General features: G+C 61.0%; 41 protein-coding genes and 1 pseudogene (1 of these 42 running past the window's edge). 18 read left to right on the top strand and 24 right to left on the bottom strand.

The features are described 5' to 3' along the window. Both ACUXH0_RS22330 and ACUXH0_RS22325 read left to right on the top strand, forming a co-directional pair. A protein-coding gene (locus tag ACUXH0_RS22330; protein ID WP_009239357.1) for an efflux RND transporter permease subunit crosses the window boundary here: on the top strand, positions 1–1,153 show its end. It extends 2,000 nt beyond the left edge of the window; 1,153 of the gene's 3,153 nt are visible here — the last part of the coding sequence; its start codon lies off the left edge, out of view; its stop codon occupies positions 1,151–1,153. A 2-nt stretch (positions 1,154–1,155) separates the two neighbouring features. Beyond that, positions 1,156–2,700, top strand: a complete 1,545-nt coding sequence (locus tag ACUXH0_RS22325) for an efflux transporter outer membrane subunit (RefSeq protein ID WP_009239356.1) — start codon at positions 1,156–1,158, stop codon at positions 2,698–2,700. Between the two features lie 33 nt (positions 2,701–2,733). Here the strand turns inward: ACUXH0_RS22325 and ACUXH0_RS22320 are convergent, their stop codons facing one another. Next, the gene (locus tag ACUXH0_RS22320) at positions 2,734–3,825 is read right to left on the bottom strand and encodes a DNA topoisomerase IB (protein WP_009239355.1); all 1,092 of its coding nucleotides are present in this window, start codon (positions 3,823–3,825) and stop codon (positions 2,734–2,736) included. 246 nt (positions 3,826–4,071) lie between these two features. On the opposite strand from ACUXH0_RS22320, the gene rpsU reads away from it, so the two are divergent. Together rpsU and ACUXH0_RS22310 are read left to right on the top strand one after the other, a co-directional pair. After that, a complete protein-coding gene (rpsU, locus tag ACUXH0_RS22315) occupies positions 4,072–4,284 on the top strand; it encodes a 30S ribosomal protein S21 (protein ID WP_003262970.1) in 213 nt (70 codons plus the stop codon). 346 nt (positions 4,285–4,630) lie between these two features. Then, the gene (locus ACUXH0_RS22310) at positions 4,631–4,882 is read left to right on the top strand and encodes a hypothetical protein (protein WP_004628190.1); all 252 of its coding nucleotides are present in this window, start codon (positions 4,631–4,633) and stop codon (positions 4,880–4,882) included. Positions 4,883–5,204: 322 nt separating this feature from the next. Here the strand turns inward: ACUXH0_RS22310 and ACUXH0_RS22305 are convergent, their stop codons facing one another. The 5 genes from ACUXH0_RS22305 to mnmE all read right to left on the bottom strand — a co-directional run bounded on the left by ACUXH0_RS22305 (position 5,205) and on the right by mnmE (position 9,125). Beyond that, positions 5,205–5,864 (bottom strand): hypothetical protein, encoded by a 660-nt coding sequence (locus ACUXH0_RS22305; protein WP_009239354.1) that lies wholly within the window; start codon positions 5,862–5,864, stop codon positions 5,205–5,207. Positions 5,865–6,416: 552 nt separating this feature from the next. Next, positions 6,417–6,662: a metallophosphoesterase family protein gene (locus tag ACUXH0_RS22300; RefSeq protein WP_232295843.1), complete on the bottom strand. Its 246-nt coding sequence runs from the start codon at positions 6,660–6,662 to the stop codon at positions 6,417–6,419. Positions 6,663–6,688: 26 nt separating this feature from the next. After that, the gene (locus ACUXH0_RS22295) at positions 6,689–7,303 is read right to left on the bottom strand and encodes a metallophosphoesterase (RefSeq protein ID WP_232295842.1); all 615 of its coding nucleotides are present in this window, start codon (positions 7,301–7,303) and stop codon (positions 6,689–6,691) included. After that, a complete protein-coding gene (locus tag ACUXH0_RS22290; RefSeq protein ID WP_009239351.1) occupies positions 7,276–7,674 on the bottom strand; it encodes an NUDIX hydrolase in 399 nt (132 codons plus the stop codon). The genes ACUXH0_RS22295 and ACUXH0_RS22290 overlap by 28 nt, the downstream gene beginning before the upstream one ends. 5 nt (positions 7,675–7,679) lie before the next feature. Further along, complete coding sequence (mnmE, locus tag ACUXH0_RS22285) at positions 7,680–9,125, bottom strand: tRNA uridine-5-carboxymethylaminomethyl(34) synthesis GTPase MnmE (protein ID WP_182594650.1); 1,446 nt, start codon at positions 9,123–9,125, stop codon at positions 7,680–7,682. 59 nt (positions 9,126–9,184) lie between these two features. Between mnmE and ACUXH0_RS22280 the strand changes: the two genes are divergently transcribed. Beyond that, entirely contained in the window at positions 9,185–9,583 is a 399-nt protein-coding gene (locus ACUXH0_RS22280) for a VOC family protein (protein ID WP_182594651.1), read from the top strand. Between the two features lie 74 nt (positions 9,584–9,657). On the opposite strand, the gene yidC is transcribed toward ACUXH0_RS22280, so the two are convergent. The 4 genes and pseudogenes from yidC to rpmH all read right to left on the bottom strand — a co-directional run bounded on the left by yidC (position 9,658) and on the right by rpmH (position 12,381). Next, entirely contained in the window at positions 9,658–11,322 is a 1,665-nt protein-coding gene (gene yidC, locus ACUXH0_RS22275; protein ID WP_004628166.1) for a membrane protein insertase YidC, read from the bottom strand. Between the two features lie 147 nt (positions 11,323–11,469). Next, positions 11,470–11,766 (bottom strand): annotated as a pseudogene (yidD, locus tag ACUXH0_RS22270) (membrane protein insertion efficiency factor YidD); the annotation flags it as partial. After that, entirely contained in the window at positions 11,763–12,185 is a 423-nt protein-coding gene (gene rnpA, locus ACUXH0_RS22265; RefSeq protein ID WP_182594652.1) for a ribonuclease P protein component, read from the bottom strand. The gene rnpA and the pseudogene yidD, both read right to left, overlap by 4 nt. A 61-nt stretch (positions 12,186–12,246) precedes the next feature. Then, entirely contained in the window at positions 12,247–12,381 is a 135-nt protein-coding gene (gene rpmH / locus ACUXH0_RS22260) for a 50S ribosomal protein L34 (RefSeq protein ID WP_003262958.1), read from the bottom strand. A gap of 629 nt (positions 12,382–13,010) precedes the next feature. On the opposite strand from rpmH, the gene dnaA reads away from it, so the two are divergent. The 3 genes from dnaA to gyrB all read left to right on the top strand — a co-directional run bounded on the left by dnaA (position 13,011) and on the right by gyrB (position 18,649). Continuing rightward, complete coding sequence (gene dnaA, locus ACUXH0_RS22255; protein ID WP_182594653.1) at positions 13,011–14,600, top strand: chromosomal replication initiator protein DnaA; 1,590 nt, start codon at positions 13,011–13,013, stop codon at positions 14,598–14,600. Positions 14,601–14,876: 276 nt separating this feature from the next. Next, positions 14,877–15,992: a DNA polymerase III subunit beta gene (dnaN, locus tag ACUXH0_RS22250; protein ID WP_004628148.1), complete on the top strand. Its 1,116-nt coding sequence runs from the start codon at positions 14,877–14,879 to the stop codon at positions 15,990–15,992. 128 nt (positions 15,993–16,120) lie between these two features. Next, positions 16,121–18,649, top strand: a complete 2,529-nt coding sequence (gene gyrB, locus ACUXH0_RS22245; protein WP_182594654.1) for a DNA topoisomerase (ATP-hydrolyzing) subunit B — start codon at positions 16,121–16,123, stop codon at positions 18,647–18,649. A gap of 308 nt (positions 18,650–18,957) precedes the next feature. Here the strand turns inward: gyrB and drmC are convergent, their stop codons facing one another. The 7 genes from drmC to ACUXH0_RS22210 are packed head-to-tail and all read right to left on the bottom strand — an operon-like array spanning position 18,958 to position 35,075. Then, positions 18,958–19,755 carry a DISARM system phospholipase D-like protein DrmC gene (gene drmC, locus ACUXH0_RS22240; RefSeq protein ID WP_182594655.1) on the bottom strand — a complete coding sequence of 266 codons (798 nt, stop codon included), beginning with the start codon at positions 19,753–19,755 and terminating at the stop codon, positions 18,958–18,960. After that, positions 19,752–21,581, bottom strand: a complete 1,830-nt coding sequence (gene drmB / locus ACUXH0_RS22235; RefSeq protein WP_182594656.1) for a DUF1998 domain-containing protein — start codon at positions 21,579–21,581, stop codon at positions 19,752–19,754. The genes drmC and drmB overlap by 4 nt, the downstream gene beginning before the upstream one ends. Beyond that, entirely contained in the window at positions 21,581–25,189 is a 3,609-nt protein-coding gene (drmA, locus tag ACUXH0_RS22230; protein WP_182594657.1) for a DISARM system helicase DrmA, read from the bottom strand. The genes drmB and drmA overlap by 1 nt, the downstream gene beginning before the upstream one ends. 17 nt (positions 25,190–25,206) lie before the next feature. Continuing rightward, on the bottom strand, positions 25,207–27,381 hold the full coding sequence (locus ACUXH0_RS22225) for a KAP family P-loop NTPase fold protein (protein WP_182594658.1): 2,175 nt from the start codon (positions 27,379–27,381) through the stop codon (positions 25,207–25,209). 10 nt (positions 27,382–27,391) lie between these two features. Next, positions 27,392–31,699: an Eco57I restriction-modification methylase domain-containing protein gene (locus ACUXH0_RS22220; protein WP_182594659.1), complete on the bottom strand. Its 4,308-nt coding sequence runs from the start codon at positions 31,697–31,699 to the stop codon at positions 27,392–27,394. A 4-nt stretch (positions 31,700–31,703) separates the two neighbouring features. Then, positions 31,704–34,883: a DISARM system SNF2-like helicase DrmD gene (drmD, locus tag ACUXH0_RS22215; RefSeq protein ID WP_182594660.1), complete on the bottom strand. Its 3,180-nt coding sequence runs from the start codon at positions 34,881–34,883 to the stop codon at positions 31,704–31,706. A gap of 15 nt (positions 34,884–34,898) precedes the next feature. Then, positions 34,899–35,075, bottom strand: a complete 177-nt coding sequence (locus ACUXH0_RS22210) for a hypothetical protein (RefSeq protein WP_182594661.1) — start codon at positions 35,073–35,075, stop codon at positions 34,899–34,901. A gap of 74 nt (positions 35,076–35,149) precedes the next feature. Here ACUXH0_RS22210 and ACUXH0_RS22205 point away from each other — a divergent pair, with 74 nt between their 5' ends. Continuing rightward, positions 35,150–35,422 carry a ubiquitination-like system serine protease family protein gene (locus ACUXH0_RS22205; protein WP_220485498.1) on the top strand — a complete coding sequence of 91 codons (273 nt, stop codon included), beginning with the start codon at positions 35,150–35,152 and terminating at the stop codon, positions 35,420–35,422. A 19-nt stretch (positions 35,423–35,441) separates the two neighbouring features. Here ACUXH0_RS22205 and ACUXH0_RS22200 read toward each other — a convergent pair whose 3' ends face one another. Further along, positions 35,442–36,893 (bottom strand): argonaute/piwi family protein, encoded by a 1,452-nt coding sequence (locus ACUXH0_RS22200; protein ID WP_182594662.1) that lies wholly within the window; start codon positions 36,891–36,893, stop codon positions 35,442–35,444. Beyond that, the gene (locus ACUXH0_RS22195; RefSeq protein WP_182594663.1) at positions 36,890–38,209 is read right to left on the bottom strand and encodes a DUF4365 domain-containing protein; all 1,320 of its coding nucleotides are present in this window, start codon (positions 38,207–38,209) and stop codon (positions 36,890–36,892) included. Before ACUXH0_RS22195 ends, ACUXH0_RS22200 begins: the two co-directional genes overlap by 4 nt. A 1,003-nt stretch (positions 38,210–39,212) precedes the next feature. On the opposite strand from ACUXH0_RS22195, the gene ACUXH0_RS22190 reads away from it, so the two are divergent. Then, on the top strand, positions 39,213–39,983 hold the full coding sequence (locus ACUXH0_RS22190) for a hypothetical protein (RefSeq protein WP_182594664.1): 771 nt from the start codon (positions 39,213–39,215) through the stop codon (positions 39,981–39,983). An 86-nt stretch (positions 39,984–40,069) separates the two neighbouring features. Further along, positions 40,070–40,318, top strand: coding sequence for a hypothetical protein (locus ACUXH0_RS22185; RefSeq protein ID WP_182594665.1), 249 nt, complete (start codon positions 40,070–40,072; stop codon positions 40,316–40,318). Between the two features lie 73 nt (positions 40,319–40,391). Here ACUXH0_RS22185 and ACUXH0_RS22180 read toward each other — a convergent pair whose 3' ends face one another. Continuing rightward, complete coding sequence (locus ACUXH0_RS22180) at positions 40,392–40,682, bottom strand: DUF6471 domain-containing protein (protein WP_182594666.1); 291 nt, start codon at positions 40,680–40,682, stop codon at positions 40,392–40,394. 248 nt (positions 40,683–40,930) lie between these two features. On the opposite strand from ACUXH0_RS22180, the gene ACUXH0_RS22175 reads away from it, so the two are divergent. The 6 genes from ACUXH0_RS22175 (at position 40,931) to ACUXH0_RS22150 (ending at position 47,931) form a co-directional block, all read left to right on the top strand. Further along, positions 40,931–41,701 carry a hypothetical protein gene (locus tag ACUXH0_RS22175; RefSeq protein ID WP_182594667.1) on the top strand — a complete coding sequence of 257 codons (771 nt, stop codon included), beginning with the start codon at positions 40,931–40,933 and terminating at the stop codon, positions 41,699–41,701. After that, complete coding sequence (locus ACUXH0_RS22170) at positions 41,698–43,731, top strand: integrase catalytic domain-containing protein (protein WP_182594668.1); 2,034 nt, start codon at positions 41,698–41,700, stop codon at positions 43,729–43,731. The genes ACUXH0_RS22175 and ACUXH0_RS22170 overlap by 4 nt, the downstream gene beginning before the upstream one ends. Then, the gene (locus ACUXH0_RS22165) at positions 43,728–44,714 is read left to right on the top strand and encodes a TniB family NTP-binding protein (RefSeq protein WP_231973131.1); all 987 of its coding nucleotides are present in this window, start codon (positions 43,728–43,730) and stop codon (positions 44,712–44,714) included. The genes ACUXH0_RS22170 and ACUXH0_RS22165 overlap by 4 nt, the downstream gene beginning before the upstream one ends. Continuing rightward, on the top strand, positions 44,711–46,555 hold the full coding sequence (locus ACUXH0_RS22160; protein WP_182594669.1) for a TniQ family protein: 1,845 nt from the start codon (positions 44,711–44,713) through the stop codon (positions 46,553–46,555). The genes ACUXH0_RS22165 and ACUXH0_RS22160 overlap by 4 nt, the downstream gene beginning before the upstream one ends. A 20-nt stretch (positions 46,556–46,575) precedes the next feature. Beyond that, a complete protein-coding gene (locus tag ACUXH0_RS22155) occupies positions 46,576–47,076 on the top strand; it encodes a hypothetical protein (protein ID WP_182594670.1) in 501 nt (166 codons plus the stop codon). 645 nt (positions 47,077–47,721) lie between these two features. Beyond that, a complete protein-coding gene (locus tag ACUXH0_RS22150; RefSeq protein WP_259393746.1) occupies positions 47,722–47,931 on the top strand; it encodes a hypothetical protein in 210 nt (69 codons plus the stop codon). A gap of 198 nt (positions 47,932–48,129) precedes the next feature. Here ACUXH0_RS22150 and ACUXH0_RS22145 read toward each other — a convergent pair whose 3' ends face one another. From ACUXH0_RS22145 to ACUXH0_RS22130, 4 genes are read right to left on the bottom strand one after another with little or no spacing between them, the layout of a single operon-like run. Further along, the gene (locus tag ACUXH0_RS22145) at positions 48,130–49,221 is read right to left on the bottom strand and encodes a DUF2220 domain-containing protein (protein ID WP_259393747.1); all 1,092 of its coding nucleotides are present in this window, start codon (positions 49,219–49,221) and stop codon (positions 48,130–48,132) included. A gap of 41 nt (positions 49,222–49,262) precedes the next feature. Beyond that, positions 49,263–52,886 carry an SbcC/MukB-like Walker B domain-containing protein gene (locus ACUXH0_RS22140; protein ID WP_182594671.1) on the bottom strand — a complete coding sequence of 1,208 codons (3,624 nt, stop codon included), beginning with the start codon at positions 52,884–52,886 and terminating at the stop codon, positions 49,263–49,265. Continuing rightward, positions 52,883–53,560, bottom strand: coding sequence for a DUF4194 domain-containing protein (locus ACUXH0_RS22135; RefSeq protein ID WP_182594672.1), 678 nt, complete (start codon positions 53,558–53,560; stop codon positions 52,883–52,885). The genes ACUXH0_RS22140 and ACUXH0_RS22135 overlap by 4 nt, the downstream gene beginning before the upstream one ends. Further along, a complete protein-coding gene (locus tag ACUXH0_RS22130) occupies positions 53,535–54,977 on the bottom strand; it encodes a Wadjet anti-phage system protein JetA family protein (RefSeq protein ID WP_182594673.1) in 1,443 nt (480 codons plus the stop codon). The genes ACUXH0_RS22135 and ACUXH0_RS22130 overlap by 26 nt, the downstream gene beginning before the upstream one ends. A 143-nt stretch (positions 54,978–55,120) precedes the next feature. Between ACUXH0_RS22130 and ACUXH0_RS22125 the strand changes: the two genes are divergently transcribed. After that, positions 55,121–57,244, top strand: coding sequence for a DUF4357 domain-containing protein (locus ACUXH0_RS22125; protein WP_182594674.1), 2,124 nt, complete (start codon positions 55,121–55,123; stop codon positions 57,242–57,244). Positions 57,245–57,671: the final 427 nt, after the last annotated feature.

Genomic DNA, 57,671 nt, shown 5'->3' with positions numbered 1-57,671 from the left:
GCCGCCGATTCCGGAACTGGGTAACGCAACGGGCTTTACGTTCCGTCTGCAGGACCGCGCGGGCCTCGGCCACGACGCGCTGATGGCAGCTCGCAATCAGCTGCTGGGGATGGCGGCGCAAAGCAAGGTCATCACCGGCATGCGCCCAGAAGGCCTGGAAGATTCGCCGCAGTACCAGGTGGATATCGACCGCGAGAAGGCCAATGCGCTGGGTGTCTCGTTCACCGACATCAACGCCGTGCTGTCGACGGCGCTGGGCTCGGCATACGCCAACGACTTCCCGAACTATGGTCGTCAGCAGCGTGTGATCGTGCAGGCGGACAAGATCAACCGCATGCAGCCCGAAGACATCATGAACCTGTACGTGCGCAACGCGCAGGGCAACATGGTCCCGATGTCGACGTTCGCCAAGGGCCATTGGATCGTCGGCCCGGTGCAGCTCGTGCGCTACAACGGCTATCCGGCTGTCCGCCTTTCGGGTGCAGCCGCGCCGGGTGCCAGCTCGGGTGACGCCATGGCCGAGATGGAACGCCTGGCCGCCAAGCTGCCGGCCGGTATCGGCTACGAGTGGACGGGCCAGTCGCTGCAGGAAAAGGCTTCGGGTTCGCAGGCGCCGGCGCTGTATGCGCTGTCGCTGCTGGCGGTGTTCCTGGTGCTGGCGGCGCTGTACGAAAGCTGGTCGATCCCGGCTGCGGTGATTCTGGTGGTGCCGCTGGGTGTGCTTGGCGCACTTCTGGGCGTGACACTGCGCGCGATGCCGGATGACGTGTACTTCAAGGTCGGCCTGATTGCGGTGGTGGGCTTGTCCGCCAAGAACGCGATTCTGATCATCGAGTTTGCGAAGGACTTGCAGGCGCAAGGCAAGAGCCTGATCGACGCGACGCTGGAGGCCGTGCACCTGCGGTTCCGCCCGATCATCATGACGTCGTTCGCCTTCATCCTGGGTGTGCTGCCGCTGGCGATTGCCACCGGCGCCAGCTCCGCCAGCCAACGCGCCATCGGTACCGGCGTGATGGGCGGGATGATCACCGCGACGGTGCTGGCCGTGGTGCTGGTGCCCGTGTTCTTCGTGGTGGTCCGCCGCATCTTCAAGGGCAGCGAGCGTCAACGCCGCCTGGATGCCGCGCACCGTCCGCTGGACGAGGAAATCTGAACATGCAGAAAACGATGACCTTTCGAACCCCCGCGCTGCTGCCGGCGCTCCTGCTGGCTGCCGGCGTGTTGTCCGGCTGCTCGCTGGCGCCCACCTATGAGCGCCCGGACGCTCCGATAACGGGCACGTACCCGCAGGCACCGGCCGGCTATGCCGTGCCGGCGGACTCCGCCAAGCCCGGCGAGAACGCGCCCCGCGCGACCGAACTGGGCTGGCGCGAGTTCTTCCCCGATGCGCGCCTGCAGAAGCTGATCGGCCTGGCGCTCGAGAACAACCGAGACCTGCGCGTGGCCATGCTCAACGTCGAGGCCGCGCGTGCGCAGTACCGCCTGCAGATCGCCGACCTGCTGCCGCCGGTCAACGCGTCTGCCACGTACACGCGCAGCCATACACCGCCGTCAATCTCGACCACCGGCGGCGACATCCACACCAAGCAGTACCAGCTTGGCGTGGGCATCAGCAATTACCAGGTGAACCTGTTCAGCGTGGGCGACGTCACGTCGTCTGCGCGTGCAAGTTATCTGGCGACGGACGAAGGCCGGCGTGCCGCGCAGATCAGCCTGATCTCGCAGGTGGCCAAGGCCTACCTGAACGAGCGCGCCTACGCCGAACAGCTCGATCTGGCCCAGCAGACCCTGAAGGGCCGCGAGGACTACTACAAGCTTGCCAAGCAGCGCTTTGACGTCGGCGCCTCGTCGGCGCTGGATCTGCGTCAGACCGAGACGCTGGTGGAATCGGTGCGTGTGTCGGTGGCACAGCTGACGCGCCAGTACGCCCAGGCGACCAACGCCCTGGTGCTGCTGGTGGGCGCGCCGCTGCCGGCCGATCTGCCCGCGCCGACCATGGTGTCGTCGGAGAAGATCGTGGCCGACATTCCGCCGGGTCTGCCGTCGGAGCTCCTGGAGCAACGTCCGGACATCCGCCAGGCTGAGCAGAAGCTGATTGCCGCCAACGCCAACATTGGCGTGGCGCGGGCAGCGTTCTTCCCGAGCATCGGGCTGACGTCAAACGTAGGCACGGCCAGCGGCGCGCTTCATGACCTGTTCAAGAGTGGGACCCAGTTCTGGTCGTTCGTGCCGAACCTGACGCTGCCGATCTTCAACTGGGGCACCAACATCTTCAACCTGGACTTGACCAAGACCAACCAGAAGATTGCGGTTGCGAACTACGAGAAGACGATCCAGACCGCGTTCCGCGAGGTGTCCGACGCCCTCGTTGCGCGCGGCACGCTGGAAGAGCAGGTGGCCGCGCAGAAGCGCTTCCGCGATGCCACGGCCGATCGCCTGACGCTGTCTGACCAGCGCTATCGCAACGGCGTGTCGAGCTTCCTCGATGTGCTTGACGCGCAGCGCGATCTGTTCAGCGCCGACCAGACCCTGGTGCAGACGCGTCTGGCCCGCCTGACCAACGCCATCGATCTGTACACGGCGCTGGGCGGCGGGTTGCAGGAGCACAGCACCACCGTGGCCGCACAGCAGGCACGGCCGACGGCCGCGCCGGGCGTTGCGCCCGCCACGCCGGACATGACGCCGCAGCAATCGAAGTAAGTTTGCGTCTGTTCGCTCGAAGGCCCGCCTTGTTCAGGCGGGCTTTTTTTCGCCTGTGCCCTTTGCGCCGGCGGCGTGCTCGAGAAATCGAAGCAGCGCCACCTCTTCGCGTCGTAGGCCCTTGCGCGCGCGGGTCGGGGGCAATGCTTCCAGTTCGCCCTCCAGGAACGCGTCCACCACGGCCGGGTGCACATAGCACTTGCGGCAGACGGCCGGTGTGTTCCCGAGGCGCTGGGCCACGGCAGCAACAACCTCCACCACCTGCCGGCGCGCCTCGGTAACGTTCGTCGGCGTGCGCCCGCGCAGCAGATCCAGCGCCAGCACGCTGCCGGCCCAGGTGCGGTAGTCCTTCGCCGTGAAATCCGCGCCGGAAATCTCCTGTAAGTAGGCATTCACATCTGTGGAATCGACCGCACGGCGCTCGCCAGCTTCGTCGATGTACTGGAACAATTCCTGCCCCGGCAGATCGACGCAGCGCCGGATGATGCGCGCCAGGCGCGGGTCCGATACCGACACGTCGTGCTCCACACCGCTCTTGCCGCGAAACTGAAAGCGCACCGTGTTGCCGTGGACCTCGACGTGCCGATTGCGCAACGTCGTGAGCCCGTAGGACCGGTTGTCGCGCGCATACGCCGCGTTGCCCACGCGCACCAGCGTCACGTCCAGCAGGTAGACCACCGTCGCCAGCATCTTTTCGCGCGACAGGCCCGGCGCCTCCAAATGGGCGGTGATCGCCCCGCGCACCCACGGCAGCACTGCCCCGAAGGCCAGCAGCCGCCCGTACTTGTCGGCATCGCGAAAGGCGCGCCAGTCGGCGTGATAGCGATATTGCTTGCGCCCACGCGCGTCGCGCCCCGTCGCCTGCAGATGACCGCCCGCGTGTGGGCAGATCCAGACGTCGGTATAGGCCGGCGGGATCGCCAGCTTGTTGATGCGCGCAATCACCGCCGGGTCGCGGATGCGCCCGCCGCGCGTGTCGAAATAGACGAAGCGGCCGCGCAGCCGACGCCGGGTGTAGCCCGGGCGTGTGTCGTCCACATAGCGCAGCCGTTCGGGCAGCGCTTCGGCGAGGGTGGTGGTGCTTGCGGCAACCGGCGCGGGCGCAGACTTGGGAACGCGTTCCACAGTAGGGACCTGGAGAGATGCTCGCGTTGAGCAAGCGGCGTTCCTTCCTCGCTCCTTCCGCTGGCTGGCCGCTCACGGCGTAGTATCAAGGCCACGCCTCTGCGCAAAATTGCGGCAAGAAATGGCATTCTCACCACAATCGGAAGTGCCTTGCATCGGTAAACAGATTCAACTACACTGCACGCCCTCTGGGCGGTATATAATCCGCTGTTTCGCCGTCCACCCGAATACTGAGCAAGGGACCCGATGACCACCATCCGTCTGAAAGAAAACGAGCCGGTCGAAGTTGCACTGCGCCGCTTCCGCCGTGAAATCGAGCGCACTGGCCTGATCAAGGAACTGCGCGCCCGCACCGCTTACGAAAAGCCGACGACCGAGCGCAAGCGCAAGAAGGCTGCCGCTGTGTCGCGTACGCGTAAACGCCTGCGTTCGCAAATGCTGCCGAAGAAGCTCTACTAAGATCGCGCGATTGTTTCGGTAGCACCAATCGGGTGCTGCCGCTGGCGGTGTGAAGTCAATCGACCTCCGTTCCGCCGAGCTTGGTTTGTAGCGCCTAGCGCCTAGCGCGTACCGGAAGCCTTTCCGGATTCAACCAACGCTCCACTCCCCGATGCAGAAGCTAGCAAGATGCGGTTGATGGCCTGTGCGCCATTGTCCGCTGCTTCGGTGCGCCCAGCGCGCGCCCTTCTCTGTTGCAACGACATCCGCCAGCGGTAATTGACCGGCTGGCTGTTGGCGTTTGTTGCGCCGATCCTGCGCGGGAGTACATTAGCGAGCATCCCCTGCTCGTGTTTCCCCGACAACAATGCCTACTAACTCCAACGAGTACTGGTTTCCCGCCAAGCGCTACGGCTGGGGATGGGGCTTGCCTTCGCGTTGGCAGGGCTGGGTGGTGCTCGCCATCTATGCCGTATTGCTGCTGGCGGGCATCGTCGGGCTGCACCCGGGCACCACGCAATGGAGCTTCGTGGTTTACGTGATGGGTGTGACGGCGCTGCTGGTGTTGGTTTGCTGGTGGAAGGGCGAGCCGCCGCGCTGGCGTTGGGGGCGGGATTGAGCGAGGGGTCAACAGTTAGCAACTTAGATGGGCGCCAGTCCGGCTCGTATTCTGCGGCTGGACGATAAGCCAGCCTCCGTTCTATGCCCGCTTGTAGCCCAAGCGGCGCTGGAATTCAAACCGGCCCTTGTGACGCATGGCCTCGTTCATACCGGATTTGGTGCGAACGCGTTCTTGTCCGACTTCTCGGCGCTGCCTGCCGCAGGCCCGGACATCCCGCCCACCTGCGCGCCCTCGAACGCCATCGCGTGTTTTCTGCTGTTGCAAGCCTCAAGTCGTTTCAGCGCGCCGTTTTGGCGCGCCGGTGTAACAGGGGCCTCACTCAGAACCGATATGACACCCCGATTTGTATTACCGGATACCAGCGATAACGCGACATCTCGCGTTGCAACTCCTGCAGGCCATTCGTTGCAATAAGGTGGCTATTCACGGGGCCGACCTTTGCGGCCAACTGCGGCGACAAGGTGTAGGAAGACTTTGGTATGCCGTAAGCGACACCGATGTCCGCAATGAAGCCGAACCCCTTTGAGGCCGGCCGATGGCCGTAGCCGATGCCGAAATATGGCATCACGGTTGGATATCGGGCTTTTGCAACGGCATACATGCCCGGCAATGCCAGAAGCTTTCTACCCGCGAACGTGTATGTGCCATTGGTCGGCACCGAGGTGCCGCTGAGCTCGTCGTCGGAGAATCGTACGCCAGCGGTTGTTCGAAAGCCGCTGCCGCACAAGGGGAAGATATCGGCGTAAATCCCCCCCTGGCGAAGTCGAATGTCGTCCTGATAGCGATTGCCGCCGAAGCTGAAGTTGTGCGACAGGTTGATCGCGTTGAAATCGATATGCGCACCAAGCATCGAGTTGAAGCTTATCGCCGCTCCAATGCCTGCACCCTGTGTACCACCTTGCAAAAATATCTCCTGCGCCTGAGTGCTGCCAACGAAGATCTCGCCCATTGCTACCCACAAATAGATTGTCTTTTTCACGGGCCTCTCCCCAGACGTGTGCCAGGCCGAGGGCGTATCGACTTAAGCGGTTGGGTCCGTCCCCGCAACGCACTCGACGTTTCACTCGCGCAACGTTCCCCTGTTGTTTTCGCTATTTATCGGATCGCAAATAACCCTACGGGGTGCGGCATAGCCACTGCAGTCTGTCGCGCCCTTACTCGATCCAATCCCTGATTGCGCCGTGTTCCACCGCCTTCGTGCGATGGCCGACATTGCTTCGTAGATGCTCGTACCGGTCGCGTTGGGATAACTGCAAGGAGCGCACCATCGGGCGCAAATCCAGTGGTGGCGGGCGGTTTCCATCGCGGTCGCGGATCGTGAGCGCGCCAGACGGGCTGGATGTATCAGATTTGATGCGTGGAATCCCGCGGTCAGTTCTCGCACGGGGCTAAGCGGTCCATAAATCGGATGAACACGTGTGGATCGCCACGTATGCGGGAATACTCTTGTATCGAGCCGGTGCAAGTTGCGGTGCTGTGGGCGGGGCGCCGCGTTTGCGGTAGAGGGGATTGGATCTCGGAGAGGTCGCGCCTAGCTGGCTGCCTGAATGGTATAGAGATGGACCTCCGACGGTGAAAACAAACGAATCGGCAAATCGCTCATGCCGATGCCTCGACTGGTCACCAACCGTCCACCCTCCGCCAATTCAAAATAGCCGCTGGCAAAGCGCCGTTCGCCCGAGCCCGAAGGCAGCACGATGGCACGACCATTTGGCCGAGCAATCTGTCCGCCATGCGTGTGCCCGCGGAACGCCAAATCAAATGGATACGCCTGCACGTGCCGCAAGCCTAGCGGTGAGTGCATCAGCAGCAGTCTGCGCGGACCGGTGCCATTGAAGGTGCGTCCAGCGTCGGTTGCCTTACACCGGGCTCATCTAGCCCGCAAACATGCAGTTCATCATACGGCGGTGCAAGACGTACGGACTCATTGACAAGCATTTGCACGCCCGCTGCTTCCAGCCGCGCCCGGATGAACGTGTCATCTACCCAGAGGTCGTGATTGCCGAACACGCCGAATTTGCCCACGGGCGCCGGCAGTTCCTGCAAGCGTGCAGCTAAGCCACTGATGTGGCGGTGATGCAGTGAAACAAAATCGCCTCCTAGCAGGAGCACGTGTGGTGCGAAGTCTGCAATCGCCCGCTGCATGGCATCCAGCAAGCGCGGATCGGTCAACGGCCCCGCATGGAAGTCTGAAGCGAAGGCCACTTTGAGCGGCTCCGCGAGCGGCGCACTCAAGGGTAAAGTCACATCACGGCGATCAACGTGCAGCTGTCCTTGAAGACGGAGTGCGTGCGCGACGTGCGCTGCCCAGCCATTGGCGTGGAAGAGCCCTTCGGCCGTTTCGCCGGCGCGCCGCCACCAGCTGTAATAGCGCCCTCTGCCCATGCGTGCTAATCCGGCGGTATCGCCGTATTGCACGCCGCCGCTATCGACGCCCGATAGCCCGCCGGCAAATTCACCGGCAAGGCATCGGGCGCAAACAGCCCAAGGCGCTTGTGCTCATGACTGACGGTCGGCTCAAACGGGCTGAGCAGCGCGCACGCATACGTGGCAACGAACACATGCTTGCTCGGCACGACTTCAAACAGGTACGTGTCGACCAGCGCGCCCACCTCAACGTGCAAGTTCAGCTCTTCGGCAATCTCGCGTACGAGGCATTCGGTGGAGGACTCGCCGAGTTCGATTCGGCCGCCGGGCAGTTCCCACTCTTCCCGTTCATTGAGCAGCAGGACGACCTCGCCCGCGGGCGCGCGCAGGACGCCTTTGATGGAGACGGGGTAGGCGGACATGGCGCTCACTTGCCGATGCAAAACCGGCTAAAAATCACCCCCAGCAAATCATCGCTGGAGAACGCCCCCGTAATGCTGTTCAACGCCTCCTGCGCAAGCCGCAGTTCCTCGGCAAACAGATCCAGCGATTGCGCTTGCTGTGCCGCGTGCTCCGCCGCCGTGGCGAGATGTTCGCGGGCCGTGCGCAGCGCCGCGAGATGGCGCTCGCGGGCGAGGTAAAGCCCCTCGCCGCCGCCCTGCCAGCCGGCAATCTCCAGCAACGCCGCGCGCAGCAGTTCGACGCCCAGGCCATCGCGCGCCGAGAGCCACACCTCGGGCGGTTCGGCATCCACGCGGCACGGTATAGCTACGCCCGAGAGGTCGATCTTGTTGATGACGCGCAGGGTCGGTACGCCGGCAGGCACGTGTTCGGCAATGCGGGCGTCGATTGCGGTGTCTTCGGGCGAGAGGCCCTTGGCGCGATAGTCCGTCGCGTCCAGCAGATGCAACACGACATCGGCGCGGGCGATGGCGGCCCAGGTGCGCTCGATACCGATGCGCTCGACTTCGTCTTCCGTATCGCGCAGGCCCGCCGTGTCGACGATGTTCAGCGGGATACCCTCAATCTGGATGGTCTGCTGCACCTTGTCGCGTGTGGTGCCAGCGATGGGCGTGACGATGGCAAGTTCCGCTCCGGCCAGCGCATTAAGCAGCGACGATTTGCCGACGTTCGGCTGCCCCGCCAGCACCACGTGCAGGCCTTCGCGCAGCAGCGCACCTTGGCGCGCCTGCGCCAGCACGCCATCGACGGCCGTGCGAATGTTGGCGAGCTGACCGCGCGCGTCGGAGGCTTCCAGGAAGTCGATCTCCTCCTCTGGAAAGTCCAGCGTCGCTTCCACCAGCATGCGCAGATGGATCACCCGCTCGACCAGCGCATGCACCGTTTGCGAAAACGCGCCATCGAGCGAACGCGCCGCCGAACGTGCGGCGGCTTCGGTGCTGGCTTCAATCAGATCGGCGACGGCCTCGGCTTGCGCCAGATCCATCTTGTCGTTGAGGAAGGCGCGGCGCGTGAACTCGCCGGGCTCGGCCACGCGCAGGCCGATCTCGCGGCCGGCGGTCAGGCAGCGCTGCAGCAGCAGTTGCATCACGACAGGGCCACCGTGGCCCTGCAGCTCGAGCACGTCTTCGCCTGTGTACGAATGCGGCGCGGGAAACCACAGCGCGATGCCGCGGTCGATGGCGTTGCCGTCGGCATCGAGGAATGGCAGATAGGTTGCCTGGCGGGGCGTCAGCAGGCGTCCGCACACGGCGCGCATGACAGCGCGCACGTCGGGCCCTGACACACGTACCACGCCGATGCCGCCCCGCCCGGGCGCGGTGGCAATCGCCGCGATCGGGATCGTGAGGATGGGCGCGTGCGGCGCGGCCGACGCATTCGGCAAGGTGGTGGGATGGTCAGCAGCGGTCATGGGCGGTATTGTGCGGCAGCCGCGCCGTTGCGCGCCAGTTTCCAACCAAGGAGATTCGGATGATCGATCACACCGGCGTCGTCGTCAGCGACTTCGAAGCCGGCAAGCGGTTCTACGAACGGGCGCTCGGCGCCATTGGCCCGGGCAAGCTGCGGGAGTTTCCGGCGGCTGTCACGGGCCACACCGATGTGGCGAGCTTTGGCCCATCGGGCAAGGCGGAATTCTGGATTTCAGCGGCGACGGCCGGGCAGGGGTCGAACAAGCCGCCGGTGCATGTGGCCTTCCGCGTCGACACGCGTGCCAATGTGGACACGTTCTACGCCGCGGCCCTGGCTGCAGGCGGCACCGACAATGGCGGGCCCGGCGTGCGCGCGCACTATCATCCGAACTACTACGGCGCCTTCGTGCGCGACCCGGACGGCCACAACATCGAGGCCGTCTGCCACGCACTTGGTTGAAGCGCTTGAAGCGTTTCGAGCAGGCGAAAAGAAGGGCACCCGGAGGTGCCCTTTTTCGCTGAAGTGCGTTCGCCTTACTTGGCGGGTGCCGCCTTCTTGTTGGTGCCCAGCATACGGTTGATCGACCACTGCTGCGCGATCGACAGGCAGTTGTTCACCACCCAGTACAGCACCAGGCCGGCCGGGAAGAAGAAGAACATCACCGAGAACGCGATCGGCATGAACATCATCACCTTGGCCTGCACCGGGTCCGGCGGGGTCGGGTTCAGCTTGGTTTGCACGAACATCGACACGGCCATCAGCACCGGCAGGATGTAGAACGGGTCGGGCGTGGACAGATCGTGCACCCAGCCGATCCAGGGCGCACCGCGCATTTCGACCGACGACAGCAGCGCCCAGTACAACGCCATGAACACCGGAATCTGGATCACGATCGGCAGGCAGCCGCCGAGCGGATTGACCTTCTCGGTGCGGTACAGCGTCATCATTTCCTGGTTCATCTTCTGCGGATCGCCCTTGTGGCGCTCGCGGATGGCCGTCATGCGCGGCTGCAGGTCTTTCATCTTGGCCATCGACCGGTAGCTCGTGGCCGACAGCGGGAAAAACACCAGCTTGATCAGCACCGTGAGCGCGACGATCGACCAGCCCCAGTTGCCCAGCAGCGCGTGGATCTTCTCGAGCAGCCAGAACAGCGGCTTGGCGACGATGGTCAGCCAGCCATAGTCCTTCACGAGGTCCAGGCCCGGGGTGATGGCCTCGAGCATGCGCGCTTGCTGCGGGCCGGCAAACAGGCGCGCCGTGGTCGACACACTGGCGCCCGGCGCGACGGTGCCCAGCGGCTCCTGGATGCCGATGCGGTAGAAGTTGGTGTCGACGCGGTTGACGTAGTACTCGCGCTTGACGTTGTCGGCGGGAATCCAGGCCGATGCAAAGTAATGCTGCACCATCGCCACCCAGCCGCTATTGGTCGGGGCCGGCACCTGTGCCTTGCCCTTGTCGATGTCGGCGAAAGTGATCTTGTGGAACTTGTCGCCGTCGGTGTACACGGCCGGGCCGGTGAACGTGCTGTAGAAGCGCGATTGCTCCACAGCGCCGCCGTCGCGGGCCAGTTCCAGGTACAGCGTCGGGTTGATCGGCGCGGTGCCGTCGTTGGTCACGTCGAAGCGCGAGTCGATCACGTAGCTGCCGCGCTTGAAGACGTACGTCTTGGCCAGCTTGGCGCCGCCCTTGTCGGCCGTCAGCGTGATGGAGACATCGTTGCCGGTACCCAGGTCACGCGGGCCGGGCGATGCAGCGAACACCGTCGTGTGGTTCGGGAAGTCGCCGCCGATGAGGCCCGAGCGTGCCAGATAGGTACGCTCGACGCTGCGGTCGAACAGCACCATCGGGTTGCCGTCGTGGTCCTTCTGGTCGAGCAGTTCGAGCTTGGTGACGATGGCGCCGTCGGTGTCGATGGTGGCGCGCAGCAGGTCGGTCGAGATGACGATCTTTTCCGAAGCCGGGGCCTGCGAAGCGGCACCCGTAGCCGGGGCGGCTTGCGACCCGGCGGCTGCCGCTGTAGAGGCGTTGCTTGGCACGTCGCCTGCGGGCGTGCTGCCCGGCGCGGCGGCCGTGGTCGTGGCCGTTTGCGGCGTGGGGAAGAACATCGACTGGTGGCCATTCGCGCGTTGCCAGTTGTCGAACAGCAGGACAACCGCCAGCGAGAAGATCACCCAGAGAATGGTGCGTTTGATATCCATGTCGGATTACGGTCTGGGAAGGTGAAGCCAGCGCCGAAAAACGGCTGCGCAGCCCGATCTTGAACCTGCGATGCTCACCGTACCCTTGTACGGTTGCGCTTCTCGGTCCAACCTCGGGCTGCTCGCTACGTTTTCCGGCACTGCCTGGATCGACGGCCGCGCAGGCTGGGAGTCAGCTGCGGTCGCGTCGGTCGATGCGGGATCGGTGGAGCGGGGCACAGCGTCGCCAGCAGCGGGCGGCACAGGATCATACCCGCCTTGTGCGAACGGATGGCAGCGGCATAGACGTTTTGCCGCAAGATAACTGCCGTAACCGGGCCCGTGAGTGAGCACGGCATCGCGCGCGTAGTCGGAGCAGGTCGGGAGGAAACGGCATTGCGCCCCCACAAACGGGCTGAACGCCACTTTGTAGATGCGCAGCAGAAACAGCAGCACGCGCGTCATGGCGTACTCCCAGCGGCGGGCTGGGGAGGTGTTGCGGCAGGCGGCGCCGACAGTGGCCGCGTGGCAACCTCGAAAAGCTGCGCCAGCTCTTCGCGGCAGATGCGCTTGAAGGCGGCCACGGTGGGCACGTCCTGGCGCGGAAACTTAGCCTGCAGGCGGATCAGCACGTCGCGCCCGCCCAGCAACGGCTGCCGCAGGCGGAACAACTCGCGGCACTGGCGCTTGATGAGGTTGCGCTCGACGGCGCGCTTGGCGAATTTCTTGCCGATCACCACGCCCAGGCGCGCCGGGCGATCGCCGTTGGCGCGCACATACAGCACGAAGTGACGACTACGCCGGACCGGCCGCAAAGCAAAAACGGATGAAAACTCATCCGTTTTTGTCAGCCTCGCGGCCTTGGGGTAGGCGTGCAGGCCCATCGCCAGCGTGCCGCAGAGCCATGAGCAACGGCCGAAGCCGCCGCCCTTGGCGCGGCCGTCTTTAGATGGCCAGGCGCTTACGGCCCTTGGCGCGGCGTGCGTTCAGCACGGCACGGCCACCGCGGGTCTTCATGCGGACACGGAAACCGTGGGTGCGCTTGCGACGGGTAACGGAAGGTTGATAGGTACGCTTCATGATGCACTCTCTTGTTAATGGGTGGTGCGGACATCGCCGCACGCGCCGGGCCTAGGGCTGCCCCTGCGGCCTGGTGTCGATTCAGTCAGAGAAATCGCCCACGCAGACCGCCGTGCGCTGTGTTGTTCAGGTCTAGGGTGTCACCGGAACATCGGGCACCGAGAGCATCGGGCCTAAGCCGGATCAGTCGCGACGAAGTGTTTCTCGCCCCGCATCTGACACGAACAAGCGTGCGCTCCCCTGCTGCGCATCGCAGAACCCGGCATTTAAACGGCATTTTCCACTTCTGTCAAGCCTGACTGACTGGGGATAACGTGCGCCCCGCGACCGAAATCCACCCGGCGACGAGTTGTCCCCAGCGCCTTGTGCGGCTTGGGGTCCTCTGCGCAAAGGCTTGCCGGGATTGGGTTTGCGGGAGGTCAATAAAATCGGTTGTCCACCGCTACTCACAGCGGGTCCACAGGTTATCCACAGACTTATCCTTTGTGGATAACTTTCGGCCAGGGGTACAATCCCGTTCCAATAACGAAAGCCACCCGGTTTCTGGCCACAGCCAGGAGCCCGGCGGCCGGCCCTCCCGGGGACGTCATCAGACGCGTGTGGCGCCGGTCAAACACCTAACGATAACGATGCAGGATTTCTGGCATGCGGCGTCCGCTCAACTCGAGAGTGAGCTGACGCCGCAACAATTCAAGACGTGGATCAAGCCGCTGACGCCGCTGTCGTTTGACGAGCAGGCGTGCACGCTGCGGATTGCCGCGCCCAACCGTTTCAAGCTCGACTGGGTCAAGAGCCAGTTCTCGGGCCGCATCCAGTCGCTCGCGTGCGACTACTGGGAGGCGACGGTCGACGTGCAGTTCGTGCTCGACCCGACCGCCGGCCAGCGCCAGGCGGCCCTCCAGCCGTCGCTCGCGCCGGTGCCGATGCAACCCCTTGGGGCGCAAGCGGTTCAATCGCGGCACGCCATGCCGGCCGGCAACGGCGTTGCGCATGATGCGGCCACGCCGCGCCCTGCGCAGCAGGCGTATCGCGAAGCGGCACTCGCAACGGCCAGCAATGCCGCCGCCGATATCGATGTGCCCGTGATGGACGCCGCCGAGGTCAGCGCCCGGTCGTACCGCATGCCGCCGCAGGCGCCTGCCGTGGTCGCGACCCTGGCTGCGCCGCCGCAGGCGCACGTGGACGATTCCGTGCATGAGCGCTCGCGGCTGAACCAGATCCTGACGTTCGACAACTTCGTCACCGGTAAGGCGAACCAGTTGGCGCGCGCCGCGGCTATCCAGGTCGCCAACAACCCCGGCAAGTCGTACAACCCGCTGTACCTGTACGGCGGGGTGGGGTTGGGCAAGACGCACTTGATCCATGCCATCGGCAACTTCATGCTGATGGAGAACCCGCGCGCTCGCATCCGCTACATCCACGCGGAGCAGTACGTGTCGGATGTGGTGAAGGCATATCAGCGCAAGGCGTTCGACGATTTCAAGCGCTACTACCACTCGCTCGATCTGCTGCTGATCGATGACATCCAGTTCTTCTCGGGCAAGAACCGCACGCAGGAAGAATTCTTCTACGCGTTCGAGGCGCTGATCGCCAACCGGGCGCAGGTCATCATCACCAGCGATACATATCCGAAAGAGATCACCGGCATCGACGACCGCCTGATCTCGCGCTTCGACTCCGGCCTGACCGTGGCGATCGAGCCGCCCGAGCTGGAGATGCGCGTTGCGATTCTGATGAAGAAGGCGCAGGCAGAGAACGTGACCGTGCCGGAAGAGGTGGCCTTCTTCGTGGCCAAGCATCTGCGCTCGAACGTGCGAGAGCTGGAAGGCGCGCTGCGCAAGATCTTGGCGTACTCCAACTTCCACGGCAAAGAGATCACGATCGAGGTCACGCGCGAGGCGTTGAAAGACCTGCTGACCGTGCAGAACCGCCAGATCTCGGTGGAGAACATCCAGAAGACTTGCGCGGATTTCTACAACATCAAGGTCGCGGATATGTACTCCAAGAAGCGGCCGGCCAACATCGCGCGCCCGCGTCAGATCGCCATGTATCTGGCCAAGGAACTCACGCAGAAGAGCCTGCCCGAGATTGGTGAGCTCTTCGGCGGACGCGACCACACCACGGTGCTGCACGCCGTGCGCAAGATCGCCGACGAGCGCACCAAAGACGCCCAGCTCAACCACGAGTTGCACGTGCTGGAGCAAACGCTCAAGGGCTGACCGCGCGATGGTCAGCAGAGCGCATGGCAACGCCATTCGCCCTGAATCAAGCCTCGACAGACGCCCGCTCGAATGCGGGCGTCTTTTCATGCACAATAGACATATTTGCCGCGCGCGTGACGCTATCCAGCGCCCCCTTATTTGCGGTATAATTTGTGATTAACCCCTTGATTTACAACAACTTTGGGTTAATCGCGAATGCTCCTGCAGGCACCTGGCCATGTGGCCGAGGCTGGGGCGCGCGCGGTGTCACCTCTCAAGCCAAGGATCGCCTTCATGCAATTGGTCAAAACCTCGCGAGACAACCTGCTGCGTCCGCTGCAAATCGTGAGCGGCATCGTGGAACGCCGACACACGCTGCCGATCCTGGCCAATCTGCTGATCACCAAGCAAGGTGAACGGGTTTCCTTCCTGTCCACCGACATCGAAATCCAGATCACCACGCACGCCGATTGCGGCGCCGGCGCGGGCGACGTTGCCACCACCGTGGCCGCGCGCAAGCTGGTCGACATCCTGCGTGCCATGCCCGACGGCGAAGTTGCCCTCACGCTCAACGACAAGCGCATGACGGTGCAATCCGGCAAGAGCCGCTTTGCGCTGCAGACGCTGGCCGCCGAAGAATTCCCGACCGTTGCAGAGGCAACCGATTTCGGTGCCCGCATCACGCTGCCGCAGAAGACGCTCAAGCACCTGCTGGCGATGGTGCACTTCGCGATGGCCCAGCAAGACATCCGCTACTACCTCAACGGCATGCTGCTGGTGGTGGACGGCAAGCAAGTCATGGCCGTCGCCACCGACGGCCACCGCCTGGCCTACTGCGGCGTCGAAACCGGCGAGCAACCGGCAGGCGCCGGCGGCCGTCAGGAAGTCATCATCCCGCGCAAGACCATCCTCGAACTGCAACGCCTGCTGGAAGACGTGGACGATCCCGTCTCGGTGCAGCTGGCCTCCAACCAGGTCAAGTTCACCTTCGGCAATATCGAGCTGATCTCCAAGCTGGTCGAAGGCAAGTTCCCGGATTTCCAGCGCGTGATCCCGAAGGGTTACCGCAACAGCTTCACGATCGACCGTGCCTTCCTGCAGCAGGCGCTGCAACGTACGGCCATCCTGACCACCGACAAGTTCAAGGGCGTGCGCTGCATGCTCGACACCAACGTCCTGAAGATCAGCTCCACCAACGCTGACCAGGAAGAAGCGCAGGAAGAACTCGAAATCGACTACCAGGGCGATGCACTGGATATCGGTTTCAACGTCACCTACCTGCTGGACGTGCTGGCCAACCTCAAGGCCGAAAAAGTGCAGGTGAGCCTGGGCGACTCCAACTCGAGCGCGCTCATCACCCTGCCCGACGACGACACCTTCAAGTACGTCGTCATGCCGATGCGCATTTGACGCACCGCTGCACCCAGAGCAAGACGAGGGGCTGGATCGTGACGATCCGCCCCTTCGCCGTTTTTAAGCAACCCCGCTGTGTGCGTTGAGATAACCATTTCCGCGCCCATGGCAGCGAGCAGAACGACATGACCGAAGAGCAGAAACCGCAATCCACCCCCGCCGAGGCCAACAGCTATGACGCCGCCTCGATCCAGATCCTGGAAGGCCTGGAGGCGGTACGCAAGCGGCCGGGCATGTACATCGGCGACACCTCGGATGGCACCGGCCTGCACCACCTCGTGTTCGAGGTGCTGGACAACTCCATCGACGAAGCACTGGCCGGGCATTGCACCGAGATCCAGGTCACCATCCACACGGACAACTCCATCTCCGTGATCGACAACGGCCGTGGCATTCCGACCGGCATCAAGTTTGACGACAAGCACGAGCCCAAGCGCAGCGCGACCGAGATCGCCATGACCGAGCTGCACGCCGGTGGCAAGTTCAACCAGAACAGCTACAAGGTGTCGGGCGGCCTGCACGGCGTGGGTGTGTCTTGCGTGAACGGCCTGTCGAAGTGGATGAAGGTGACGGTGCGCCAGGGTGGCAAGGTGCATTACATCGAGTTTGCACAGGGCGTTCCGCAAAACCGCCTGATCGAAACGGTGCAAGGGCCGGACGGCCAGATGGTCGAAGTCTCGCCGCTGCGCGTGTTGGGCACCACCGACAAGCGCGGCACCGAAGTGCACTTCCTGGCCGACGAAGAGATCTTCACCAACGTCGAATACCACTACGAGATCCTCTCCAAGCGCATTCGCGAGCTTTCGTTCCTGAACAACGGCGTGCACATCCGGCTGACCGATCAGCGCACCGGCAAGGAAGAAGACTTCGCCTTCTCGGGCGGCGTGAAGGGCTTCGTTGAGTACATCAACAAGAACAAGACCGTGCTGCACCCCACCATCTTCTTTGCCGCAGGCGAGAAAGACGGCGTGGCCGTAGAAGTGTCGATGCAGTGGAACGACGCCTACAACGAGCAGGTGCTCTGCTTCACCAACAACATCCCGCAGCGCGACGGCGGCACCCACCTCACGGGCCTGCGCGCCGCCATGACGCGCGTCATCAACAAGTACATCGCCGACAACGAGATCGCCAAGAAAGCCAAGGTCGACACCTCGGGCGATGACATGCGCGAAGGCCTGACCTGCGTGCTGTCCGTCAAGGTGCCCGAGCCCAAGTTCAGCTCGCAGACCAAGGACAAGCTTGTCTCGTCGGAAGTGCGCCTGCCGGTGGAAGAAGTCGTCGCCAAGGCGCTGAGCGACTTCCTGCTGGAGACGCCCGTCGACGCCAAGATCATCTGCGGCAAGATCGTTGAAGCCGCCCGCGCGCGTGAAGCCGCCCGCAAGGCCCGCGAAATGACGCGCCGCAAAGGCGTGCTCGACGGCATGGGCCTGCCCGGCAAGCTGGCAGACTGCCAGGAGAAAGACCCCGCGCTGTCTGAACTCTTCATCGTCGAGGGTGACTCCGCAGGTGGCTCGGCCAAGCAGGGCCGCGACCGCAAGTTCCAGGCAATCCTGCCGCTCAAGGGCAAGATCCTGAACGTCGAGCGCGCGCGCTTTGACAAGATGCTCTCCAGCCAGGAAGTGCTCACGCTCATCACCGCCATGGGCACCGGCATTGGCAAAGACGACTACAACCTCGACAAGCTGCGCTACCACCGCATCATCATCATGACCGATGCTGACGTAGACGGCTCGCACATCCGCACGCTGCTGCTCACCTTCTTCTACCGCCAGATGCCCGAGATCATCGAGCGCGGCCACGTGTACATCGCCCAGCCGCCGCTCTACAAGATCAAGCACGGCAAGGAAGAGCGCTACATCAAAGACGACGTCGAGATGGCCGCCTACCTCGTGCGCCAGGCGCTGGACACCGCCGTGCTCGTGCGCCCCGACGGCACCGAGATTGCCGGCGACGCCCTGGCCGAACTCGCACGCCAGTACCAGTTCAGCCAAAGCGTGATCGAGCGCCTGTCTCGCGTGATTGACGCCGACGCCCTGCGCGCCATTGCCGAAGGCGTGTCGCTGGACTTGTCCAACGAAGCCGCAGCCGAAGCCAGCGCCCGCACGCTCAAGGCCCGCCTGCTGGAAATGCAAGGCAACGCCAGCAGCGCCAACGGCGGCGCCACCGCAGACGCCTTCATGCAGTACGACGAGAAGACCGAGAAGTACCGCGTCATGATCGTCCGCCGCCAGCACGGCAACCAGCGCCTCAGCCACATCGACGCCGACTTTGTGGCCGGCGCCGACTACACCGCGCTCTCAAGCACCGCCGCCACCTTCCAGGGCCTGATTGGTGATGGCGCCAAGGTGCGCCGCGGCACCGGCGACAAGGTGCGCGAGCAGAACGTTGCCGACTTCCACGCCGCCATGACCTGGCTGCTGAGCGAAGCCGAGCGCGGCGTGAGCCGCCAGCGCTACAAGGGCCTGGGCGAAATGAACCCCGAGCAGCTGTGGGAAACCACCATGGACGTCACCCAGCGCCGCCTGCTGCGCGTGCAGATTGAAGACGCCATTGCCGCGGACCAGATCTTCACCACGCTGATGGGCGACGACGTGGAACCGCGCCGGAACTTCATTGAGAGCAATGCGTTGGTGGCGCGGAATATTGATGTTTGAGGGGTGCTGTAGATAGCCTCATAACCTGAGAAAAACGGACCCATAAGTTGAGAAGCTTATGGGTCTTTTTTGTTGATAGCACAGGGTTATGGGGAGCGTCGACACCCTGGCCGCTCTTAGCGCATTCCTCGTTAAGGTCGATAAGGAGACCGTCCGTCGCTGTCGCCTTTTATTGCTGCTCCGCTCTGGGGGCTGAACGCTTGGTGTTCCGGTTCGGCTCGCACGCGCCGCTCGGAAACCCGAATCTGGCTGTTGCCGCCATAGTCGCAAGGGCTCGGGTAAACCGCCCAACAATGGCGATTGAGGCGCTAACGCTTTTGCCGTGTTGCTGCGCACACGACACCGAGGCGAATCAGTTCATCGACATGACGAGCAGCCTCGGCAGGAGCATGGCCACCCGAAACCAAGATACCAAGCTCGATATTCAGGTTGAACGCGAATTCCGTCAGGTTGGCGCTGGACACTAGCAGACGCGTGCGGTCAGCAACCGCAAACTTTGCGTGCAAGCTGCCATACCGCCCACACTCGTCTCTAATCCGATGCTTCTGGGGCCAAACGTAAACCTCCACCTCGCGAAGCCCTGAAGCGCGAAGATGCGGCACCGGGTCGAAGTCGACCTTGCCACCGTTGTCCCCGTCGCTTTCGACGACAAAGACTACGCGGACACCTCGCGCTTCAGCCGCTGACAAGGCCTCGGCCACAGCCGGCACCTTGTATGCCGCGAACGTTACGAGATAGACCGACTCACGTGCGGATGCAATCAACTCTAGGAGGGCTGGCCCGGTGCTTCTCAACGTCGTAGAGATAAGCGCGGGGCCAGACCACACCAGCTCAAGCTGCTGCCGTTTCCGCTCCTCGTGGCTGGTAGCGCTTGCAGCGAGCAGCGCCTGTCCCAACTGCGAATATTCAGCCGTCGGCATCTCGTGCCGCCAGGTCGCCATGAGCGCCAAGAACAGCCTCGCCGCATCGGCAGATAGAAACGATTGAGCCTCGACTACCCTTCCGAGGGCAAGGCAGTCTGACACACGCAGCACGGTTTCCCGCGATACATCACAGGCGAAACGAGCCACGGCTTCGGGCCAAAGAAGTGCTTGCTGCTTGCTCACAGGAACAGAGGCACGGCTGAATTACCCAAGGTCTGGACAAGCAGGGAGCGGTCCAGGTACTTGTTGCCGCGCTCGCACGACGTCTCAGGGGCGAACTGGCAGGCATGACATGCTGCTCCGTGAAGCGAAGCAGTCCCGTCGTTCGCAGGTCGGTGCTCCCCGCACAGGGGGTCGGATGTACACAGTTGCATTGAATCCAGCGCTTGACGGACTAAAGCGCCGAGTCGAGCCGGTTCGCCTTGCGAGACAAGACCGCCCAAGGTGCCCTCGCTGTCTGGCGCGGCGGTGTACAGCAGCAGGCCTGCCATGGGAAGCCCGGTACCGTCGTCGCAGTAGATGCGCTCGCGGATGCTTGCCGCGCTATAGCCGGACTGGAGCGCCAACTGTCGCATCAAGGCGTGCGAGAAGGAGTGAATCAGCGCGAAGCGAAGACCGGGGAAGCCGTCGGTCGGGTTGGGCATGTTGCGTGCCATCTTCCAGCCAGCGTGGGCCGCAATGAACTCGCTTTCGCGCTCCGTGTTCTTGGCTGCCCAGGCTAGCAGCACGTCTCGTTTGAACTGAAGAAACAGCCCCTCCCCCCGGACTTCGGAAACCGGCACCCAGGTCGGCGCGTTTCGCGACAACGGTGCGCGCATGTCGGTCGGAATATCGGACGGGTCGGCATAGTCGCCGGGCGAGTCGATTCGTGTGAAGCCCACCAGGGCTCGCACTTCCCGCAAGCGCTCAACTCGCACCACCTTCTCAAAGAAGGCTTCGAAGCCGACGGGCGGTGCCACCGGGGTCAGCTCGAAATCGACCGTATTTCGAGTCGGGTCGGCGGTCGAGAAGACCTGCCACTCCGGCTCCTTGAGATTGCTGCTCTCTTCTTGCTTCGCACTATCCGAACGTCTGACCTGGATGGCCTCCCAGACCTTCGCGTCGTCGTACTCCTCAAGGCCGCGCATATTCCCCGCCGCCCGGAAAGCAACCAGCACTTCCGCAGACGTAACGAGTTGTAGCATTACCCACTTGTCCTCCACCAGTTGGGGTAGCGGGTCGGCATGCCGTGGAATCGACAAGGCGGAAAGGGAGATGCCGAACCAACTGTTCGAGGCACCCAACAGCATGGTCTCGGCATGCTCGGTACAGCCACCCGGCTCAAAGTCCCGCAGGTGAGGACGCCGGCCGCGACACGCAAAGAGCGGGTCTGCCTTTGCGGTTTCCCCGAAGGCCTCGACCAGTGAGCGGGTCTGCCCACAAGAATCGCAGTGGACAAAGAGGTTTGCTGCCTCGTCTCCTACTCCCATCTTCCGCAGCCTCAGAGGGCCATTGCAGTTCGTGCTGCCGCTGTGCACATACTGTAGCCACGGGAAGTCGTCGACATGCCCGTGCTTGCACGCCAGTTGGAAGCGGGTCGGCAGCACAGCAGGTGGATTAGGGCTTCGGTTGCAGGAGACGTGCCGGTAGCGAACCCGGTCGGGTCGATACGGGTCGGACTGGAGCTCGAAGAGTCCCGAGCTCAAAGGTGCCACCAGGTCGCACCACGGGCAGCGGTACCACTGCGGAAAGGCTGCGACGGGCACGCCGATGCGCGGGCCGTTCAAAGGGTCACGAGAGCTCTCATCCAAGTCAACCGGCGGCAGCATCAGGCGTTCGACCTGTGGCCCTAGTTGACCGCGTACTGCAGCCAGCAGGCGCTCTTCACCAACCGGAGTGGCGTACTGAAGCTTCCAGTCATCAAGGCCCATGACCATCGCAGCTATGTTGGGCAGGTCGACCATGGCGCCGACCCCGTAGGTGTGCAATAGTTGTGTGGGGCGTACGTCGCCCACGCGGTGTTCGGCCATCAGCCATTCCCTCCCGTTTGGCCGGCCGGCCCGGCACTTGTATTTGCTGCAGCGACCTGGATGGCCAGAGTCCCTGCAGGCTGGTTCATGACGGGCGCCGAGTAGCCTTGGCCGTACCCATCATCAAGGGGGCGGTCGTCGAGCAGCAGGTTGACGCTGGGCTCCACGTCGCGCAGCGAGCCAAGGCAGGTGAACGTGTCCCAATCGCCAAGCCCGGCTTTCTGCAGCAGCGGCCTTGTCAATCCGTCACGCTCAGACTGGTAGCCCAGCTTTGCACCGCCAGGCTTGGGAGCTGCCTCACGCAGCCAACGGTCGAGGCGGTTCTGCAAGTGTCGCTGCACCTTCTGCCCCTCGGCCACTGACTGAGTGACCTCCTCCGCGCGTCGCGCAATGGCCGCGACCGCCGCCTGGACCAGTGCCGCCGTCCGGTCGACCTGACCTGCTGCCTGGTTAGGGTTGTAGGTGGTACCGGGCAGCCGTACGAGTGCAGCGAGGATGGCCGACAGCCCCCGGTCGACAGCTCTGCTGGCGAACGGCGTCACCGACAGCGCTTCCACATGCTGATAGAACGTGGCGTGGTAGTGGCCAAAGCGCTCGTAGTGCGACAGGTCCCGGGGTCTGGCCCAGTTGTAGACCGTGCACACCAGACCTGGCGCTGCGGCGTTCCGGCCGACTCGGCTGGTTGCCTGGATATATTCCGAAGAGCCTTTCGGTTGACCAGCCACCACCATCAAGCCAAGGCGCTTAATGTCCACGCCGACTGAGACCATGTTTGTGGCCAGCACGACGTCCAGCGGTGACGGCGAACCCTTCTGCCCGGGTGGCCGCTTTGCGTGCGGAGGCAACGTCGGGTCGTGTTGCACCTCCAGACGGTCCAACAGCAGCGGAATCTCGCCCGAGTTCTTCCGGGAGGTCAGCTCTTCTAGTGCGGGGCTATGGCGCCGTGCCAGTCCGCGCTGGTCCATGTCACGCACGCGAGAGCGCACGTCGTCGTCAATGAGGCGGCGCATGCCCCCAAGCTCGCGCATGGAGTTGAAGTAGCCCAGCACAGTCATCCATGGGTCGATTGGCTTGCCGTACTTCTGGAACAACGTCTGCCCTGCGGCCAAGTAAGCCACATACACGCGGATGAGGGCCAGCTTCAGCCGGCGTCCGAACGCGGCCACACCGATGTAGCGCCGCCCCGGATACTTGTCGTTGGGTGTCCGCTGCACACTGAAGAAGTTGTCCTCCACGTCCAGACCCTGCGGCGGGAACACTCGCGCATCCCGCAGAAACAAAGACCGCATCTGCTCACGGGCCTGGCGAACCGTTGCCGTTGACGCAATCAGCTTCGGCCGCACCGTCTGACCGTTCACGGCCCAGGTGCACAGCTGGTCGACTGCCGTTTCGTACAGCCCCACCAGGCTTCCGAGCGGCCCTGAAATCAGGTGCAGCTCGTCCTGGATGATGAGGTCGGGCGGGCGCAGCGGTCCATGGTCGACCTTTCGGACCGCGGCAAATCCATTGCGGGCCGGATGTTGGCTCGCATCTTCCATGCAGGGGGATGTGAAGCCGTGGCGTGGACAGTACCCGTCCACCTGCCCGAACAGCATCTGTGTGCGGCCGTTCCAGGGCATCTGCGCGAATTTGTCGACCGTGGCAATCAGCAGAGCGGGAAGGCGACGATAGATTTCCTCGTCTACCGTTAAGACCGGAATGCCCTCGTCCGGCGACTTAGCTCGGCTGAAGTCGCAGCGCCCCAGTTGGTCGCCGCAGAAAGTGAAGACTCGGGCTCGCCCTCGGTTGTACGTCTCCACGGTCACGTCCTGCCCGGCTTTGACCTCGCAACCGCACCACGGGCAGTTCGTCAGTTGCAAGGGAGACCCGGTTCCCCGGCCAGCCCCAGCGCCTTGAGTACGCAGGATGGCCTCGTGCGCATCCTCAATCGAGTTGGGCGTCGTGCGTTGCCCCACCCACAGTCCAATGCGGAAGGGCTCAGCCCCCCAGGTTGCGCTGTCGCCTCGGCGAATCATCTCGCAGGCGCAGATGAGCGCCGCAGCCCGCTGGAACTGCTGAAGGGTCAGCAGGCGTAGGGTGTAACGCATGATGACGGCCACGCCGGCGTGGCCCAAGCGCCCGCCCACGACGCCCTGAAGGCGACGCATTGCCAGCGTGTACGCCGTCAGGCCCAGATACGCTTCGGTTTTGCCGCCACCAGTGGGGAACCACAGCAGGTCTGCGATGGCCGAGGCCGATTCGCTGCGGTCCGGGTGGTCCAGCTTGGTGACGCCCGGCAGATTCAGCAGCACGAAGGCGAGCTGGAATGGCCGCCAGCTGCGGTTCTCGGGAAGGTCCAGCTCATCCAGCGTCTCCTTCGAGCCAGCCCGCCGCCGTTCCGAGTGCAACGCATGGATGCGCTGCTGCCACATAGCCTCGTTCGCAAAACGGAAAGAGCGCTGCGCCGCGGCATCGGTCTCCAGAAGCTTGATGCCGGCCTCGATGCGCAGCTGGGCTTCCTGGCAGTCGTCCAGCGCTTGCCTCGCGGTGGCTTCGAACTCATCCAGCCCATCGGCCTTGGCGTCGATGTGCGCCCGGTTGGCGGCAATCCATTCGGTGTAAGCCACCGTCAGCTGACGGAGGGAGGCAAACAACGCTGCGTCGTCCATCTCGGCGAGCAGCTTCATGTCCAAGACCACGCCTGCCAGAGCAGGGTTGTCTTCTGGCGTCGGCGGCGTCGTCATCGGCACTTCGTAGGTCGGGGTGACACGGGTCCTCAGCCGCACGGCCTTCTGCGGCTCCCCTGCCGCCACCTCGGCGTCGACCGCAACGCCGTGCCCACTGGCGAACTCCACATGCTTGCGGTAAAGCATCTCGAGACGCACCTGCTCGTCTGAGGCCGCTCCCGAACGGCGGCGTCGCTTCTGGAACACAGGGGCGCCAGATGGCGCGGCAACCTCCAACTCTGGTTGGAACAGCAACTCATCATCCTTCGGGCGGCGGGTCGCTGAAGGTTGGGCATTGACGAGGAACAGACTGACTACCCAATCGCCATCGAGCTTCCTGGCCCGACCACGAATCACCACATCGGGTTGAGTGGGGTCGGCCGACTTTGCCGGAATGTCTCCCTCGGCCAAATCAACCACGACCGGCTGGCCGCCCATCGGGTAGCGCTTCCAGACCGTCTTGGGGTTGCCTTTTTCGGTTGTCGCCTTCGCGCTTTTCTCTCGCGCGTATCGCCCCCATCGGGGCGTGACCACCAGGTGAGTGGCGCTTCGGTTGACAGTGCAGGTCAGCCCGATTGAAGCAGGCGCCAGGGAATCAATCGGCAGCGCCAAATCATCGGCGTTGCCGTCCTCGACAGTCCCAGCACCGTCTGACGCGAGAGTGTCCGACTCGGCAGCACGGACCACCGTTCGCTTTGGCGCCAGGGTGCCGACCAGATAGCGGTCGGATACGCGTGGCTCATCCACCTCTTCATCGGGACCACCCGCGGGGCCTAGCAGGTCCTTGACGACCAGGTCTTCCAGCTCGGCGCGAAGGTCGCGAGGCCTCGGTGCTGCTGCAGCCAACGGCGCCAAGGGTGCCGCCGGAGGGATTGGAGCCGTCGTGGCTGTTGTGTCGGTCATGGAGTTCTTCTCCCGCCTTAATTGTCGAAATCAAAGGAATCTGGGTCCTTGCCAGCCTTCATGCGTTCGCATTCGAGGACGAACTGCCGAACTGCCGGCAAATACACCTCGGGTACCTGTCCTGCATCGAGCAGTGTCTGGAGGCGTGCAGCCATGACTTGCACATCTCCATAGGGCATGACACCCTTTGGATTGACTCGCAGGCGCACGCGAACGGCGTGGTCCCCGAAGCCATGCGACGTCGACTCGGACTGAAACGCTCCGATGAGCTTGATGAGCCCTTCGTCGGTACTCGACGCCGTCGCCCACCAAGCTCTTGCCTGTGCATCTCTGCCCCATTGACGCCAGCCACTGAGAAGAGCCGCCAATGAAAGGTGGTCAATGAAGGTCGGCTCGCTGGCAAGGACTTCGACACGCGACATCCACGCCGATTTCATTCCGACTACATCGTCCGCCCGAACGAGCGCGGGCCCGCCTTCACCCTTGGCTTCCTTCTCGACTTCGCTAGCGAGAGACCCGACCAAGTGCTGGCCGCAGCGCAGTGCCTTACCTTTCGTTAAAGCCGTTGAGACCACCCTGCAACGGTCGCCGTGGTCGACCTTCTTCAGCAGGTGATAGACCACGCGCGCAACGCGCGACTCGTTTCCAAAGTCAAACTCGCCTGGAATCCTATCGGTCCGTACTAGCAGTTCGTCGCCCATGTCGAACAGCGCCGTGATGACCGGTTCTGCGCTCGATGCATCGAGTTCACCGGGAACATGGTCCATCAGGCGCTCTAGCAACGCGCGGGCTTTGGTCGTCCCTCTGGCTGTTCTCTGTGCCAGTGCACCGCGCAGAACGCTTGCGAAGGCAGCGGGGTCATCGGCAGCCGAGAGCAGTGCATCGACATCAGCGCGCGTCACTGTTCCGACAGGCAGAGACAAGCGGAAGTAGGCCGGAAAGATGTCGGCAACGCAGACTCGCAACTCGGCCCTCCACCGCTGCAGCGAATCTCCGGAGTAATGCATATTCGACCAGACCGACTCCAGGCGCGGGAACAACCGATACATCAGTTCTTGTGTCGATGTACGCAGGTCCTCTGGCACCCTCTGCAACCAGATGTCGTGGAAGGCAATCGCACGGGCCTTGTCGTCGCCATTGTCAATGGCCCTGTAGCCGCAAAACTGCTCGGGCGAGGTTCGAATGACGTCGTAAACCGCAGGCAAGAACACGCGCAAGCACTCGATGGCGATGAAGTCGACTGGGTTCACCTCGCCGACCACCGCCGGGTACGTCACGCTCAACGCGTTGGTCAGGCGGACGATGTCTCGAGGCACTGTGAACAGCCTGTGTAGCCCCGAGTAGAAGACATTGGTCCAGTAGTGCGAGTCGAATCGACCCTCCGGCGTGGGGGCCATGACGGCATCGAGACGAACGAATAGGGCCTGCAGCAGCGTGGAGTGGTCAACCCTCGGTAACTCGAACGGCACCTGAATAATCTTCTCGATGTACCTGTCGCCAGGCAGGCCCGTCTGCTCGCTAATGGCGGTGGTGGCCACTTCTCGGTCGAACGCCAGCAGGTAGGTGATGTACGGAAAGTCGGCTAGCGCCTTGATGACGGTGAAGAGCTGCCTCACTTCCTCGGGGGTCAAGCGGTCGATGTCGTCGATGACAACTAAGACCCGCTTCTTCTGCTCGAGCAGCACGGAAGAAAGGGCCTTCTTCAGCGCAGGCACGTCCTTTGGCTTTGTTGCCAGTCGCTTCGCACCGGCTTCAACTACCTTGCCGATGAACGGAATGCCGTGACTCTTGCCAGCGAGGTCCGCGACACCCCCCAGAGCACCCGAGAATTCTGCGATGAGGTTGCCGACCTTCTCGAAGCCCTTGAACTTGGCGGGCAGCACGGCTTGTAGCTGGCCCAGAAAAGCCTTGGCCAGGTTCTCCTGCCCCGAGAACCACCATGGGTTGAAACTCACGACTACAGGCCGCTCAGCCTCCGGACCTTGTTCGAGTTCATGCTCGATGTAGGCCAACACCGTCGACTTGCCTGAGCCCCAGGGGCCATAGAGCGCGAGCACGATGCCGTCGCTACCTCGATAGCCGCGGATGGCTTTGGCCAAGGTCTTGGCGAACGGCGCGTGGCCAAAGAGGTCCTGCGCGGGGTCCGTTGATGGGCGGTCGGACGAGAGCTCAGCTGCATGCTTGTCAGTCATTCGACGGACCTCACTCGAACAACTGCTGCTGCACGCTCGGCGCCGCAGCCTTCTTGGCAGGTGGCCGCCCGGCACGCTTGAGTGGAGTCGAGCGTTCGGCTTGTACGGCTTCCACGCTGCGGGCAGCCTCCAGCTCCTCCCGGTAACGCTTACGATTCTGCGTCGAGAGGCGGTGCATGAGCTCAACTCGCGCGGTCTCTGAAACCGTGTATCTCAGCTTGTCCGCGTCGACGACATAGCCAGCGACGTGGAATCCATGGTCAAGAAGGACGTCTGACCAGCCGTACGCGCAGGCAACTTCGTGGTCGATTTCCCGATGAATTCTGCGAATCCTCTCAACATCCGCGTCGGCGCAGCTTGGTGAGTGAACTAGCTTGTACAGCTGGGTCAAGCCGCAAACTCTCTTCTCAAGGACCGATTGGCGGAACTCGTGAAGTTCGCGGCCGAGGGATTTCAGTGCACTGTTCTCTATGACTGCTGGGAACGGGAAGGTCTCATATACATCTGACGGTGTATAAACCGCATCGGTCTTCATCCGGCTTCCGTGAACGTGCACCCACGCATAGTGAAAGCTTGAAGACAGGACTGCAAAGTGCGTCAAATCGGAAGAAGCGATAACAACTACCTTTTGGTCAAAGACAGCCTCGTTGTCGACCAAATGTGGATATTTTGTTTTGCTGGTCTGTGCAAAGACGGTAACTTGCGACATGGGCGCGTTGCCATCCGACCAGCCGTCAGGGTGGCGTGCAAAAACTCTTCCGCGACCTATTGCGTGATACAGAGCCGGTCGCTTCTCGGAGTAGTGCCACCAGCGCTGCGGCATCGGTTTTCGAAGGACATACTGGCCGTTCTTGTCCACTCGTTGCCGTTCAGGTTTGACCTCTCTTTCGACTATTGTCAGGAGGTCAGGGAAGTCTGAGGCCACTCGCCCGGGGTAGTCTGGCGGCACGCGACCATCACGCAGCCATAACAGGCGCCGCCTTTCGTCCGCAATCGCCCACAGGCCATCGTCCGCCGAACGGTCCAGCGGCCAATCCCAAAAATTTATGACCCAGCGCGATGCCTGCTGTTGTGGGTGAGTGTTGAGGTCTTCTCCGTTCACGTATGGGAACAGCGCCTCTGCATTGCGCTCGTCGCGTGCGATGAGCTTTTGCGCTTCCTCGGGAGATATTGTGAAACCAATGCCCAGCACGTAAGACCCAACGAAACTCCTGCCGGCGTTGGCCTGCAACGGCATTGGACTCCACTCGTCCTCAGCTGTCAGGAAGGCCGAAATGAAGGGCACAACACTGCCGTTGAGCCTGTAGATGCCATTCCAAGCTCCGCGCAAGCCTTGCACTGCGCTGGCAACAACGGAAGCGGCTCCTGGCCATTCGAAGTTGGTACGCGCCGTGTAAAGCGTGATGCCTTGTCGCAGCATTGCCTCCAAGCCTACTTGGCGGGTGTCTCCCTCGGCGATGGTGTTGACCGCTAACAAACCGAAGGCACCACCTAGACGCAAAACCTGCACCGCGCGCAAGAAGAAGTAGGCGCAAAGGTCAGCTGTTCCACGGCGCCCGGCAGCCAGATGCAGCACGAGGTGGTCGCGGTAGTCTGTTCCAAACAGGCCAGTAATCTTCTGCCCACCGACGAACGGCGGATTACCCACCAGCGCATCAAAGCCTCCCGAGGCGGATGCCATGAAGACCTCTGGGAATTCGACCAACCAGTGGAACGGTCGGCGTGGCTCGCCGCTGCCATTGGCGGTACCCAGCATCTGGGTTGCAGACTGACGCAGCGGCCACAGCAAGGTGTTCGGCGGGCCTTCCGCGACGAAACGCTGCTCGACTGCTGGTGCCAGTGCTGTTCCTGCCTGCAGCAGCAGTTCCTCGAGTCGCGCATCCAGAAGCGCCGCGCTGCGGTCCGCATTGGAGCCCGCCGTTGACAGTGCCGCGCCCACAATGAGGTCAGCCAACACTCGCACCATCGCCAGAGAGGCCTCCGCCTCCCTGTGCAGCTGCGCCTTCAGCTCGGCATCGCGAACGTCCAGTACTGTGAACCTCTCCAGCGCTTCCCGCTTTCGCCGAGCTTCCGCTAGCAATTGCTGGACTTCGGTGAGCAGGTAGTCCACTACGCGTGTCTGGGTCCGCGACGGCGCGAGGTGAAAGTGCTCTAACTGAGCCGGGTCGTGCAGCCCGAGCAGGCTGTCGCCGCACTTGATGGCATGGTCCAGGAAGGTGAACGGCCGGTGCTTGTGCAGCGTGACCAGCCAGAGCGACAACTTGGCCATTTCCACTGCCATCGGATTGAGGTCCACGCCGTACAGGCAGCGCTCGGCCACCAGGCGGCGGGCCAACGCCAATCGTTCCTCCGGCTCGGGCGGCAACAGGTGCTGGCTGTGGCTGGCTCCGGCTGACAGGGCCTCTGGCACGGTGAGCGGGCCGTTGTCTCCTGATTCCGCTTCGGCCTTGGCCCAGCCCTCGACCACGCGTTCGGCCATGTAGCGGCAGGCTTGGACGAGGAAGGCGCCCGAGCCGCAGGCGGGGTCGCAGACCTTGAGCACCAGGATTTCGGTCGGCGTTTTCAGGGTCTCCAGGGACGGTTCGGCGCCCTGGCTGACGCCCGTGTAGAGCAGCGGGTCCAGGGTGGCCTTGACGACCTCCTCGGTCAACGTGCGTGGTGTGTAGTGCGTGCTGGTATTGCGGCGGTCGCTGCCCTTTGTGACATATACGCTGCCAGGGTGGATGACCACCGGGTGGCCCGAAGAATCGTCTCGCAGCAGATGGGCAAAGCGCGCAATGCGGTTGAAGAGCCCGTCATGACCAGCGCACACCGCCTGAAGGGCTAGGGCATTGGGTGGCTCTTCACGACGGAGGTCGCTTCTTAGCGCGGAGGGGGTGCGGCCTGTTCGTTCTTTCAGGTAGTTGACTACGGCCTGCTCGCTTTCAGCAGCCTTTCCCTCCAGCACGGAGAGCTCGACTTCTACGTCGTCACCGCCGCTACCCCGGAGGCCTAGAACCGTCGACGTGGCTCGGCGGGCCGTATGGTCGAGCAGACCTTCATACACATGGCCAATCTGCTCAATATCGAGCGCGCGGAAGCTCAGGCGCCTCGGTTCCACACCGCCGCCCGGGATGCGCATCTGCAGGAACTGGAGGGCCTCCAGCAGGTGCAGCACGGTACGGTTGCTCACCGGAAGCGGTTGGGCGGGAGCCTCTTGCCAGTGTGTCCCGGGCTCGCGCCCTTCTAGGAACGGGATGCGGTCAGGGTCGAACAGTGCACCGCCGTAGGCAGGCAGACGCATCTGGTCGTGCTCCACGCCCGCGTGGATGGCTCGGAAGGTGGAGAGTAGCCGCGACCAAGCATCGTGCCGGTAGGCCAGTAGGTTCTCGTCCGGCACCTCGCGCAGTTGGTCGCGCAAGGTGGACACGGCGTAGTGCCGATTCCAAAGCGGGTCTCCCAGGAGAAGCAGGCCCCGTTCTTCGGCAGAGAGCACGAAGACCAGCCGCATCATCACTGTGAGCGCAGCCTGGTACAACTCTTTCTCCCCCACACCGGTGAGCAGCTGGCCATTTCGGTCGGCATTGATGCGGTCGACAGCCTGGACCAGCACTTCCACTGCCTTGCGAACCTGCAGGCCCAGTTGGTCGGTAACTTCCTGCTGGTTCTGTGCACTCTCGGCCAGCAGGGCTGGTAAACGGTCGCGCTCCGCCACGCCGAACATGCGCATGGACCCGACCAGCGAGCTGAACGCCCGCAGCGTGAGCGGCTCTTCGCTCCACAGCGCAGCATCCCAGGTCACATACGTGGCGGGCTCGCCTGGACGTGTGCTCACCAGCATCCAGTGCGAGCCGTTGGTCACCAGACCCAGAGGGACACCTGTTCCCTGCAGCAGGGCCAGCATGCGCGTGGCCGGGGAGGCTTGCCAGCGCGCGCTGTTGACCGTCCGGTCCAACTCCTGAGCGACGGGGTAGGCAACGACCAGCAGCGCTGCGCACTCGTCTTCGGAGCGCTTGACGACCCATTGGGGCCGCAGCGTTTCACCGTGCTCAGCCACGGTGAACTCCATGCCAGGCGGGACGGCCTGGTCAGTTAACAGCACTTCGTCAGGCAGGCTCAGAATGCGTTTCAGTACGAACTGTAGCCAGGCATGGTGGACGGCACGGTCGCCTTCGGCGTCTTCCCATTCGGCAAAGGCCAGCCGTGTGTAGCGACTGACCCCGGCATCGAGCGCATCCAACTGCTGGGGAAATACCCGCAACAGAACAGGCAGAGAAAGAAAGGGGCCGGAGACTTCGACCAGCGACAGCCATTCGGCGTGATGACGGGCTACGGACATGGGCTTATCGCTTGCTGAGCCCAGGGGGCACGAGGTAGGTCACGGAGACGGGGAACAGTCGTGGGGATGGACTGGCGTAGCGCGCGCGGATGCGCTCCTCCTCGCGGGCCATCTCCTCCGGCAGGTCATTCAAGCGCCGTTCGAGCGCGCTGCGGTCTCGTTCTAGTTGTTCACGTTCAGGTATGGAGAACAGTTCCATCTGCGGCTGGGCGTCATTGAGCTGGGAGCGGATGCTGGTGATGAGCTCGCCGATGGCCGAGCGCATGGCATCCACCTCGGCCTCGGCCCGCTCATCCAAGCGGCTCTGCAGCGTCTTGGTACGGTCACGCATGCGGGCTTCGAGGGCACGCCACAGGTTCTCACGGTGCGTCGGCCACAGGGGCTCGACGCTCTCTTTGAACCAGTCAGGAGCGGGCTGTGGGAGCCCGGAAGCGGCCAAGAGCTCCAACTCGCCAACCCGGTCGATGCGGGTGAAGCGTCCCTCACGAAGCTGTCCCCCAGCGAAGATGACTTCTTCGTGGATGCGCTGGTTGTCGGCACCGAGAACCACCAATCGTGCATGTGCAATCGCCACCGGTACATCCGCGGTGTTGGGTGGCATCAGCCGCGCGGTGACGCGGCTCAGCCGCTGTTCGCCCTGGGACCAAACCTGGGCACGCAAAAGCTGCAAGCACAACTGGACCAGCCGGTGGTTCAGGTGCACCAGGACCACATCGTCCCGCCCTTGCGTCAGTGCATGGTCGAAGACGATAGGCCGAATCTCATGCGTGTGCGGGTGGGCGAGGCCGTCGTATGCCGATTGCCAGGTGCCGACCAACCGTGGCAGACGGAAAACAGGGCACCGCTCGCGTTGCCCCGTCGAGTCCGGCCAGACGCCAGGCAACGTGGCCTCGACAAGGGGCTGCTGACCGGCCAGTGCCAGGCCCGCCTCCACCACCGCATGGATGGAGTCAGGGGTGAGGTTCAGCTGGCGCCGTGTGTCTTGCAGCTGGTGATGCAATCGAGCCAGTTGTGCATTGAGCTCGTTCTCTGCGCGCCGCACGCGCAGAAGCTCGCGCGCCGGCTGTGAATGCCGTTCGGCTTCGGTCGTGTCCAAGTCGCGCCGACGTCCGAGCATCGCCTCGGTGACCTGACGGGAGATGACCGGCCCGACCTTGCCCAGGTCTTCGCGAATCGTCTCCACCTTGCGCGCCGCCCGCAGCAAAAACTCAAGGTCGCCTTCCAGGTCGCCTGGGTTGGCGTCTTGGGTAAGGCGTGAGCGCTGGTGGTACCCCTGGCCGACGAAGTGGAAGATGTGGACCTGGAGCTGACGCTGACCGTGACGGTCGATACGACCGTTGCGCTGCTCCATCCGGTTCGGGTTCCAGGGAACCTCGATATGAACCAACTTGTTGCAGTGGTTCTGCAGGTCGAGACCCTCGGACGCCGAATCCGTAGCCAGCAGGATGCGCACGTCTGACTGTGCTGGTGAAGCCTGGAATGCGTTCTTGACCTGCTCACGCTCGTCCAGCGGCATGCCTCCATACATGAGCTGGACGCGCCCAAGGCCTGAGAAGCCGGCGGTGACCAGCCGCTCCTGCAACCACTTTTGGGTAGCACGGTACTCGGTGAAGAGGATGACCCGCTCCTGGTTCCATTGCCCATTAGGCATCAGCGTTTGCTTCAGCCAGGCAAGCAGCGTTTGGAGCTTGGAATCGCCTCGGGCCGACATGCGGTCGGCATAGGCGCGGAGGTTGTCTAGTAGCGCGGCCTCTTCATCGTTGAGCGGCCGGAACAGCGAGGCCGCTGTGGTTACGGCCTCATCGGCCGCAGTGTCCCACTCGGCGTCGCTCTCGACTTCAATTTCTTCGTCCAGGCCGTCAATCATTCGACGCAGCAGCCCTGTAGAAGGCGGTGCCTGGACCGCACGACGGCGAATGGTCAGCGATTCCACATGCTTGGCCAGCGTGGTTCGAAATGCTTCGGGCGACGAGAAGAGGCGCTTCTTCAGCAGCTTCAGAACGAACTCCGTGGCGTAGCGCTCGCCGTCGTCGCGGGCTTCCGCGGCACGTAGCTCGGAGTAGCGCTTGAGGTCCTGGTGCGCCTGTCGCTCCTCCGCCGTGTAGTTCACTTCGAGCGCCTCAATGGCCCGCTCGGGGTACCGGGGGGTTCCGTCCCATCGGCGCGGGAGCTCGCGCTTGAGTCGGCGAACCATGACGGCGGCTAGCTGGTCGGACTTCGGCGTCACCGCGCGAGCGAAGCGCTGGTCATCGAGCAGCTCCAGCAGCGTCGAGAAGCTCTCGCGATAGCCGTTGTGCGGAGTAGCCGACAGGAAGAGCTTGTGCTCGAAGTGCGGTGCCAACAGTCGAATGGCATGGGTGCGCTGGGAATCGGTGGCGTACTTGCCGCTACCCGACGGTGCGACGTTGTGCGCTTCATCGACCACCAGCATGTCAAATCGCCGAGGGTAGGAAGGCTGCCCCGTCGCGGGCAGCACTTCGCGCATCAGCCGCAGCGGACGCTCGCGCTTCAGGAAGTCGATAGATGTGATGAGCCGCGGGTAGTGGCTCCACGGGTTCACATGCAAGCCTCGGCTGCGACGAAGCTGCTTCATAGTTTCGCTGTCCACGATGCGGAAGTCCAAGCCGAACTTGTCACGCATCTGTTCGCGCCACTGAATCTGCAGCCCCGAGGGGCACACGATGAGCACAGACCGGATGCGGTGACGAAGCATCAACTCCTGGACGACCAGGCCGCTCTCGATGGTCTTGCCTAAGCCGACGTCGTCTGCGATGAGCAGATTGACCCGAGGCATCTGGATGGCACGCGCCAACGGGTCGAGTTGGTAGTCCTCGATTTCGATGCCCGCACGAAAGGGGGCTTGCAGGGTGCTGGTGTCGGTCTGCGACACGGCGCCCCACCGCACAGCGTTCAGAAATGCGTCCAACTGCTGCGGGACATCGAAAGCGGTCAATTCGGGCATGGAGGCCCGCTCGAGCACTGAAGTCCCGGGTTCCAGCTCCCACACGACCTGGAGTTCTTCGCCGAGCGCGTCATCCTCGACTGACGACATGGAGACCAGATGTTGCGGTGCCGCGTCAGTCCGTCCTGCCTCGACGGCAGTTACGACGAATCGACGGTTTCTGGCCTGCACGAGTTGACCAGGTGCCGGGAGCCCCCGCTCAATGCTGACGACTTCTGCCACGTTCCTGCTTCTCCTTTATAGGCGGCTCAGCGGCTGCTTTATTAGCTCTGGACCTGCTGCTACGCCGAACTTCTCGCAATGCTCGCGAACCAGCCCTTCGATGAAGTTTGCGATGGTGCGGTGGTTACGTACTGCAAGGTCCTTCAACTCTGGGCTGACCCACAGGTTCAAGGTTTTGGTCTTCAGGTCCATGCGCCTCACTGGAACTGTCGGTTCACACCAGTCATTGATACGCGATAGGTGTACATCCGCTTGCTCACGCCGTATTGCGCGACGACGACCTGCCTAACGCTCTTCAGGCGAGCAAGCTGTATGCGGTCGGGGAAGGTGGGCAATGCTGGCTTGCGGACCTTAGGTGTTCATGTGGGTGTGGCGACATTATCCAGCTTCCAATGATTGAAGGGCAACGACCGAGGGGGGCGACGCAGAAAGGCACTCGCCTCCCAAGCCTTTCACCGTCTGTTGAGCGGACCGCCGGTTGCCGTTCCCATTTCTGGCTGGAGCAAGGCGTCATTCGCTGGCGCGAAGCCTGGCGATAGGGTCAAGTTGCGAGTCGGGCTACATGTAGAAGCTATAGCGAGGCTGCACAGCATCTCCTTCCCGCACATATTTGAGAACCTTGCCAACTTGATGGGCAACTCGCATGGTGATGGGTTCCGCGCCGTCAAACTGAGTGTTGTTCCAGTTGAGCTTTGTTAGGGCAAGAATCTCTTCGGCGAGCTTGCGTGGACTAGTGTCCGCTTGAGCAATCTGAAATTTCAAAGGGCGTGGCACATACATCCCCGGATATGTGGCGTAGTACGGCACGCTACCTCTCGTGTAGAGGAGGTGGTTCGCGGGGTCCAGGCTCAGCATTGTTCCTCTGAGCGGTGGATAGTTTCCGTCGCGGAACAGTCGTGTGAAGGACTTGGTTATCACAAGGAAGTCTGCAGTTTCCAGTCCTTGGTCATCGACCGCACCGTTGAAGCCATCCAGCTCCTCCGCGCTGTACTTCGAACTCTTGTGCACAACCACTCGAGCCGGCGGATGCTTGTGTTCTCGTCTGTATTCCTTCAATGCGGTAGTGAGCAGCAAATGTGCATCGTTGCGAGAAAGGTGCGGTTGCCTGTCGTCCTTGGACAGTTCAACTGCCTTACCGCGCACGATTACCCCCTCGCCGCGTTCGTCGTAGACCTGCGCCATGCTCGTTACCAGGTTTGCCTGGTCGAGTGAACGATAGAAGCTGATGCCAACAAAACATGCATGGAACTCGGAGGCGTCGCGAACGATACGCCACGGCCGGTAGTTCGCCTTGTAGTACAGGGCGGTGTGGAAATTCCAAGCCCTAGTTGCCTCGTCTTGCAGCGGGCGCTTTTCTCCTTTTTTGCTCGTCTTTCCCTTTGCAGCCTCGTCGTATGTTTGCGGCAGCACGAGCTGGATTGGTTGGTTCATCCGCATGACCTTTGCTTTCAGCATGTTGCGGAGGTCGAACGTGCTCCCATATTCGAGCGCGTCTTGCTTAGGGTTGAACTCTGCGGTCGCTTCGCTAATTTCTTCGTCTTCCAATGCGACCAACTCCGGCGGGACACCCACAATGACGACGTCCGGCCGACCTGACTCGCTGATGGCCCGGACTTCATCAGAGAGCAGTGATTGCCCGTCGGCGATGGCCATAAGTTGAGATTGGGCGGTGATACGGCTCAACTCTCGATTGGACAGAGTTCGTACAGCGTTTGAATCAATATCGAACTCGGCCCGGAAGGCCGAGTCTGCACCAAAGCCCGGAAAGTCCGGGAATAGATGTGGCTGCCGGCTGGCCTTGGCCTTGATGCCGGCCTTGCTACGCTCGAGCCACTGGAGGATGCCGTCCACCGTTTGTTGGGTGCCGACTACTCCGAGGCGAATTCGGCGCGCTTGCCCCTCGATGCTGTCGAGCGGGCCAAACAGGGCGATGCCTTGGCGCATATCGACATGCCTGTGATGCCCGCCAAATTCCAGTTCTGGCTCTTCCAAGAAATCAAGTTTCATCATCCAAGCTCGAACAAAGGTGCAGATGTCGTGTCGCCTTGTTGGTTATCGGAACTGTCCGATGACGTCCACGCGTTGTCATCAATACCGCGGTCAATGCTGAATACGGCGGGTGGACCAAAGTCGAGAAATGGGTATCCCTCGTCAAAGAGGCCGGGAGGGTTACGCAGAATGTCCACCCACATCATTAGTTGCCCTCGAATCGCTCCATTTTTTTCCAGTTCCTTGATGCCCTTCAGCCACTCTTCATGCCACTTGCTTTGTTCTCTGCCGTTCTTGGTAAAGAAATACGTCGGGGTAACTTCGAGGTACCAATCATCTCCAAACCGATAGAACTGCGCCTTCATTGCTGAATGCCGGAAGCCCATCAGATGTCTCTGCTGCTTATTGCGCCGCTCTTTAAATACCTCTCGCGCGGTGGCTTTTTTGTCCCCGCGATAGGCGTAGTCATACGGCGTGTTGCTTTCGGAGGGCGGGAAAAAGAAGCACTTCGTATCCCTGTCAAATCGTAGAGCCTCTGGCATTGACCGCAGCTTCTCCCGAAGACAGCTGTTCATCAGATTCACGAAGTCGCGTTGCTTGTCCTGGTCGGTTGATTCTGCCCACTCTTTGACGTCAAAGTCCTCTACCGTGCCTCTGTCGCACACATTCTGATAACGCGGGTCAGTCAGGTCACGCACCGTAAGAATTCTGCCGTTCTTTAGAACGAACTCGAGACGCAAGTGCGCCTCGCGTAGCGTCGAGGCCAAGTCCTTTGCTGTTTGATAGGACGTCTCAGCCAAATATAACCGTTCCGGCAATTTCGTGACGGGAACTAGGTTGCTGACGAGTGTCTCTCGCTTTGAAAGCGCGGGTGCGACGCCGCGCGGCGAGGCTGCCTGAGCGACATCGATGAGCCGCCCTCTACTGTCTTCGTTTAGAGCGTCTCTAGCTTTGACAAAGCGCATCCGCTTTTCATCGCCAGGTGGAGAGGGTTGAATAACCTGCCAGTAGCATTCGTTCGTACTCGGTCTCGAAACGATAAGGATGACCGGCACAGTGTGGCGGAGCCAATAGGCCATGTCCCGGGCGTCTGGCCAATAGTCAAAGCTCTCGTTATTTTCATTTGGTAGCGCCGAGACTGCTTTGCTCTGTACCTTGATGAGCATGCCGGTCATTCGGCCGGTGGTGGCGTCCCGGATTTCGATTTCGCCGTCTATGCCGGCATCGTGTTGCGTCGTTGGTCGCCACACGAGGCCCATCCGTGAAACTATCAGCTCGATTAGGCCTGTCCCTTGCGTGCCTAGCAACTGACTGTCAGTCAGCTTCTTATCGTTCATTTGCCATCCAATAGACCCACTTCGGGCTGTTCCAGCTGGACCGCTGAACGCGGCATCAATCCTCGATTTTCTTCTTCGAGACGCCTACTCATTGTAAGTGCATATGTGTCGGTATTCAGGGTGAGCTGCTGTATTCGTGTATCGCTAACCGTGCAAATCGCAAGCGAACTGGGTTCCATCTGTGGCTGCTGCGAACAGCGGGTGCACGATGGCGCCTGGTCGGCGCGGCCGGAAAATCCACTGTGCCGCTCGCCCAGCTTGAAAAACTTCTCTGCATTGACTACGGTAACTCGGTCTCGGCGCAACGTTGAGATGCTGTATTGAGAGTGAACCTGCCTTCGCAAATGTGACGCGCTCCCGCGGCGAACCTCTATTTATGAGAGGGTTCGACGCAGGAGCGAGCGATGAAGCAGCCCACTTTTTGGCGAGCGAAAGTTCACCGCGTTCGGCTGGAGACTGGCGCCGGCATTCAGTCTTCGCTTGCCTTACAGACAACGCCCATCGCGTGCCCCGCGCTATGGAGCGACCTTTGCACGCTGTCGCAGGTCCCGGGGCCGGCCTGCCGGCCTCCTCTTGGGGGCTGCCATCGGAACGGCAGCCAAACACGAGTTGTCACTTCCTTTGCCAGTCACAACGGCGCCCGTTCTCGCGCACATCGTGCGGTCAGCGGCAGAGCCAATTTCCCGCCTCTACTCACGCGACAGCAGCGCGAGGTAACGCTAACGTTACAGGCGTGTAACGCGAAAAAAAATTTCAGTCGGAAGAGTCCTTGCGTGCCAAGCGATATTCGCGAGTGGCACTGTAACGCCTGTCAGACCACCCCTATATTTCGCCAAAACGCGTCCGTAAGCTATGCAGTCGAAGCTCCCAATGACTGCCTGATGCTGAACAGGAACAGCACTCTCCATCTTCCATTCCCACTTGGTTTTGCAGGCGTCGTTGCGCGCCTCGCGACACGCTCCCAAAGCGTTCTCCGACTGACGGCAGTAGAGCGAGGTGTGTCATGAGCCACTCTGTGTCGTATGGCCGTCGCGGCCGGCAGAGCGCCGCCAACACCGGCATCCGTCAAAGGGCATCAACATACGGCAAGGCCAGGTTCGGCACGTACAGCGAAAAAGCTGGCGGCCACATCAACGTCGAGTCCGATGTCGAACGCTTCGTCGCACAGTTGCTGACGATTGACCCACGTGTCAGGGCTTTTCAGCCGCAGCCGTTTTTCGTTGACCTGATAGACCAACGCGTGCTGTTCACGCGGGATGCGGTGCGGGAAGCCTGGCACAAGCATCGCGATGTACCTGGCGCGAAGTTCTACACCGTGGACTTCAGTATCGAGGGGCTTGGCGGCTTGCATCATGCCGTCGAAGTGAAGGCCGAAGGGTTCGAGGGCGACGAGGTCTACCGGGACAAGGTTGCGCGCGCTCGCCCCATTCTGGCTGCCAATGGCTATCCCCTGCGCACCCTGGTCCTTCGCGCGAATACCGTTCATCCGGTGCGGATGAACGCGCGGGTGCTAAAGCAGGCAGCTCACCAAGCCCGCACTTACTTGACCGACGAGCTCGTTGAGCGCGCGATGCAGCGCTGTGAAGAGGGTTCTGTCTCGGTTCGCATGCTTTGCTCAGACCTTCAACTCCCACCAGGCCTGATTCCAGTTCTGCTCGTCAGTGGCGTGTTGGCGGGCGACGTGGCTCATCGCGCTATCTGCGGAAGGCTGGAGTTGTCCCTGGCGTATGGAGGCCTTAGCCAACCGGTACATCAAGGTCACCGACATTCATGACGACATCTACGCAGGCAAACGGACGCTGCTTCGCGCGGGCAAGCCGCGTTTTAGTCATGCGGCGCAACGGGAAGAAAGGGAACTCCATGAACGAACTCGACATTGACCACGACATGAATGTGTGTGGCACACCTGGGCAACTTGTTGTTGATAACGGCCCCGAAACCAAGGGCGGACGCATCCGGAATCTGGACCTGCTCGGCGCCCACGTGAAGCACTGTAGAGCCTGGGCCGGGCAACAAAAGGCTGTTATCGAACGGCTGCATTGTTCAAGCCGGACAGAAACGACCGGCTCGGCGCGCGGCAACTCGCCACCGAACTTGGATGATTTATGAGAGGGTATAGCGGGAGCAGGCGATGAAACTGGTCTGGCTGCGGGCGAATTTTGCGACGTGGGTAGTCCTTCGCCTAACCTCCAATACTCTGTCCCGGTTCGAAGGGGACGAGTGCGATGGTCTCCACGCCCATCGCGCGCAGGCAGGCAATCAGGAAGGCAGCCGAGAACCTCTTGCGATTGATTTTGCGGTTTATCTGGTCCGGCGACTCGTAGATGCCCTGCGCCTCCAGCATCCGCGAAAGCTCTTTGTAGCGAATGCCGCGCCGTACCATCTCTTCCTCTACCAGCCCCTTCGCCTCTTCTTCCCACCGCCCGTACGGCTCAGCCGGCAGCTGACCACGTTTCTGTGGGAGTTCTTCCATCGTTCCCCCTCGACCTTGTTCGAGCCTCTATTTTTCTGGTGCCGCGATTCTCTCACGGGAAATTTCGGTCGTATACGACTGACTCCATGTGGGGGAGCACTACACGTTCTCTGCAAGCCATTTTTTTGCGAGAACAGAATGCTGACCATAACCCTACAACCCAGTTTGCCGGCCCGACGGGCCGCAACTGCAATCCAGACGACCAGCCTCGTTAGCAGCCGGTTGCAGACTCCGGACGGAGGCGCGAAATGAGGAGCGCACCGTCCTATGGCGTCCGTAGTCGCCGGAGCGCTGCGAACGCCGGCGTCCGGCTTACGGCCCGTACGTATGGCAAGGCTCGCATCGGCACATATGCCGAAAAGGCCAAAGGCCACATTACTGTTGAATCTGAGGCGGAACGCCTGGTCGCGCATATGCTGTGCGTTGACCCGCGCGTGCGCTCTTTCAGGCCGCAACCGTTTACCGTCGACCTGGTCGCAGAGCGGCTGCTGTTCACGCCCGAGGAACTGGCAGAAGCGCGCAGGATGCGCGGCGGCCGCGCCGGGGAGGCGGAGTACACACCAGACTTTGCCACCGTTCAGGCCGACGGCCTGCAGCGCGCGTACGAGGTCAAGCTCCAGGGCTTCGAGGGCGACCGTGGGTACTGGGCGAAGGTCGAGCGGGCCCGGGAAATCATGGAGGCGCACTGCTATCCGCTATTCACGGTGGTGGTGCCTGCGAATGAACGGCACCCGGTCGTCGTCAATGTGCAGCTGCTGAAGCCGGCGATAGCGCGTGCTGGCGAATACCTGACGCAGGACATCATCGACCGGGTCCAACGCTATTGCGAATTGGGTGCGGTACTACAGCGCACGCTGTGCGCCGAACTCCAGATTCCGACCGGCCTGATTCCTCCGCTGCTTGCTATGGGCGTTCTTCAGGCCGACCTCGCGCATAACCAGATTTGCGGCGCGCTGGAACTGACAGCCGCATATGGTGACTTGGCCCACCTCTGTTTGATTGAGGAACTGCGGCCATGATGTCCGACCTGCGCGCTGGGGACAAGCTGGCGCCGCCCGGCAAATCTGACAGCTACTTAGAGGTGCTGGACGGCCGCCTGCATGCTGGCTCCATCCAACTGTTCGACGCCGAGAAGCGCGAGGCCAGGTATGACAAATACGATGACATCAGCGCCCGGATTTCGGAAGGCAGTCTGGTCCTTCATCGGAAGGGAATGCCGCGCGTCAGCATTGCCGCCCAGTACGACAATCCGGAATTGCACAGTAAGGTCCGCCTGCTGAACGACATACTGCGGCGCATTGATGTCATCCGGAACCAACGCGGTCTGTCGTTTAACGCAGCGATACCGCTGGCCCGTGACGCTTACCTGATGGAAAACGCAGGCAAGCCTCTTGTTTCCCCGTTTCCGTCGCCCGCAACCCTGTACCGGGCTCACGCGAATCAACTGCTGGGCCTGCCGGTTCTCAAGGGTGACAAAAATAAAGGCAATGCGACGGCCAGATATTCAAAAGACCTTGTCGAATTCGTCAAGGACGTCATCCAGGACCAATTCCTGGTCACGGAATCCAAGTGGACGGTCTTCGACCTGACGAGATACGTCAACCGTGAGGCTCGTCGGCGCGGCTTGCATGTTGCCAGCCACGCCATCAGCCGCAAGTTCGTGTGCGCCAGGATTGATGAACTGACCGTCGATGCCGAATACGACCGGATGGACCCGCTCAATAGGGTCGCAGGTAAATCGTTTGCAAAGAAGCGCATCCGGGCGGCGTTTCCGTTCGCCCGAATTGAGCAGGATGCTCTGCACCTGCCGTTCGTTGTAGTAACGCCGCATGGCATCGCCCGGACCATCTATCTGGTTCTGGCAATTGATGTCTGCACCGGGTATCCGGTGGGATGGCATCTTGTCATCGGTTCGCCGCGCGAGATGGATTCGCTGTTGTGCCTCGAGATGTATCTGACGCCCGCCAAGGCAGCCCGCTTCGCGGAGCTTGGCATCGCTCACGCGCTGAACATTTACGGCACGCCCGCACAGGTCATTTTTGATAATGGTCCGGAGACCAAAGGCGGAAGAATCGTCCGACTCGAGCGATTAGGAATGGATGTCAAGCACTGCAAAGCAAAGGAAGCTCAAGGTAAGCCATTCATCGAGCGCCTGAACAGGTCACTTAAGGAAGCACTGCAGCGTCTCCCGGGATGCACGCGCTTCGAAGGGAAAGATGGCAAGCGCGACCCCGAGGCACTGGGCGACGACTTGATAAGCGTCGAAGCACTCGAAAAGTGGATTGTTGGGTGGCTCTATAGGGACTGGGCCAACACCCCGCTCGACCGGCTGCGTTGGGACGAACTTTTGGTCGATTCGGTCAAGGGAAAGACGCCGCTTGAGCGCCTGGCCTACCAGACCGAAGAAATGGGACAACCCATCACTCTGCCGCCACCGCGCCATGAATGGATGGCGGCACTTTTCGAACACCAGATACGCACGTTGAACGCCAAGACGGGTATCTCGCTCGAGCATGGGTTCAGGTACAACGGCGAAGCGAAGTCGTATCTACTGGCCAAGTACGGCGACCGTGCGCAACTTCACGTGGTTTACAACCCCGACGATTTTCGTCAGGTGTACGTGTACGAGGGAAGTGACCTTCCGCTTGTCCCACTGACGCACGACCACGTTCGTCCGGACACGCCGGCGTGGACCTTTGCTGAAGCCAAAGACCGGTTCGATTCGGGCATGGCTGACTGGACGGTCCCGGACGAAAAGGTCCAGTTCGAGCGGGAGCTGGACGAGGCGGTCACCGGAAACGCGAAAGCCGGTAAGCCCAAGGCTCGCGGCAAGCGTGAGGAAAACAGGGAAACCGTGCGCCGCGCCAAAGACAATTCAGCTGTCCAGCGGGCCATCGACCGGCCGCTTTCAGCGGCAGCACCATTTGGACTTGCACCTTTGGCCAATCCGTCGTTGCCAGCGGAAGATTTTCAGTCCGGCGTCATCTCATACGACGATGCGCCGTCGATGAACATTGTTAACAGAAACACCGGAGAAAAACTGCTGTGACGCCAGCCCAACAATTGCGCAAGGACATTGAGGAATGCGAACTACCGCATCTCATGTTCATGGAGCACCTCACTGCGCTCAAGCGGCGCATCGATGACGCTCTCGCTGGCTTTGCACCAAAAATCGTTCGCGTTCCTGGTCCGAGCCGCGTGGGCAAATCATCCCTCATCGCCAAACTGTCGCGTGACTACCCTGAAGCCCGCATTGAAGGGCGGCGCCATGTACCTGTATTACTCGTTGAGGTGCCCCCATCCGCAACGGCCAAACTGCTTCCTAAAAGTGTGCTGCGTGCGTTGGGCATGCAGGTTTCCGGCAGCATGACGGCGGGCGCGATGTTCGACCTGATGGTGGAGCAGCTGCGCCTGGCCCGCACACGCGTTGTGATTTTCGACGAAATATCGCACCTCGTTGATGAAGGCTCGCGGGTGCCTCCGCGCGCGGCCAGCGACTGGCTCAAGACGCTGATGGACACCCTCGACATGACGCTGATTCTGTTCGGCATTCCGCGACTCGAGCGGCTTTTTGCAGCAAATGAACAGCTGCGCAACCGGGCTTGTCCCGCCCGCATTTTCTTGCCGTACGACGCAAGCGATGCTGGACAGATGGCGGCATACCACTCATGTGTCGCGAATTATGCGCGCCTGTTCTCTGCGGCTGGCTATCCCATTGACATGCCCGCCCGCGTGTTTACGCAGCAAAGCTACCTGCTTACCGGGGGCCTGATAGGGGTACTTGCGGACTTTATGCGCGAGCTTGCGAGTTTGATGGCACACGAAGCGCCGCGCGCCATTACATACGCTGATTGCCAGAAGGCGCTTGAAGAAGTCAGCCACGCGGGGTCACCGCACAGACTGGCATTCCAGGACTCTGGCATCGACGACGCGGGCGTGGAGCCGGCGGCGCTGAAACAGGCATATGTCCACGTCCTGACCAGTAACGCGGCGTCGGTACCAGTTCGCAAAAAAATCGGAGTTAAACAATGAGCCTTGTTCTCGCCAACGCACCTAGGAACGACGAGTCCGGGATGGGTTACTACCGACGTCTCGCCGCCGATAATGCGCTTTTCAGCTGGCGCGACCTGGCAAGTACGGCCGGCGTCGAGCGGAATCGCCGTGCCTTGCTCACGCGCACGGAGGACGTCGCCTGCAATCTCGGCCTGGAACCGGCATGGACCGAATTTGCCCGACATCAGGAAAACCTCTGCCGGGGTTGGGGACGTCTGCACCGTGCGCAATCTGACGCCGTGTGTCCTGCTTGCATGGCTGAATCGCCTTACCTGCGAAGCTGCTGGGAACACGCCTATGTCACGGCGTGTCCGCAACATCGAATCCTGCTGGTTGACCAGTGCAACGCTTGCGGGAAGCATCTTTCACCGGAGCGGCTTTACATTGGATTGTGCTCGTGCGGTCACGACCTGAGCAGTCTGCCACGTGTGCCGGCGACCCGCGCACAGCAGTGGCTGTCGACGCTGATTGCGAGCGACGGGCAGCAGTCTGGCAGTATCAAGCCGCTTGTGCACGGCATGGACATCAACGTGCTGATGAAGGTCATCCGCACGCTCTGCCAATACCCGGACCCGACACGTTCCGGGTTGCCGCGCAACGCGGCATTGCCGAAATTCGTCACTGAAGCAGTCGAATATCTCTCGCCGCTCGAAGATTTGCTGGCCGATTGGCCAATAGGGTTCCAGACCCACGTCGAGCAGCGCATCGCCGCTGGTCGCAAGGATGCCCGCACGCTGAACACGTTGCTCGGCGACTGGTACATCAGTCTGCGCAAGCTTTGCCAGGGCACGACGCTAGAGCCTCTTCTCCAAATCATCATCGACGTCGCTGCCCGGAAGTCCGATTGTGTCCTGGGCCTGGATTCGGCCAAAGCTATGGCCGAGGACGCGACCGGATACATGCGCGCGTCGCATGCTGCAAAGGCTATCGGCGTCAGCGTTTCACGTCTGCATGACTCGATTGCCGCGGGCGAGTGCGAACACCGTGCACGGCGCACTGGAACGCGTGGTCAGCTGTTCGAAATTCCATGCGCTGAGGTTGAGCGCATCCAGAGACTACGCGCCGGGTGGATTTCCGACGTCGTTGCCTGCGAACTGGCGGGCGTTTCGCCCATCGTGCTCGAACGCATGAAAGCAGCTGGGGTAATCCGGTCAGACGTTCGCTGGCGCGAAGACCTAATGAAGGGCGGTCCGGTCGAGCGCCATTCCATCTCGGATTTACATGAGCGTGTGGAGCGGTCGGCCCAATCCGCTGTGGTGGCCGATGATTCGACGCTCACATGGGCGGAGTTGACGAGCCGGCGCATGGGTGACCGACGGGCAATCGAGTCGCTGATGCAGGCCATCGCAGGAGGCAAGGTGAGAGCCGTCGCGCGCGGTCGGACACTGGGCGAAATGTCCTTCCTGAGGACGGACGTGTCGCAGTATTTCGGCACGCCGCTTCTCGAGGCCGGTATGTCCATTCAGCAGCTTTCGAAGTTTACGGGCTGGAAGTGGGAGAGCATTTCCCACTGGATTGATGAGGGCTTGCTGGATGCGCAGTCAATCGAGTTGCGTGGCCAGCCATGTCGCGTGGTGCTGCCTCATCAGCTGTTGGCATTTCGGCAAACTTACGTGCCCCTTGCGGACTTGGCGCGCGGCATGGGCACCAAGTCATCCGCGTTGTCGAAGCTGCTGTCCGGCGTCGATATGGTGGGCGCAAAACAACTCACCAGCGGGGCGGCTCGTGGTGGACTGGTTCGTCTCGCCGACTTGTGCCGTCTCGCCGTGCTCGGGGCAAGGGCCGGTCAGGACCTGTTTGTATCCGCGTCGCCTGAATGACAGATGGATGGAGGAATGAAATGCCACAGAGACTGCGGGACATTTTAGGCAGGCTGTACAAGCCTCCGACGGACGGGGTGCGGCAAGTGTTTGCGCTGTCGAGGGGAGATGCAGAAAAACTGCCGCTGCTGCCCTCGGTGGCGGTCATCTCAGTCACTGCGCCAGAACGCCCACCTGCCAACCTCGGTTCCTTTGCTCACGTTCTTCGCCTGAGTTTTGCCGATGTGAATTTCCTGAATCCATATCTTTCGGCAAGAGCCCAGGAAAAACTCGTCCATGCGTTCACTGACGCACAAGCTCAAGCCGTCCGCTCGTTCGTCGAAACCCTGCCCGCGACAATCTCATCAGTCGTTGTTCACTGTGAAGGCGGGTACTCGCGCTCAAGTGCAATTGCCGTCGCGCTGCATCGACTATATGGTTACCACGCCGAATTGGCATACCTCTCGGAGGCTAACTCTTCCGTCATTCGCGTGATGATGGGTGAGAGCCGCGGACATCATGAACGGCATACCCGTCGCTGATATGTATCCCCGCATCCGGGCTGGTCGGGACTATCCCGACCAGCCCGGATGCGGGCGAGACGCGCCAGATTGCCAACCTGCAGTGCGCAAACTTGGAGCCTCCTCCCAGAGTGGCCCTTGTTGCGGCTTCCGCAAGCTGAGGCCAAACTGGCAAAGGTTTCACCATCCTGTTGTCTACCTAAATGGCTCAGCCAAAAAAGCAGGTGAACATCTTGATAGTGTGGCTACGGGTGGTGAGGCTGAGCCCAGCCCTCCCTGGCATGTTTGCCCGGGATACGCCTTCACTCAGCCGCCACCCAAACTACGGTATGGAGCCGGCTTCGCCCGGCAGACTTTCGTTCCACGCTTCTGCCTTCGCCAGCGTGCCGGATGTCTCAGAACTGCCCCCCGAATCCGGTGTCCCCTGCGCGCCGGTGCTCGTACCTCGCCCGCGCAGGCGGCAATGACCACATCACCGAAGCCCATCAGTTGGATGGGGCGGCCCCACTATCCGGCGGCTTTTTCGCGCGGCGGACAGCATGTAGCTTCTTGCATCAAAGTATATGTATTGCGAGTGAGCATGAAGCACCAATCGAAGAAGTCCGCTCTGAAACGGGGCGATGTTGAGCGGAGAGTGCGTTTGCCGTGCCCGCAGAAAGGAGGACGATGATGTCGTCGGAGAATCAAATCGACCTAGACATTGCACTTCGCAAGCTCCACGAGCTCGCGTTGGCAGATGGCGACTTGGGTTATGAGTATTGGTATCGAGTTGGTCAGTTGCTCAGGAGCGCGGCCGGCATGCAGTCAGAAATTGATGCACTGTCGCGAGAGCTCGAAAAATGCCGCGCGAAGCAGCAAGGCAAGTCGGAATCGTGAGAATGGCGGCGGGCGCATCGCTGCGCACGTTCATCCGAGTCGTTCGAGCTCTTGGGCGCGAGCAGTGGTTCGAGACAATTGCCCCGGCCCCGTCCGTCAATCCGCTCATGCTGACTCAGCCGTGTCACGTCGTCAGCGGGCCAGCGAGCCCCGACTTAAGACGCAACGTGAAAGACTGTGGAGCTGGTAGGTGCGCGCTTATAACGCCTCTTGGTCGACAAACTTGTTCTGCCTTTTTAATGCGGGAATGAGATGCGTATCGGCTAACGAGCATCCCGTCAGGTCTATCGGTTGCTGCCCGCCTTTTCGTGCTTCAAACGGCGAGTGACCGTCACCTCTTTCCAATCGCTCAAGCATGGGGCCGTAGCCGGGCTCCCAGGCTTCTAGCCCATCGAAAACCGCACGTAGGCTCGCCAAGATTCGCATTCCGGCGAAATCCAAATCACCCCAGAACCAAGATGGCAGCCTGACCCCAGCGCGCAACCACCCCAGAAACTTGCTGGTGTCCGTTTCCTGAAGGGAGCCATGGGCTGCGAAGTAGACGGAAGCTCCGGCGGACGACCTCAATCGTTTTGCACTACCCTTGAAGCCGGACGCAAATACAAGCGCCAAGTTTTCGTAGCGCCCCGTTGCGTCTCTTGTCGCTTGCTCGAAAGTGGCCAGATTTTCGATAAACAGCACTTCAGAAAATCCCAGCGTCGGCAAGAAGACCTGCAGCTGGACGGGCACCTCGGAAAAAGGGCACTCTTCTTCACGGAGAATGGCTGCAACCAATTGCTGCCGACCATCCAGCACCTTCGATAAGCCCCAGAACAACCTCGCCGAGACCTCTCTCAGAAGCAAAGGCTCTTCGACAAAAGACGGAAGCAATAGAAGGCGACGCACGACCTCTTCTGCCGTTCGTCCTGGGATTTCGATTCTCATGCGACCCACGGTTTCTTTGACCGAGTCGTGACCTTCTATGAAGGCTTCGACGGCTTCACGCCATAGCTCGCTGTAGGGCCGAATCCGTTCCGGTCTCCCGGTAACTTGCCGGATAGCGTTCTGATTTCGAACGACCGCGCGCGGATTGCATTCATAGGGGGCTTTTCCTGGCGGCTGCCGGTCAAGCTTCAACTCGAACCAGCCCCATGCCTCCATCTGCCGCAAGCAGGTCCATTGCAGTTCACGCTCTTCCTCAAGGGATGCATTGAACAGCCCTGGAAACGACTTCGCATCGAGTCTGATTGCCCTGACAAGCGCCTTGCCCTGAGCCTCAGCGGCATCGAATTTGTCGACCAGATGGTTCAAGAATTGAAGAACGCCAGGGGTCCTCAGCCACCGCGGCTCGGTCACGTCGGCTCCTTCGCCTCTTCTGCCTCGAAAAGAAGTTGGGCTTGCTGCCGAACCTCTTTGCGACGAGCCTCCCAGAGCTCACGCAGTTTGTCCGAGTTGAGTTCTCGTTCATCGGCTTCAGACACGAAGTCGACTTCGCCGTTACCTTCCGCCATGGTCCTGGTGAAGCACCATTCTTTGGTGAACTCAGATTTCAAGGCGCCTGCATGTTTTGTGGGCATTGCGCATATCAACTGCATACCAAGGCTGTCACGAATGAACTTCATCACATCATGAGCACGGCGCTCGTCCATCTTGGCGAAGGACTCGTCGTTGACCAACAGCCTTAGGTTCCCCCCCTTCTCAAAGTGTTTCAGGCGGTTCGTAACGACTGCCGCACGTACGATATAGGCCGGAGTTTCCAACTGGCCGCCAGAACCGGTACCCCACTCGGATAGAGCTACTCGAGACCCAGAGTCCGACTCCTTCCAAATTTCATATCGGCGATAGTTGCGGTAGTCGGCAATTCGCTGAAGCTCTTTCTGTGCGCGTTCCTGGTCGTCTGCTAGCAGCAACTTCAGCAGCCGGTCTCGTACGGCGCAGTTTTCTGGACTAAGTACCTGCTCATCGAAAAGCCCGCCTGACTCCTGCGTTTCCGCCAATTCGTAGGCGGCGCTGAAGAAGCGATAGTATTCCTCGAACTCCGGCACCCAGTGAGACCAGTCGATGCGAAACCGGTCGGTCCCAAATTTCAACTTATCCAACTCGTAGTTCAGTGCTTTGAGCGTACGCACCCCGGTATCCACCGCGTTTCGAATCTCGTAGCAAAACTGCTTTGTGAATACATCCTGAAAAGAAGTCTCTGCCCGCTGCAGCTTGTCCAGGTTTTTGAGCAAACCGATTTCACGCTGCGCACCCAATTGTTCTCGCACTTGAGCGCGCAGTTGGATTAACAGGCCGTAAACCGGCCCAAAGTCACCGTCGCGGTGAGCCCCGTAAGCGAAATCCAGTTTCTCGTCCTGTCGAGCGTGCTGGTTGTACTCAGCGACCAACTCGCGTACATCTCCCGTGAAATCCTTGGCGTTGCCTATGAGGTTCTGAGCCGCATCCACGAGATTCTTAGGCCCTCCATCGCTCTCCAGCAACTGGGTAACTTGTTCTCCCAGAGTGGCATACGATAGGGTGCCGCTTACTTCCGCAAGTAGGCTTAGCCGCTGCATCTCCTCAGCGACTCGAACTCGACGCGCGGGAAGTACGCTTTCCTTCTGTGAAACCACTTGGCCCTGCGTCTCCAGGTCGGAATTCAGCTTGCCAATTGCCTGGTCTGTCCTGGAAATTCGACCCTCGCACTCTTCCAGTTGTGTCTGAAGAGCATTCAGCTCCGCCGCCAAGCTCGCGACCTCAGTCAAGTCGAGCCGACCGAGTTCATCCGCAACGCGTCCCAACTCATTGACCGCTTCGACTGCGGCTGACGTGGCAGCGAAGCTCGGACGCTTGGTTTGTCGCACTTGCGAGAGAAGCGCCTGAAGCGATTTTCGCTTCTTTTCCAAATCTTCTAACTCCGCCTGAGCCTTCTCGTGGGCTGCTTCTGCCTCCGCTCTTGCGTGGGCTTGCTGCGCCTTGCCGAACACAAGATTGTCAGAGGTCGCATGGAAGTATGTCCGCCCGGCTGTAGCGCGGCCGTCCTTCATCACACCCCGTGGCGTTTTGCGAAGGACGTCGAAAGATTCCACCTTGATTACCTGGCCATATTGTTCTTGCAGATACGCCAATACAACAGGATGGTCGGTCCGCAGTTCATGAACGATAGAGTCGCTTGGCACCAGGTCTGGACGCGCCGACCGTCGGCAGAGTCCACCCTGCACGACACGCGACTTGAGATGCCGGTCACGTACAAACCGAATAGCTTCCTCCTCGTGCTCTTCGGCCACCACGAAGTTGAAGCGAGACCCAGCCAGATACCCTTCGATTGCAGGCATCCAGCCTTCGTCCACTGGTTCAATCAAATCACACAGCACTTGCACGCGGATGTGGGATAGCTCTCGGCGAAAAGCATCCAAGCCGACCTTCACTTCGCGCGGGTAGTCAGCTCCGCCTTCCGCCAAGTTGCCCTTGCGCTCCGAAGCATGTTTCTCCTTGTCTACGAGTTGCTCTCGCAAGCCGTTCAGAGCACCGAGCTGTGCATTCACTGCGGAGACAAAGCTGTCCGTGGGGCCCACCAAGCGCTCATACAACGGCTCAAGGCGACTTGCCAGGGCCTGCAACTCTTCGAGTACCGAAGAGGCAGCCCGCATTGCGTGAACGTCAGAGGCAGACTGGAGCGAGACCAGAGATGCTTCCCATGTATCCACCGACAAAGACTCGAGCACTGCGAGCGCCTGCGCTACCTCCCCGATGGCTGTGCGGACCTCGCGGAAGTCATTCGGGACCGCAATACCAACCAATTGACGGCTGTGGGCAAGCAATACCTGAACTTGCTTCACCCCTGCCACCAATTCGCCCAAGGCTGCGGTCAGGCTCTTCTGCGCTTGTGCTGCTCTGTCGTCCAGACGCTCCTTCTGGTTGGCCGCCGGGATGCCAGACAGCTTGGCCTTGATGGTCACCAGCCCCTCTTGATAGCCACCTTTCTCGCCACGTAGCTGCCGGATGAGCTCGTTCTGTTCGGTAAGTCTCCCGTTAAGCTGGTCGACGGCGCGGTTTGCTTGTTCGAGTGCTCTCTCATCGTCGCGCAGGTTGCGGCAAGCGAGGAGCGCTTGATACACCATGGCCTTTTCATAGGACTCACCCGCCATGCGGACGACTTCACCAAGCGTTTCGAGACGAGCGACGCTTTCCCGCAGTCGCTCTCCCTCTCGGCGGAGGCCGTGAACCTGACGCATCAGGTCGCTGATTTGACCGATGCGCTGAGCGTGCTGCTGCGGGTCATACTCGAGAATTTGAGTCTTGACCAATTCATCCACGCTACCGATGGGCTTATGTGCGATAGCCTGTGTCCATGCTTTGGCGGCAGCTTCCGCCTCCTGAAAAGAAACCACTTTCTGACCTCGAAAGCGTCCGTACATCTGACAAAGATATTCGCGCTTGTTGTCCTTGAGGTTCAGGACGTGAGGGTATCTGGCCTTGAGTTGGGATTCGATGCGCTCGACCTCGACGACAGTCATGTTGCCCTCCACGTCTAGGGCAACGAGGTCATCAAAATTCAGTTCAGCGTCGTCAATAATGAGCAAGGCGAGCCGCTCTTGCACAGCCTGCCGGCGGTCGCCGGACCCATCTACGCGTGCCGCCGCCGCAACAAGCGCCGTAAAGCTTTTGCCGGTTTCTCCCTCGCTAGGGCGAAATACCAGCCCAACGTACCCATGCGCACCATCTGGCCGAGCGAACAAGTTGTCTTCTGCACCGACTATGTATGACCACAAGGTACGCTTGGTCTTGCCGTTGCGGGTACTTTGACTGGTTTCATCCTGGCCGGGGTTGTAGCTGAAAATGTGCTGATAGACCGCCGTCATGCCGGTCTGTAGCGCATCAAGCATCGTAGACTTACCAGAGCCAGTCGGCCCCGTCAGTAGAGTCATGTTTCCCATGGGGTACTCGCCCGGTCGCAGCGAACCCCAATTAACGAGAATGAGAGACTCGAGCTTCATTGGGTGGCCTCATCGTCTATTTCCGCAGCCGGCTCAGCGGCACTACCATCGAGAGCGGTCGCGAGGGCATCGTCGCTCACAATGCCCAGAATGGTTTGCCGGATGGCGATAAGGGCATCCTCATCGGACATCGAAAACGTCGCGCTTACGCGTATCAGGCGGTGCCGCTTCAACTCCCGGAGCAATTTGTCCCGGTCGCCGGCAGATTCTGGCAATGGACGCTTCAGCTGTGTCTGCAGCGTCGTGGCGAGTTCGTCGAATCGGATGAGCACTTCTCCTTCGTCAGTCAAATTCGAGCCACCTTCCGTGAGGCCCCGCTGATAAAGGAAACGAAGGGCGAGAGCGGCGGCTACGAAGTCGGGAGACAGCTTTGCGCGTAACGAGGGAGCCGGTTCGGAGTCTTCTGGAGTGATGCCAGGGGCTTGAGCGCCGGGCGCATAGAGCCGGAAGAACTCAGCTTTGGTGTCGTGATATAGGAAGAACCCAGCTAGGCTGAAATATTCGGTGAGCAAGCTCTCCATCCGACGCGCGTCATCATATAAGCGCGCTTCTATGCCGTCCTCGTCTCGGACAACGATGCCATAGGCGAAGAGCCGAGCTGCGACCTCTTGGAGTCGGTCGAGCTTAAGGCCGGATGGTTGCAAGTTCTCAAGCGCGGCGGTTGTCAGGCTCATCGTCGAACTCAATCAAAAAATCGTCTGCGGTGTAAAACTTATTAATGAGGCGCGTCGGCAGCTTGCTTGCCTTGACGTCTGTGTCCTGATAACTGCGGATAGCCTCCACAGCCTGCATAGTCGTCAGAACGTCGGTGGCTGATGTAACTGGCAAGCTCGACAGGCGGAGGGCCCTATTTCGGAGGCGCAGTTCACGGCGGAGGTATTCCAAGACATCGTTGTTGGATAGAGCGAACGCTCCCGCTTCAGCGCGATGCATCGCAGCTGCCAGCCTGCTTTCACGAGTGACTCGAGGTTTAACTGTGACCGCCAAGGCCTTGCGTCGTTGCGATGTAGACCGGAGCTTGAAGGAGGCGGGGTCAAGCAGACGCACCTCTGCAGGTGCGATGGCTGCGCCCAATCTGTGAAGCAGGGCAGCTTGAGCATCGCCTTCCTGTTCTGAAACTAGAGCAATGGCTTTGCTGTAGTTGTGACGGGACTGCTCGCCTCGAAGAAGCATCGCTTGCTGCACGATGCTGGTGGCTCGGCGAACATAGATGTTCATGGCTTTGAGGAGTTCAGGGTGTTTGGTGGTACAGGCGGCTTCGACCATCTCCTCGACACGGTCCAGCATCCAATCGAACGTGCTTTCGGCTTGACCATCCGCGTTGGCCCACGAAGCGATGTCCCGAAGCTGGGCTTCAAGAGCGTCGAACTTCTCCTGCTCGATGCTACGCAGCTTGTGGATAGCCCCTCTGATGGCCTGGCGATGCCTTTCCACGTTGTCGGATGTCATCTGCTTCTTGAAGTCTTTCTCGAAGCGGTCAAGAAACTCGATGAACTCATCCCACGAAGTGCGAGAAGCCTCGGACATCAATCGGCGAACCAACTCCTGGAAATAGTCAACGCCCTCCGATAGGTCGCTGATGACTCGCTCAGCGTAATCGTAGGCATCCACAACGTCGTAGGCGTCAACATTCTTTAACGCCGCTTCAAGGGCGTTACGGCAACCGCGAACGTTGCGCTGACGGCTGCGAGTACGCAATCGGCTCAATGACCATAAGGCTTCGGCAAAGAGTTTTCCTGCGCGTGTCAAGCGATAAGCTGTGACCAGCCCGACTCGGTCTCCGAAGGTTTCCAGCCATCCATCCTTGAGCAGGCTCCGAATCAAAGCTCCGGCGAGTAGTTGGACGTCGTTGCTGTCGATGCTGGCGAGGTCGTCGTCTTCTGTAAGACCATCACCAGTGACTTCCGCGGCGTGCTCGCGAATAGCCGGCATCAGTACATCCCGCAGGCTGTCGCGGTTCAAATTCTGGGAGTAGTCGGCGCCTGGGCCATGCAAACGCTCGTAGAGGGACTGCAGGCACGCAGCCACGAGCTCCCGCCGCTTACCGTTGAGCGGTCTGAAGAAGTTCTGGCGTTCGGTCTCGAAGAACATGAATACTAAGCTCGCTGACGATTAGCGGTTCTCACGGAGCAAGACGTTAGAGGGGTAGGCATTAAGCGTAACGCATGAGAGTGTGGGAAAAGCCAGTATATTTGGCGGGTACGTTACAGCTTCCAATTTGCCAGGAAACCCGCGTGTCAAATACCCTCACCGCCAAAGAACAAGCGCTAGCGAAGATTTTCAGCGACGAATATGTGTTTACCATCCCTGGCTACCAGCGACCATACTCGTGGGGTAACGACCAGGCTCAGGAGCTGCTTGACGACTTGTTGGCCGCACTGGAGTCTGCGCCAGAACAACTCGGCGATGCCGCGCCATATTTCCTCGGAAGCATTGTTCTCATCAAGAATGAGGCCTCGCCTGATGCGACGGTGGTCGACGGGCAACAGCGCTTGACTACGCTAACGCTTCTGCTCTCTGCCATCAGGGCCACGATAAACGACGGAGCTGTGCAGACAGGTATCACAAAGCGCATTTACGAGCACGGCGATGTCGTGTCCGCTACCGAAGCCAGCTACCGTCTGTCGCTACGTGAGCGAGACCGAGACTTTTTCCGTCAGTACGTCCAGCACGAGGATGGTTTGGCCAAGCTCATTCAGCTCAATTCGACACTGCCGAGTGTGCAGGAGCGTCTTCGCGCCAATGCCAAGGTTCTCATGGCCGGTCTTGCTAAATTGAAGCAGTCCGATTTGATACGGCTGGTCCAGTTCATTATCACCCGCTGCTACCTCGTCGTGGTGGCTACTCCTGACCTTGATTCTGCTTATCGAATTTTTGGTGTTCTCAACAGCCGTGGTCTCGATTTGAGTGCTACGGACATTTTGAAAGCGGAAATCATTGGGGGGGTCGAATCAGGTCTGCGTGATGCGTACACGAAAAAGTGGGAAGACGCAGAGGAAGACCTGGGACGTGACGAGTTTGGTGACTTGTTCAGTCATATCCGTATGGTGTATCGCAAAGCCAAACCGCAAGGGACCCTGCTGAAGGAGTTCAAGGAGCACGTTACGCAGGCAACCCAGCCGCAGGCATTTGTCGACACCGTACTTCTTCCGATGGCACGAGCGCTTGCCGCGCTCCGCGACGCCGACTATGCCAGCACGATGCACGCGGAACTCGTGAATGAACATTTGCGTTGGCTTAACAAGTTGGAGTTCAAGGACTGGTTGCCGCCTGCCCTGGCATTTTATGTGCGGCATTCCGAACAGCCGACGCTGATGCTAGCTTTCATTCGCGACCTCGAACGCCTTGCGTATTCGATGCTCGCGCGAAAGATTGGGGTCTATGGCCGCATTGAGCGCTTCTCTGCATTAACGGGGGCCATCGAAAATGCCCAGAATCTCTTCGTTGAGGTGTCACCGTTGCAGCTCTCTCCGAGCGAGCAATACGAAACCTATTCGGTGCTAAACGGTCCGCTGTATGACACGCACTCAGCGCGTGCAGTGGCGCTACTGCTTTTGCGCCTAGACCGACTTTTGTCTGATGGTGCTGCTGTGTACGAGCATGACGTTGTCTCGGTGGAGCATGTGATGCCGCAACAGCCTGCTCCGAACAGCCAATGGGCGACGTGGGTCCCGGACACAAAAATCTATCAAAGCTGGGTCCATCGACTGGGTAACCTGGTGTTGCTGAGCCGCAAGAAAAATAGCTCCGCGAGCAACCGCGAATTTTCCTGGAAGAAGGCTTCGTATTTCACCAAAGGTGGCGTCTCCGGCTTCGCCATTACGACTCAAGTGTTGCATCATTCGGAGTGGACAGTTGACGTCATGCAGACGCAGCAGAATGCGGTGATGAAGGTGTTCGAAACGCACTGGCGCTTGGAAGACCGCAAGAGCAAGTCAGAGGTCACGAAGGAACTGCTGGCCGAGCTCCCGTCGGATAACGACGGCATCTACTTCGAGCTCGAAAGCGCCAAGCACGGCCTCACCGCCGTGGCGCGGAAAAGCACCGGCGCGTTTACCGTTCTCGCACAGTCGCAAGCGCGGTTGGACTGGTCGGGGCAGCCACATTCATACCAACAGTTGCGAGAGAGCCTGCAAAATTTCGGCTCCCTACAACTGTCGCCTGACGGGTCCCATCTGGTCTTTACGCAGGATGTGAACTTTGTCAGTCCTAGCGCTGCATCCGCTACGGTCCTGGGCAGAACGGACAATGGGCGGAACTCATGGAGACTCAGGGGGACGACGATTACCTTTGCCGCCTGGCAAGACAATCTGCCGGCCAGCCAGCCGCCAGGCGAGACAGAATCAGGTAACCAGTGATTTTGTAACGACGTAAGTTCGTCATGAATCCAGCGGTCAGGCGCCGCTCTAAACTGAATAGACGGCCTTCTTGAAAACTTCGAATGCAAATTTGAGGTTCTCGTCTGTCGGTGGCTTTTTGCGCAACCACCTGGTTTCAATGCCGAGGTACGTGGCCCAGTGTATGCCCTGCGTGAACTCCCTCCAGCTATCGTTTTTCGCGGCGAGCTCAACGTATTGATTTACGAGGAGATACTGATGTGCTCCCGCACAGTACTGGGCGCATTTGTACGCTTCCCGGATGTACAGGAAGGCCTCCGCGTATTTTTGTTCGCGATAGTAGTAGGTGGCTCGTGACCTGCCCCCGGTTTTAGTACGAAGCACAGTTAGAGTCCGAGGTTAAAAACTCTTGCTCATGCCCCTGCGCAAACTGCATCGGGGTCAGGTA

The organism is Ralstonia sp. 110700041-2 (assembly GCF_056280165.1).
The sequence above is the reverse complement of the archived record's forward strand: the minus strand, read 5'-3'. Positions and strand labels throughout refer to the sequence as shown.

What these genes read in the sequence shown, in the direction of transcription:
- ACUXH0_RS22325 (WP_009239356.1), top strand. Translation starts at nt 1,156, where the DNA reads ATGCAGAAAACGATGACCTTTCGAACCCCCGCGCTGCTGCCGGCGCTC.
- rpsU (WP_003262970.1), top strand. Translation starts at nt 4,072, where the DNA reads ATGACCACCATCCGTCTGAAAGAAAACGAGCCGGTCGAAGTTGCACTG.
- ACUXH0_RS22310 (WP_004628190.1), top strand. Translation starts at nt 4,631, where the DNA reads ATGCCTACTAACTCCAACGAGTACTGGTTTCCCGCCAAGCGCTACGGC.
- ACUXH0_RS22290 (WP_009239351.1), bottom strand. Translation starts at nt 7,674, where the DNA reads ATGTCCGCCTACCCCGTCTCCATCAAAGGCGTCCTGCGCGCGCCCGCG.
- mnmE (WP_182594650.1), bottom strand. Translation starts at nt 9,125, where the DNA reads ATGACCGCTGCTGACCATCCCACCACCTTGCCGAATGCGTCGGCCGCG.
- ACUXH0_RS22280 (WP_182594651.1), top strand. Translation starts at nt 9,185, where the DNA reads ATGATCGATCACACCGGCGTCGTCGTCAGCGACTTCGAAGCCGGCAAG.
- yidC (WP_004628166.1), bottom strand. Translation starts at nt 11,322, where the DNA reads ATGGATATCAAACGCACCATTCTCTGGGTGATCTTCTCGCTGGCGGTT.
- rnpA (WP_182594652.1), bottom strand. Translation starts at nt 12,185, where the DNA reads ATGGGCCTGCACGCCTACCCCAAGGCCGCGAGGCTGACAAAAACGGAT.
- rpmH (WP_003262958.1), bottom strand. Translation starts at nt 12,381, where the DNA reads ATGAAGCGTACCTATCAACCTTCCGTTACCCGTCGCAAGCGCACCCAC.
- dnaA (WP_182594653.1), top strand. Translation starts at nt 13,011, where the DNA reads ATGCAGGATTTCTGGCATGCGGCGTCCGCTCAACTCGAGAGTGAGCTG.
- dnaN (WP_004628148.1), top strand. Translation starts at nt 14,877, where the DNA reads ATGCAATTGGTCAAAACCTCGCGAGACAACCTGCTGCGTCCGCTGCAA.
- gyrB (WP_182594654.1), top strand. Translation starts at nt 16,121, where the DNA reads ATGACCGAAGAGCAGAAACCGCAATCCACCCCCGCCGAGGCCAACAGC.
- drmB (WP_182594656.1), bottom strand. Translation starts at nt 21,581, where the DNA reads ATGGCCGAACACCGCGTGGGCGACGTACGCCCCACACAACTATTGCAC.
- drmA (WP_182594657.1), bottom strand. Translation starts at nt 25,189, where the DNA reads ATGACCGACACAACAGCCACGACGGCTCCAATCCCTCCGGCGGCACCC.
- ACUXH0_RS22225 (WP_182594658.1), bottom strand. Translation starts at nt 27,381, where the DNA reads ATGACTGACAAGCATGCAGCTGAGCTCTCGTCCGACCGCCCATCAACG.
- ACUXH0_RS22220 (WP_182594659.1), bottom strand. Translation starts at nt 31,699, where the DNA reads ATGTCCGTAGCCCGTCATCACGCCGAATGGCTGTCGCTGGTCGAAGTC.
- ACUXH0_RS22210 (WP_182594661.1), bottom strand. Translation starts at nt 35,075, where the DNA reads ATGGACCTGAAGACCAAAACCTTGAACCTGTGGGTCAGCCCAGAGTTG.
- ACUXH0_RS22200 (WP_182594662.1), bottom strand. Translation starts at nt 36,893, where the DNA reads ATGATGAAACTTGATTTCTTGGAAGAGCCAGAACTGGAATTTGGCGGG.
- ACUXH0_RS22195 (WP_182594663.1), bottom strand. Translation starts at nt 38,209, where the DNA reads ATGAACGATAAGAAGCTGACTGACAGTCAGTTGCTAGGCACGCAAGGG.
- ACUXH0_RS22190 (WP_182594664.1), top strand. Translation starts at nt 39,213, where the DNA reads ATGAGCCACTCTGTGTCGTATGGCCGTCGCGGCCGGCAGAGCGCCGCC.
- ACUXH0_RS22185 (WP_182594665.1), top strand. Translation starts at nt 40,070, where the DNA reads ATGAACGAACTCGACATTGACCACGACATGAATGTGTGTGGCACACCT.
- ACUXH0_RS22180 (WP_182594666.1), bottom strand. Translation starts at nt 40,682, where the DNA reads ATGGAAGAACTCCCACAGAAACGTGGTCAGCTGCCGGCTGAGCCGTAC.
- ACUXH0_RS22175 (WP_182594667.1), top strand. Translation starts at nt 40,931, where the DNA reads ATGAGGAGCGCACCGTCCTATGGCGTCCGTAGTCGCCGGAGCGCTGCG.
- ACUXH0_RS22170 (WP_182594668.1), top strand. Translation starts at nt 41,698, where the DNA reads ATGATGTCCGACCTGCGCGCTGGGGACAAGCTGGCGCCGCCCGGCAAA.
- ACUXH0_RS22160 (WP_182594669.1), top strand. Translation starts at nt 44,711, where the DNA reads ATGAGCCTTGTTCTCGCCAACGCACCTAGGAACGACGAGTCCGGGATG.
- ACUXH0_RS22155 (WP_182594670.1), top strand. Translation starts at nt 46,576, where the DNA reads ATGCCACAGAGACTGCGGGACATTTTAGGCAGGCTGTACAAGCCTCCG.
- ACUXH0_RS22150 (WP_259393746.1), top strand. Translation starts at nt 47,722, where the DNA reads ATGATGTCGTCGGAGAATCAAATCGACCTAGACATTGCACTTCGCAAG.
- ACUXH0_RS22140 (WP_182594671.1), bottom strand. Translation starts at nt 52,886, where the DNA reads ATGAAGCTCGAGTCTCTCATTCTCGTTAATTGGGGTTCGCTGCGACCG.
- ACUXH0_RS22135 (WP_182594672.1), bottom strand. Translation starts at nt 53,560, where the DNA reads ATGAGCCTGACAACCGCCGCGCTTGAGAACTTGCAACCATCCGGCCTT.
- ACUXH0_RS22130 (WP_182594673.1), bottom strand. Translation starts at nt 54,977, where the DNA reads ATGTTCTTCGAGACCGAACGCCAGAACTTCTTCAGACCGCTCAACGGT.